The organism is Streptomyces sp. YIM 130001, from assembly GCF_003574445.1.
Taxonomy (GTDB): Bacteria; Actinomycetota; Actinomycetes; order Streptomycetales; family Streptomycetaceae; genus Streptomyces.
Window position 1 is genome coordinate 170,925 of sequence record NZ_KZ984564.1, and the last position, 57,671, is coordinate 228,595.

Below are 57,671 nucleotides of genomic sequence, written 5' to 3' on the forward strand. Positions count from 1 at the left end.
GCTCGGTGTCGCCGTCGGCGATCCAGGGCCAGTGCGGGGTGGTGAAGTTCAGGTTCAGGAGCCACGGCTTGTCGCCCTCGCGGCCCTCGCGCACGTAGTCCTCGGCCCGCTCGGTGAGGATCCGGGTGTAGTAGCGCAGGTCCTTGTATTCGGCGTCGCCCTCACGCACCGAACCGCGGTAGAGGTCGTACGTCCCGTCGCCGCCGAGCTTGGAGTAGTACTCGAGGGCACCGCCGAAGTTCCCGAAGAACTCGTCCCAGCCGGACTTCGTCGGCGAGTAGTCCGGCAGGAAACCGCAGTGCCATTTGCCGATCAGGGCGGTCGCGTATCCCGAGTCGCGCAGCAGGGAGGCGAGCGTCGGGTGAGTGGGCTCGAGACCCTCGGAGTTGTCGGCGATCGGCTCGGCGAGCCCGCCCCGCGTGCGTCCGGGGTAGCGGCCGGTGTACAGGCTGAAGCGGGTGGGGGAGCAGGTCGCCGACCCCGAGTACGCGTCGGTGAAGCGCACGCCCTGGCGGCCCAGCCGGTCCAGGTTCGGGGTGCGGATGTGCGTCGACCCGTAGCTGGAGAGGTCGGCCCAGCCGAGGTCGTCACCGAGGATGAACAGGATGTTCGGCCGCCGTGCGTGGCGGCCGGTGGCGGCGGCGAAGGGCCGTTCCCCTACGGCCTCGGCCGGGGCCGCCGACGCCGTACCGCCCGACAGGCCGAGGGCGGCGGCGGCCGCACCGGCGCCGACCGCGCCACCGAGGGCCCGCCGGGACAGGGCCGGACCGCCGGCCGGCGCGACGTCGTCGTGCGTTACGGAAGGGCCCTGTGGAGCGGACGAATCGTGCTGTGCGGACGAGCCGTGCTGCGCGGACATGACGTCTCCAGACATACGCCGTCGCCGTACGGCGTCACCGGTCGTCAGGGCACGTCAGCGCGCCCGAGACGGCGGCGACCGCGCACGGGGAGGCAGGAAGAAAAAGGGGGAAGGGCGAGGAGGTGCGGAGCGGGAAAGGCGCTCAGCGGCAACAGATGGCGCTCGCGACACGGACCAGGTCGACGTGGCGGCGCTCCACGAGAGTGACCGCGTGGTCACCGAGGGGCTGCATGGCCGGGAGCCTGACCGAGAACGACCGAACCTGTCAATGAGGCGTCCGCGCCTCGGACGGATCCGCCCGCCACTGTCCGTACCGCGGACACCGGGCCCCGTGGAATGTGATCCGTGACGCATCCGGGCCGCTCCGATGCCGTCCGGCGACGGCCTCCGCACGGGCTCCGACGGCCCGCACGAGCGCGATCCGCGCACGTCGGGAGCGGATCACCGGCCCGGGCCCGGCCTTTCGCGGGCCCCGTCCCCAATTCGGACCAGTGGTCGATCTCGCCTACACTCGGTGGCGTGCCTCGTGGTGATGGACGACTCAACCACGACCTGCTCCCCGGTGAGAAAGGCCCCCAGGACGCTTGCGGCGTCTTCGGTGTCTGGGCTCCGGGCGAAGAGGTCGCCAAGCTCACTTATTTCGGACTGTATGCCCTGCAGCACCGCGGACAGGAGTCCGCGGGCATCGCAGTGAGCAACGGGTCGCAGATCCTGGTCTTCAAGGACATGGGACTGGTCTCGCAAGTCTTCGACGAAACGTCCCTGGGCTCGCTCCAGGGCCATATCGCAGTGGGCCATGCCCGCTACTCCACCACCGGAGCCTCGGTGTGGGAGAACGCCCAGCCGACGTTCCGTGCCACCGCGCACGGCTCGATCGCGCTCGGCCACAACGGCAACCTGGTGAACACGGCGCAGCTCGCCGAGATGGTCGCCGACCTCCCCAAGGAGAACGGCCGCGCGACCCAGGTCGCGGCCACCAATGACACCGACCTGGTCACCGCCCTGCTCGCCGGTCAGACCGACGACGACGGCAAGCCGCTGACCATCGAGGAAGCGGCTCCCAAGGTCCTGCCCGAGGTGTCCGGCGCCTTCTCGCTCGTCTTCATGGACGAGCAGACCCTGTACGCGGCCCGCGACCCGCAGGGGATCCGTCCGCTGGTGCTCGGCCGTCTCGAGCGCGGCTGGGTGGTCGCCTCGGAGTCCGCCGCGCTGGACATCTGCGGAGCGGCCTACGTCCGTGAGGTCGAGCCGGGCGAGCTGATCGCCATCGACGAGAACGGCATGCGGTCGTCCAAGTTCGCTGAAGCAAAGCCCAAGGGCTGCGTCTTCGAGTACGTCTACCTGGCCCGCCCCGACACCGATATCGCCGGCCGGAACGTCTATCTGTCCCGCGTGGAGATGGGCCGCAAGCTCGCCAAGGAAGCTCCGGCCGACGCCGACCTGGTGATAGCCACGCCGGAGTCCGGCACCCCAGCCGCCATCGGCTACGCGGAGGCCAGCGGCATCCCGTACGGCTCGGGCCTGGTGAAGAACGCCTATGTCGGCCGTACCTTCATCCAGCCCTCGCAGACGATCCGCCAGCTCGGCATCCGTCTGAAGCTGAACCCGCTCAAGGAAGTCATCCGCGGCAAGCGCCTGGTCGTCGTCGACGACTCGATCGTGCGCGGTAACACCCAGCGCGCCCTCGTGCGGATGCTCCGCGAGGCCGGCGCCGCCGAGATCCACGTGCGGATCTCGTCGCCGCCCATCAAGTGGCCCTGCTTCTTCGGCATCGACTTCGCCACCCGCGCCGAGCTGATCGCCAACGGCATGACGGTGGAGGAGATCGGCGCCTCGCTCGGCGCCGACTCGCTCTCGTACATCTCGACCGACGGCATGATCGAGGCGACCACCATCGCCAAGCCGAACCTCTGCCGTGCCTGCTTCGACGGTGAGTACCCGATGGACCTCCCGGATCCCGAACTTCTCGGCAAGCAGCTCCTGGAGACCGAGCTCGCTGCCGGCGCCGCCTCCAGCGCCGCGACCGACGCGATCCGTCGTCCGTAGCTCCCCCGGACCTCCGTCCGGGGGACGCACCCACCCGGAATGAAGTCCGGGCGGCGCCCCCACATACCGACCCGAAAGTTCTCTGCCTCATGTCTGTATCCGACGATCGGACCGAGTCCGCGGGCACCGGCGCCAGTTACGCGGCCGCGGGTGTCGACATCGAAGCGGGCGACCGCGCCGTAGAGCTGATGAAGGAGTGGGTGAAGAAGACCCAGCGCCCCGAGACCACCGGCCTCGGCGGTCTCGGCGGCTTCGCCGGCCTCTTCGACGCCTCGGCCCTGAAGCGCTACGAGCGGCCGCTGCTCGCCTCCGCCACGGACGGCGTGGGCACCAAGGTCGACCTCGCCCGCCGCCTCGGCGTGTACGACACGATCGGCCGCGACCTGGTCGGCATGGTCGTGGACGACCTGGTGGTGTGCGGCGCGGAACCGCTGTTCATGACCGACTACATCTGCGTGGGCAAGGTCCACCCGGAGCGCGTCGCGGCCATCGTGAAGGGAATCGCCGAGGGCTGCGTACTCGCGGGCTGCGCCCTGGTCGGCGGCGAGACCGCGGAACACCCGGGCCTGCTCGGCCAGGACGAGTTCGACGTGGCCGGCGCCGGTACGGGCGTGGTGGAGGCCGACCGGCTGCTCGGCCCGGAGCGGGTCCGTGCGGGCGATGTCGTCGTGGCGATGGAGTCCTCGGGACTTCACTCGAACGGGTACTCGCTGGTGCGGCACGTCCTGCTCGACCGCGCGGGCATGTCCCTGGAGCAGGAGGTCGCCGACCTCGGCCGGACGCTCGGCGAGGAGCTCCTCGAGCCGACCCGGATCTATTCCCTCGACTGCCTGGCCCTGACCCGGACCACCGAGGTGCACGCCTTCAGCCACATCACCGGCGGCGGACTGGCCAACAACCTGGCCCGAGTGATCCCCGACGGCCTGCACGCAGGCGTCGACCGCTCCACCTGGACCCCGGGCCCGGTCTTCGACCTGGTCGGCAGGGCGGGCGACGTCGAGCGCGCGGAGCTGGAGAAGACGCTGAACATGGGCGTCGGCATGATGGCCGTGGTCCCCGCCGATTCCGTGGACGCGGCCCTCACCACGCTCGCCGACCGCGGCGTGGACGCCTGGGTGGCCGGTTCGATCACGGAGCGCGACGGGCAGCAGCCCGCGGCGGCACTGACCGGTGACTACGCCTGAAGCCGCCGCCGGACGCCGTCCCCACCGCGTGCGGGGGCAGCACAACACCCGGCCCGGCGCTTACGCCCCGGACCGGGTGCAGTGACACTATGACGCGCTTTTTGACGACGTGTGAACGAGGTCAAGCGCCGCGGCGCTGCGACGATGGACCGGACTCGTCGTCCTCGTCCTCGTCGTCCGCGTTGTACAGATCCGCGTACTGGGCGTACGGATCGTCCTCGACCTCGTCCTCGAGCGGCTCGCCGTTCGGCGGCTGGCTCGAAGTCGATGCGCCCAGCTCATTGGCCAGACGCGTAAGGTCAGTACCGCCGCTGCTGTACTTCAGCTGGCGGGCGACCTTCGTCTGCTTGGCCTTTGCCCGGCCGCGCCCCATGGCTCGACCCCCTTGGATATGGGGCTCGACGGCCCCAGAGTCTTGACACGCGTTCATGATTCAGGACGGACTCTCCACAGAGAGACCGGTCCGTAGGTCTTCAACGGTACCTTCTCCGACGGCCATACGGTACGCCGCCCACAGCACACGCCTCGTCCCTCGACCCGCGAGAAGGCTTGTTCGCGCTGGTCAACTGCGATTTTAACCTCTTCTGCGAGGACGACCCGCCGACGAGGGTGAGGCTTGTCTCTCAGTACGCTCCGTGCACGCCGTGCGATCGGCTCCCGAGCAGGCGAGACGACTCCGCACCCGGCCACGATCGGCGGCCGGGTGCGGAAGGGGCGTACGGGCGGCTCAGCGGCGCCGGGCCTCCGCGATGCGCTGCTCGGCGATCCGGTCGGCCGCCGCGGCCGGCGGGATGCCGTCACTCTTTGCGCGAGCGAATATGGCAAGAGTGGTGTCGTAGATCTTCGCGGCCTTGGTCTTGCAGCGGTCGAAGTCGAAGCCGTGCAGCTCGTCGGCGACCTGGATCACGCCGCCGGCGTTCACCACGTAGTCCGGGGCGTAGAGGATCCCGCGGTCGGCGAGGTCCTTCTCCACACCCGGGTGCTCGAGCTGGTTGTTGGCCGCGCCGCAGACCACCTCGGCGGTGAGCACGGGGACGGTGTCGTCGTTCAGTGCGCCGCCGAGCGCGCAGGGGGCGTACACGTCGAGGCCCTCGGTGCGGATCAGCTCGGCGGTGTCGGCGACGGCGCGCACTCCCGGGTGCCTGTCGGTGATCCGGCGTACGGACTCGGCGCGGACGTCGGTGACGACGACCTCGGCCCCGTCCTCGAGCAGATGCTCCACGAGGTGGTGGCCGACCTTTCCGACGCCGGCGACACCGACGGTGCGGCCGCGCAGCGACGCCTCGCCCCACAGATGCCGGGCCGAGGCGCGCATGCCCTGGTAGACGCCGAAGGCGGTGAGGACGGAGGAGTCGCCGGCGCCGCCGTTCTCGGGCGAGCGGCCGGTGGTCCAGCGGCACTCGCGGGCGACCACGTCCATGTCGGAGACATAGGTGCCGACGTCGCAGGCGGTGACGTAGCGGCCACCGAGCGAGGCGACGAACCGGCCGTAGGCGAGCAGCAGTTCCTCGGTCTTGATCTGCTCGGGGTCACCGATGATCACGGCCTTGCCGCCGCCGTGGTCGAGCCCGGCCATGGCGTTCTTGTACGACATCCCGCGCGACAGGTTGAGGGCGTCGGCGACGGCCTCTTCCTCGCTCGCGTACGGATAGAAGCGTGTGCCGCCGAGGGCGGGGCCCAGGGAGGTCGAGTGGAGGGCGATGACGGCCTTCAGGCCGCTGGCCCGGTCCTGGCAGAGGACGACTTGCTCGTGGCCACCCTGGTCCGAGTGGAACAGGGTGTGCAGTACCTGAGCAGGTGCGCCGGTCATTTCGGTCACGGTGGTGACTCCCATGTGTGTAGCACCGGATGGATCAGTTCTCGCGGTCCGCCCGCTTGTGGCCGGCGGGACCGGAGGGCTGTGAGCAAGAGACTAAGCCTCGATCGCCCGCCCGGTGCCCCGCATGAGCCGATCACCTTCTACCACCCCGGCCCCGTGACACGATGCGAGGTGTTTTCCCGTCGCGCGACGGGGGAGGGAGACGGCGTGCCCAAGGTGTCATCGGTGTGTGTGCCGTACGCGAGCTACCTGCGCGTGTACGAGCCTCTGGCCGCCTTTCCTGAGCCCGAGCGCAGTCACTGGGCGCGGTACGCGGAGCGCGACGACCATCCCTCGTACCAGGACGAACTGCGGCGCTCACTGGGCGACTTGCTGCCCACTCCGCCGATCCCGGTACCGGTGCACGAGAGCGCGGACGCATTCGTGGCACGGCCGGACGGCGTGGTCTGCATCTGTCCGTGGCGCACCCGGCTGCGCGGCTGGCAGGCGCTCGGCGAGGTCGGTGACGAGCTGCCGGCCCCGGTCCTGGACGCCGTACTGCCGCCGGTGGTGCGCCGGCAGGCGGCGGCCGACTACGAGCGGTGGCGCGAGCGGAATCCGGACGCACGGCCGTGGATTCGTACCTGCACCTGGCAGGTCCCGGTGAACTGGTTCGTGCTGGTGGACGACGTCGAGCGCAGGTTCGTACCCGCGGACGAGGTCGAACCGGGCGTGCCCGCGATGCTCCGCTACCGCACGCCGATGGTGGAGGCCCGCCGCCGAGTGGCCCGCGCGCTCAAGACCCTGCGGGACGCGATCGAGGAGGGGCCGCTGATCGACGGCCTGGTGGATGTGGGCCGCTGGCTCGAGGAGTTCCACCCGCGTTCGCTGGTGGAGCTGGACTACGGCGGCCTGGTGCACACGCTGTCGGACGAACTGCTCGACGCCGACCACTCGGCGGCGGACATCGCCGAGGGCATCGAGGCGCTGCGCAACGGCGACGGCGACGGGGCCGGTGCGGCGTACGCGCGGTTCGTGGAGCGCTGGCGTTCGGTGCGTTACCGCCAGTTCGCAAACTGACCAAAACGGTACATGTGGTCAACTTCACGGCTTTTGCCGCTTCGTGTCAGCGCCTATGGTGGTGGGCCGTGAGGACGTAGGTCCCGATCCGGGCGTTTGCCGCAAGCACGCCTCAAGGTGATGGACCGCACTTACAGCGCCCTTGCCCTCTTCCCCTACCCTCGTGCCAAAATAGGACAAGGGGTCCGGGGAGGACTCCTTCCGCCCAACTATGGGCGGAGTACTCGGTATTGCACTCTATGGGGGGCCTGATGACTCATGGTCACCCTGTGACTGATCGTCACAGTGGCGTGACTGTCCGCTATGGGACGGTCCATCGGCATCCGTCGTTGATGGACGCCTCAGAGGGCAATTCCATCGGTTTGGCCGACGCGGCTGGACGGATGGTGTAGTTGTAGTGCCGAGGACAAGCCGTTCGTCCTATAACCGACTCGACTCGCGTCCGCCATTTCGGGCAACGCGGGTCAAGGTGCAGAATTTAGAGGAAAGAACCGGACTGGGATTCGGTTCTCCCGAGGAGGCCGCTCATGACCGCTCGTACCCCTGATACCGAGCCGCTGCTGACCCCCGCTGAGGTCGCCACGATGTTCCGCGTCGACCCCAAGACGGTCACGCGCTGGGCGAAGGCCGGCAAGCTCACGTCCATCCGGACCCTGGGTGGACATCGTCGTTACCGCGAGACCGAGGTCCGCGCACTGCTCGCGGGTATTCCGCAGCAGCGCAGCGAGGCCTGAACAGGCACGTAGCAGAGCAAGACCGGGCAATCCGGGTCCCCCAACTCGGTACCTGCCCACCACGGCTCCATACGACGGGTGGCCTGCCCCAACAGGCTCCGCGCCCGCATCTCTTGGGTACGTCGTCGATCGCGCTGGACTCCGCCGGGTCCAGCGCGATCTTTTTTGTGCGCCGGCGGTGCGGGCGGAGTCAGGGTGAGGGCTCCCGGAGTCCGGGTGTGTGCCTCTCGGTGGGCTCCGGTGGGGGGCCCTGTTGGAGTCTGGCGGGCCCTGTGGGCTACCCGTGGGTCACCTCTCGATGGAGGTGCAATTGCACGTATTAAATTGACTAGTTGTAGGGAGGGCGTAAGTGCGGGGGTTTCTCAGACTTGTTCGGTGACACCCGTCACACGGCGGGGTGCTTGTTGCCCCTGGCGCCCCTGCGCTAATGGGGATCCGGCCCCGGCGGTGCGGCTGGAGTCCGTTGTTCACTGTCCAGAGTCGCACTCGTCGGGGGCGCATGGGCGCGGCTTTCGTCACGTCCCTGCAGGACTTTCGTCCCGTGCGGGGTCCTCGCCGGCGAGAGCGGGCTGTCCGGGCTCCATGGCCAGTCTCAGGAGCCGGTGGCAGATGGGGCAGTGCCGGGTCAGATGCCGGTACCCCGTGGCCGCTGCGAGATGGGCACGCAGTAGTGCCCGGGTCTCATGTCGCGCGGACGCCGTCATGCGCACCTCCCGGCGAATGGGCGGACTCACTCCCTGAGTTCTGAGTACCGGGGGGAGGGGGAGGCGTCAAGACGGCCGGGCATGCGGACGGGCCGCCTCCGCCGGGGATGGCGGCCGTGCCGCGGTCCTGACGGGATTTCGCGGCTGTCGCACGGGCGCCGCTTCGAGGGGTGAGGCTTCGAGCGGCGAGGGGTATGAGGAAGGGCCGCCATCCGCTGGGATGACGGCCCTTCCAACAACTGCGGTCCTGACGGGATTTGAACCCGCGGCCTCCACCTTGACAGGGTGGCGAGCACTCCAAACTGCTCCACAGGACCTTGTTCGCGGCACCGAATGCTGCGCTGTGCTGCGAGAGGAGACTTTACACGCGGGCGGGGCGCTGGTCGAACTCGCTCTGCGTACGGGGTTCGTCACTGGGAACCAGGGGGCGGGAGCCGACTCCTGCGGCGGTGCGGCCGCGGTCCCGATGCCTTACGGCGCGGCCGCGTCCACGGCCTTCATGATCCGTTTGTCGGAGACCGGGTAGGCCGTACCGAGGGCGTGGGCGAAGTAGCTGACCCGCAGCTCCTCGAGCATCCAGCGGATGTCGAGGACCTGCTGGGGGACCGGGCGCCCCTGCGGCAGCTGCTCGAGCAGCCAGGCGTACTCGTCCTGCATCTCGTGGACCTTCGCCATGCGGCTGGTGTCCCGCTGGGCGTTGGACGGCATCTGCTGCAGACGGCGGTCCGCGGCCACCAGGTAGCGCATCAGATCCGGGAGGCGGGCGAGGCCTGTGCGGGTCACGAAGCCCGGCCCGACGAGGTCCGCCAACTGGTCGCGTACGTCGGTGAGATTCGCGAGCAGGACCGGGCTCTTCGTCGACTTCAGGCGGCGCTCGCAGGCCTGCCAGGCGGACAGGACCTCCTTGACGCGGTCCACCGCACGGACGGTCACGTCGACGAGGTCGGCGCGGACCTTCTCGTAGAGCTTGCGGTACGACTCCTCGTCCCAGGCCGGGCCGCCGTGGTCGGCGATCAGTTTGTCGGCGGCCGCGGTGGCGCAGTCCTCGACGAGGGCCTGGACAGAGCCGTGCGGGTTGGCCGAGAGGGTCAGCTTCGCCGCGTTGGAGAGCTTGGACGAGGCGAACTTGGCGGGGCTGACCGGGATGTTGAGCAGGATCAGCTTCCGCGTGCCCTGCCACATCGCCTGCCGCTGCTCGGCCTCGGAGTCGAAGAGGCTGACCGAGACGGTGTCGCCCGCGTCGACCAGGGCCGGGAACGCCTTGACCGGCTGGCCGGCGCGTTTCGTCTCGAAGACCTTGCTGAGGGTGCCGAGCGTCCAGTCGGTCAGGCCGGTGCGTTCGATCGACTCGCCGCCGGAGCGCTCGGCCGTCGCCGCGGCCGCCTTCGAGATCGCCTGCCGTGCCTTCGGCCGCAGACGCAGGCGCAGTGCCTCGAGGTCCTTGTCCTCGGCCACTTTGCGGCGCCGCTCGTCGACGATCCGGAAGGTGATCTTCAAGTGGTCGGGTACGCGGGACAGGTCGAAGTCCTCCGCGTCGACCCGCACTCCGACCATCTGCTGCAGCACGCGGGCAAGCGTCGTCGGCAGCGGCTCCTGCAGCGGAACGGCGCGGTCGAGGAACGCCCGCGCATGGTTCGGGGCCGGCACGTAGTGGCGGCGGATCGGCTTGGGCAGCGAGCGGATCAGCTCCGTCACCACCTGCTCGCGCAGGCCCGGAATCTGCCAGTCGAAGCCCTCGTCGGTGACCTGGTTGAGGACCTGCAGCGGGATGTGGACGGTCACGCCGTCCGCATCCGCACCCGGCTCGAACTGGTACGTCACACGGAACTTGAGGCCGCCCTGGCGCCACGTGTCCGGATAGTCGTCCTTGGTGACGGCCTCGGCCGACTCCCGGATCAGCATCGAGCGCTCGAAGTCGAGCAGCTCCGGCTCCTCGCGCTGCTGCTTCTTCCACCAGGAGTCGAAGTGCGCGCCGGAGACCACATCGGCCGGCAGCCGCTCGTCGTAGAAGTCGAAGAGCGTCTCGTCGTCGACCAGGATGTCGCGGCGTCTGGCCCGGTGCTCCAGCTCCTCGACCTCGGTCAGGAGCCGGCGGTTGGCGGCGAAGAACTTGTGGTGGGTGCGCCAGTCGCCCTCCACCAGGGCGTTGCGGATGAAGAGGTCGCGGCTGACCTCCGCGTCGATCCGGCCGTAGTTGACCTTGCGCGAGGCCACGATCGGGACGCCGTACAGCGTCACCTTCTCGTACGCCATGACCGCGGCCATGTCCTTCTCCCAGTGCGGCTCGGAGTAGGTGCGCTTGGTCAGGTGCTCGGCGAGCGGCTCGATCCACTCCGGCTCGATCTTCGCGTTGACCCGCGCCCACAGGCGCGAGGTCTCCACCAGCTCGGCGGACATGATGAACCGCGGCGGCTTCTTGAAGAGCGCCGAACCCGGGAAGACGGCGAACTTGGCGCCCCGGGCGCCCAGATACTCGTTCCGCCCGCCGGAGCCCTTGCCGTCGCGGGCGGTGTCCTTGCCGCTCTCCTTGCCGGTGGTCTTCACGTCCTTCATGCCGACGTGCGACAGCAGACCCGCGAGGAGCGAGACGTGGATCTGCTGGTCCGGCGCTGCGGTGTCGTCGTTGTTCAGCGAGACGCCCATCTGCTTTGCCACGGTGCGCAGTTGGGTGTAGATGTCCTGCCATTCGCGGATGCGCAGGAAGTTCAGGTACTCCTGCTTGCACATCCGGCGGAACGACGAGGAGCCGCGCTCCTTCTGCTGCTCGCGCACGTACCGCCAGAGGTTCAGATACGCCAGGAAGTCGCTGGACTCGTCCTTGAAGCGAGCGTGCTGTTGGTCGGCCTGGGTCTGCTTCTCGGCCGGCCGCTCACGCGGGTCCTGGATGGAAAGGGCCGCGGCGATCACCATGACCTCGCGCACACAGCCGTTCTTGTCGGCCTCCACGACCATGCGTGCCAGGCGCGGGTCGACGGGGAGCTGGGCGAGCTGGCGGCCCATCGGGGTGAGGCGCTTGCGTACGTCCTTCTCGCTGGGGTCCAACGCCCCTAGTTCCTGCAGGAGTTGGACACCGTCGCGGATGTTGCGGTGGTCCGGCGGGTCGATGAAGGGGAACTTCTCGATGTCACCGAGGCCGGCGGCGGTCATCTGCAGGATGACGCTCGCCAGGTTCGTACGGAGGATCTCCGCGTCCGTGTACTCGGGCCGGGCCTCGAAGTCGTCCTCGCTGTAGAGCCGGATGCAGATGCCGTCCGACGTACGGCCGCAACGGCCCTTGCGCTGGTTGGCGCTGGCCTGGCTGATCGCCTCGATGGGCAGGCGCTGGACCTTGGTGCGGTGGCTGTAGCGGGAGATGCGGGCGGTGCCCGGATCGATCACGTACTTGATGCCGGGGACGGTCAGGGACGTCTCGGCCACGTTCGTCGCGAGGACGATACGGCGGGTCGTCCCTGCGCCGGGGCGCTGGAAGACGCGGTGCTGCTCGGCGTGGGAGAGGCGGGCGTAGAGAGGGAGCACTTCGGTGAACTTGAGGTTCCTCTTGTTGAGCGCGTCCGCCGTGTCGCGGATCTCGCGCTCGCCGGAGAGGAAGACCAGGATGTCGCCCTTGCCCTCGCCCTGCAGCTCCTCGACGGCCTCCGTGATCGCGGTGATCTGGTCGCGGTCGGCGTCCTCGGAGTCCTCCTCGAGGAGCGGCCGGTAGCGCACCTCGACCGGATACGTACGGCCGCTGACCTCGACGATCGGGGCGTCGCCGAAGTGCCGGGAGAAGCGCTCCGGGTCGATCGTCGCCGAGGTGATGACGACCTTCAGATCCGGGCGCTTGGGCAGTAGTTGGGCGAGGTAGCCGAGCAGGAAGTCGATGTTCAGGGACCGCTCGTGGGCCTCGTCGATGATGATCGTGTCGTAGGCGCGCAGCTCGCGGTCCGTCTGGATCTCGGCGAGCAGGATGCCGTCCGTCATCAGCTTCACGTACGTCTTGCCGCTGACCTGGTCGGTGAAGCGGACCTTCCAGCCGACCGTCTCGCCGAGCGGCGTGCCCAGCTCCTCCGCGACGCGCTCCGCGACCGTGCGGGCGGCGATACGGCGGGGCTGGGTGTGGCCGATCATGCCGCGTGCGCCGCGGCCGAGTTCCATACAGATCTTGGGAATCTGCGTGGTCTTTCCGGAGCCGGTCTCGCCCGCGACGATCACCACCTGGTGGTCGCGGATCGCCTCGAGGATCTCGTCCCGCTTCTGGCTGACCGGCAGTTGCTCCGGGTACGTCACCTCGGGCATGGCAGCGCGCCGCTCGGCCACCCGGGCGGCGGACTTCCCGGCCTCGGCGGCGATCTCCTCGAGCACGGCCTCGCGCGCCTCCGGCTTGCGGATACGGCGGGAGCCCTCGAGGCGGCGGCCGAGGCGGTGTGCGTCGCGAAGCGAGGCGTCGTCGAGGAGTCGGGCGACGTCGGCATAGGAAGTAGACATACGGGGTCCAGGATCTCACTGCCGACGAAGGGGTGGCGAACGGTTTTGGCGAGAGCGGGGCCGGTACCCGCCCTGGCGGCCGGGACCGGCCCGGACGGGCGGTCGTGGACCGGGGGTGGGGTGTGGTCGGTGGCGCGATGCGGTGGTGCAGTATGTGGGGCATGTCCCGAGTCCACGCCACCCGCGCCGACCGAGCGGTGATCACGCTGCTCGGTGTGCTGTTCGTGGCGTTGGCGGCGGGGCTCTTCTGCGGTCCCGCCGGTGCGGCGGAGGCTCGGTCCGGCGTGCAGGTGTCGGACGAGTGGAGGCCCGGCGCCGCACCTACGTCGAGGGGCCCGACAGGTCCCGCGCAGCGCGCCGACGCGGCCGCTCAGGTGGCCGGCCCCGCCGTGATCGACGACGGCGTCGGCTGTGGCAAGAGCAAGCGCCACGACCGCGACGCCCAGCAGAACAACCCCTCGCGCAGCAACCCGGCGGCCGAACTCCTCGCCGCGTTCGCCCACGCCCACGCGGCGACCGACCTCTGCGCCCCGGCGGCCCACGCGCCCGCCCCGGCCAAGGACCGTGCCCCACCCCCGCTCGAACCGCCGACTCCGGTCTCCCTCTCCGTCCTGCGCGTCTAGGCCTGCCCGTACCTCGACAGGCCACTCAGACGTACGGACAGGAGAGACCTCCCGTGACCGACCACCGAACGCCCCCAGCCCGGGCGCGCAGCAGCATGCCCGCGCTCGCCCGCGCCGCCCGCCGCGACCTGCGCCTCGCCCTGCGCGCCCCGGCCGCCTGGCCGTCCGCCCGCTGGGGCGCGGCACTCGGCGCCGCACTGCTCTGCGCGCTGGTCGTGGGGCTGCCCACGGCGCTGATCCCCAGCCCGGTCTTCGGCCGGAGCGTCCCGCCGGAGTGGTGGAACCTGCCGGTCCTCGTCGCCACCTCCGTACTGGCGGGCCTGCTGTTCGCGACCTACGTACGGACCGGTGCCGACCGCGACCGCGCGCCTCGCCGGGAACGTGCCTCGCGTCTGGGCACCGCGGGCGCCGTCCTCTCCTTCCTCGCGGTCGGCTGCCCCGTGTGCAACAAGCTCGTGCTGCTCGCGCTCGGCACCTCCGGTGCCCTGACGATCTGGGCACCGCTGCAGCCGGCGCTCGCCGTCGTCTCGCTCGCGCTGCTCGCCGTGGCCGCCGTACGACGGCTGGCCGGCGAGGTCGCCTGCCCGGCGCCGCCCACGGCCGCGACCGCCGCCTGAGCCGTCAGCGACCGGCCTGCCCCCCCCTCAGACTCCCTCCGCCTTTCCAGGAGAACGGAACACCGATGTCCGCCAACCCTGCCAAGAAGCCTGCCTCCAAGGCCTCGGCGTCCTCGAAGCCCCGCCCCTCCGCGAAGCCCCGCCCCTCCGCCGCCGCGCAACGGGCCACGTCCCGCACCAAGGGCGCGGTGTTCGCGGCCGGCACGGTCGTCGCCGCCGTGCTGCTCGGCACGCTCTCGTACACCGCGACCCGCCCCGACAGCTCCCCGGAGGTGACCTCAGGGGAACCCGCCGCCGACGTCTCCACCGATCCGGCGGGCGGCGTCCACCCCGAGCTGGAGCAGCTCGCCCGCCGTGACGCCGACGACAAACTCGCGGTGGGCCGCGCGGACGCCCCCGTGGTCCTCGTCGAGTACGCGGACTTCAAGTGCGGCTTCTGCGGCAAGTTCGCCCGCGACACCGAACCCGCCCTGATCGAGAAGTACGTGGACGACGGCACCCTGCGCATCGAGTGGCGCAACTTCCCGATCTTCGGCAAGGACTCCCAGACCGCCGCGCGGGCCGCGTGGGCGGCCGGGCAGCAGGACCGGTTCTGGGAGTTCCACGGGGCCGCGTACGCGAAGGGGGTCAAGGAGAAGGGCTTCTCGAAGGACCGCGTGACCGCCCTCGCCCGCGAGGCCGGGGTGAAGGACCTCGGGCTCTTCGCGCGCGATCTCGACAGTGCGGCCTCCGAGCGGGCCGTCGCGAAGGACAGCGACGAGGCGTACGGCCTCGGAGCCACCTCCACGCCGTCCTTCCTGATCAACGGCCGTCCGCTGGCCGGCGCGCAGCCCGAGGAGGCCTTCACCGCCGCCATCGAGGACGCGAAGACCCGGGCGAAAGCGAAGGCGAAGGCGAAGACGAAGACGAAGGAGTCCGAGGGTGCCCGGAAGGGCGCCGACGAGCACGACTCCGACGGGAAGACCACCCCCGCCCCGTCCACCACCGGCGGCGCCCCGTGACCGACATCGGCTACCTGGCCGCCTTCCTCGGTGGCCTGCTCGCCCTGCTCAGCCCGTGCAGCGCCCTCCTGCTGCCTGCCTTCTTCGCCTACTCCATCGACAGCTCGTCCCGGCTGCTGGCCCGTACCGGCATCTTCTACCTGGGCCTGGCCACCACCCTCGTGCCGCTGGGTGCGGCCGGCAGTTACGCGGGCCGGTTCTTCTACGGCAACCGGGATCTGCTCGTCCTCGCCGGCGGCTGGCTGATCGTCGCGCTCGGCGTGCTGCAGATTCTCGGCGGCGGCTTCGCCTCCCGGCGGATGGCCGAACTCTCCGGCCGTATCCGCCCGACCACCGCCCTGTCGGTGTACGCACTCGGTGCGGTGTACGGCCTGGCCGGTTTCTGCGCGGGCCCGATCCTCGGCAGCGTGCTCACCGTCGCCGCGGTCAGCGGCTCGCCCGCCTACGGTGGGGCGCTGCTGGCGGTCTACGCCCTCGGCATGGCCGTCCCGCTGTTCCTGCTCGCCGCCCTGTGGGAACGCTTCGACCTGGGCCGACGCCGCTGGCTGCGCGGCCGCAGCCTCCACGTAGGCCGCCTCGAACTGCACACCACGAGCCTGCTCTCCGGCCTGTTCTTCATCGCCCTCGGCGCGCTCTTCCTGGCGTACGACGGGACGACGGCACTGCCCGGACTGCTCGACGTGGACGACTCCTTCGCGGTGGAGCAGTGGGCGCGGGAAGTGGGGGACAGGGTGCCGGACGGCGTCCTCGTCGCGCTGATCGTCCTCGCGGTGGGTGCCGCCTTCGCCTGGCGCCACCTCCGCGGCCGGCCTTCCGACGAGTCCGCGGCCGAACCGGAACAGCCGGCCGAACCGGAACAGCCGGCCGTACCGGACCGGTCGGACGCCCCGGAACGCGCCTCCACCCCCGAGCCGTCCCGGGCCGAGGACTGAACAGCGGCGGCCGAGTGCCCACGACCGGCCCGGTCGGCACTCGGCCGCCGCAGGTCAGTCCTGGCTGGGGCGCACGGCGTCCACGCACCCGGGATGTCCGCACCCGCCCGGTGCTCTAACTTTCAGATATGTCCCATACGCCCGAAGAGTCCCCCGCGTCCCGGGCCGCGCACTGGGCCGCGTTCAAGAGGTCGCCGTTCCTGCCCGCGACCGTCCTCGTGCTCATCCTCGCCGCGGCCGCGGCGCTCTTCGCCGCCGCGTACACGTACGCCATGGCGAATCCCACCCCGCACAACATCCCGACCGCCGTCACCGGCCAGTACGAGCAGCCACGGGGCAAGGAGTTCCTCACCGGGATGGAGAAGGCACTCGACGCGGAGCTCGACCTGCGCCCGTACGGCTCACGGGCCGAGGCGCGCGAAGCGATCGACGAACAGCGGGTCTACGCCGTACTCGACGTCGCCGGCGACGGCCGCCGCGTGCACCTCGAAGTGTCCAGTGCCTCCGGGTTCTCGGTGGCCGAGGTGTTCACCCAGGCGGCCTCCCCGGTGAGCCGGGCCACCGGCATCCCGGTCACCGTCGAGGACCTTCGCCCGCTGCAGAGCGGCGACCCCCGCGGCCTGACCATCTTCTACATCTCGCTCGCCGCGGTGATCATCGGCTTCGTCGGCGCGATCCAGCTCAGCGTGCACGCCCGCGGCCTCAACCCGGCCGAACGCATCGCCTGCACCGCCGCGTACGCCCTGCTCGGCGGGTTCGCGGTGGCCGCCGTCGTGGACTGGGGGCTCGGCGCCGTGGACCTGCCGTTCGTCGAGTCCTGGCTCATCCTCGCGCTGACGATGTTCGCCTGCGGGATGGTCTTCACGATGTTCAACACCTTCTTCCACCGCTGGTCGATGATCCCGACCTGGGGCCTGCTCGTCCTCCTCGGCAACCCCGCCTCCGGCGGAGCGGTCGCACCCCCGCTGCTGCCCACGGTCATCGGCCGCCTCGGCCAGTGGCTCCCGCCCGGCGCTTCGGTCAACGCCCAGCACACGGCGGTCTACTTCCAGGGCCACCAGCACGCGTTCCCGTTCCTGGTCCTCGGGGGCTGGTCCGTACTCGCCGGCGGCCTCTTCTGGTTCTGGCGCCACCGCCACCCGGGCGGCCGCGAACCGGCGGACGCCCCCGCGGCACCTGCGTGACCCTCCCCCTTCAGGGCCCTAAGCCCCGGCCGTCACGCCCGCGATGATGAGGTCGATCCCGGCGAGGAACTGCGTGCGGTCGTCGTGCTCGAGACCCTGGTCCGCGACCGCTCGAGTGAACGGGTGGTCGTCGGGGCTGAGTTGCTTCCACGCACCCGCCACGGTGTCCAGGTATGCGGTGCGGTCGGCCTCCGGATCGAGGGCACGGGCGCGGGCGGCGTTCGCGGCGTTCTGTCCGGCGGCGCCGAGGATGTAGTGCATCAGGGCGGATGTCGCGGTGAACCAGCTGCTCGCGGGTGCGCCGAGCGCGGACACCTGTCGGCCGGTGGCCTCGAAGATGCGGGTCGTCACCGGGCCGGTGGGGTGGTGGGAGAGCTGGGTGGTGAGTTGGCCGATGAGCCACGGGTGCTCCTCGATCGCATCGAAGAGGCCGAGGGCGACATCGTGTATGCCGTCCGGCGATCCGTCCGGGCCCTCGGTGAGCGCGCGGCTGACGACGCGGTCCGTGGCCGCGGCCAGGAGCTCGCTCTTGCCGGCCACGTGCCAGTAGATCGCGCCGGGGCCGGTGGCCAGACGTTCACTGAGCGCTCGGAAGGTCAGTCCGCTCTCGCCCGCCGTGTCCAGCAGGCCGACAGCGGTGTCCACGATCCGCTCACGGGAGAGGGGTTCGGTGCGTCGCTCCGGCTTCTTGCGCGGGTGAGGTGTCACGCCGCCATTTTGACATGGCTGGAACGTCGTTCCACACTCTCTCTGGAACGACATTCCAGCGGCGGATCCCGGACTTGTGCCGGACGCCCGGCCGCGGCACGGAAGGAGAGGGACATGGCACTGCAGGACCAGCCCGCATACGTGATCAGGATGCGTGCCAAGCCCGGACTCGGCGACAAGCTGTTCGCGCTGGCCACCGAGGGGATGGAGAAGTCGGGATCGTCCGACCGGTTCATCATCGCCCGCGAGGACGCCGACCCCGACGTGCTGTGGAACATGGAGGTGTTCCGCAGCCACGAGGCCAAGGACGCCTACGAGAACAGCCCGCTCGCCGACGAGTTGCGCGACGAGATCATCGGCCTCCTCGCCGAGCCGCCGACGCGGATCGAGGTCCACCCGTACGCGGCCCTGCCCGCCGGTCCGGACTGAACGCGACGAGGTGCCCGCCGCACGCCCGACGCGGCGAGCGGTGGAAGGCTCGGGGGCGCGTCTCTCCCGCGCCGCAGGGGAGTTGGCGTGACGGGTCGGCGTGGAGCGGCATGAAAACACCCCCTCCGGAAGCTTCCGGAGGGGGTGATTGCCCTGTTGGGCGAGAGTGGCTGGGGCCGGGATCGAACCGGCGACCTATCGCTTTTCAGGCGATCGCTCGTACCAACTGAGCTACCCAGCCACGCAGTTCACCGAGGTGAAATGCAAGCGGTCCTGACGGGATTTGAACCCGCGGCCTCCACCTTGACAGGGTGGCGAGCACTCCAAACTGCTCCACAGGACCAAGCTTTGTGCGGACCTAAGTCTCGCACAGGTTGCTGCGTGCCCCCAACGGGATTCGAACCCGTGCTACCGCCTTGAAAGGGCGGCGTCCTGGGCCACTAGACGATGAGGGCTAATTGGCCCGCCTGGGCGCTTCGCAGCGCGTCGGGGACGTGAGAAGCATATGGGATGCGGGGAGCGATCGCCAAAACGGTTTACGGGCGGCTCCGGGAGCGGGTTCACGGGGCACTCGGCGAGGGCGTCGCGCCGGGCTGGTTCTCCTTCGGCAGATGGCGGCTGACCTCCGCCGTCGTCAGGCCGAGGCCGCCGAGCCGGATCTCGTCCCACGCCTGCAGGAGCTTGCTGTCGCGGTCCAGGTAGAGGACGGACGCCTCCACCGGGTCGGGCTTGTCGTCCTCGACCGCACGCAGTCCGCTCCCGCCGGTGGAGCCCTCGATGCGCAGCCGGGTGCCGTTCTCCATGACCTCCATCTCCTGGTGGTGGACGTGGCCCGCCAGGACGAGCGGCACGGCGCCGTCGGTCTCGCGGGCGGCCACCGGATTGTGGGCGATGGCGACGTCCACGGGCGTGCCCGCCGCGTCCTGCTGCCACAGGGCCGAGGCCAGCCTGCTGCCGGCCAGCTCCTCGGCCGGATCGCCCTCCGCCTCCACGGAGCGGTCGGGGGTGTACTGCGGGTCGCCGATGCCGGCGAAGCGGAGTCCGGCCACGGTCACGGCCTTGCCGTCGTCCAGTACATGCACGTTGTCCAGGCCCTCGAGATAGCGCTGGGTGAGTTCCGAGTCGTGGTTGCCGCGCACCCAGACGTAGGGGGCGCCGAGGTCCTCGACCGGGTCGAGGAACGCGTTCTCGGCGGCCGTGCCGTGGTCCATGGTGTCGCCGGAGTCGACGATGACGTCGATGTCGTACTGCTCCACCAGGGACTGGACGATGTGCCAGCTCGCCGGGTTGAGATGGATGTCGGAGACGTGCAGGACGCGGACCGTGGTGGGGTCGGGGGCGTACGCGGGGAGCGTGGAGGTGGCGTCGTAGAGCTTGGTCACATTGGTGACGAGGCGCGCCAACTCCTTCTGGTAGACGTCGAATTCACTGACGATGCTGCGGGCGCTGCCGACCACCGAAGGGGCGCTGCTGAGCAGGCCGGAGAACTTCGGTTCGAGCACGGACTTCGGGTTCCAGGTGGCGAAGGCGGCGACGCCGGAGGCGGTGAGCAGGGTCAGGGCGAGGCCGCCGGCGGCGAGGGCGCGGCGCGGTCTGCGGTAGACCGCGAGGCCGAGTGCGGTGGCGCCGGAGACGACGGCGACGCAGGAGCGCAGGGCGACGTCGACGGTGCCGCTGCGGACGTCCGCGGCGACCTCGTCCTGGAGTCCCGAGATCCGTTCCGGATGGTCGACGAGGGCGCGGGCGCGCTCCGGGTCGAGGCGGTCGACGTCGACGTCGAGGCGTACGGGGGCGAGGTGCGACTGCAGTTCCAGGGCGCCGAGCGGCGAGACGTTGATCTTGGTGCCGCCGGTGGCGGACGGGCGGACCGTCATGCGGGTGTCCATCGGGCCGACCGGGGCGCGCACGCTGCCCACGATGAGCAGCCCGAGCCAGGCACCGATCAGCACCACCGCGACCAGGCCGAACGCCCTCGACCAGGGATGGGCCGGGTGCACGAGCGCGACGACGGTGTGCGGATGCCGGGAGCGGTAGCCGCGCAGGACCGCTCCCGGGCCGCCCTTGGTGCGGCGCAGGAGGGCCTTGGCGAGGTGGACGACGTGCTTCGGGGTGGCGGCACTGTCGCGGGCCATTGGTCCGGTATGCCCGTGCGCGGGGGCGGCTATGCGGTGCGGTGGCGGACAATGGCGGTGTGCTGGAGATGACGCGTACCGAGTTCGAGGAACTGGTCGGCGAGGCCCTGGACAGGATCCCTCCGGAGCTGACGCGGCTGATGGACAACGTCGCCGTGTTCGTCGAGGACGAGCCGCCGGCGGACGATCCGGAGCTGCTCGGGCTCTACGAAGGGACCCCGCTGACCGAGCGGGGCGAGTGGTACGCGGGTGTGCTGCCCGACCGGATCTCGGTCTACATGGGGCCGACGCTGCGCATGTGCGAGGCCCGCGAGGACGTGGTCGCCGAGACGGAGATCACCGTGGTGCACGAGATCGCGCACCACTTCGGCATCGACGACGAACGGCTGCACGCGCTCGGGTACGGCTGAGGCACGCGACGGCGCGGATGCCCGCGAGCCGGGGAACGGCAGGCGTTCCCGGTACGGCTGACCCCGGATCGCGGGGCGGCCGCGGCGCGTGTCCTCTTGTGGGCGGCGGGAGTTGGGCAGGGGGACCCAGTTCTTCCGCTCCGGAGGTGTCCCCGTCGTGCGCCAGCCGTACGTACCCGCCCGCAGTTACGTACCCGTGCGCCTGGCCGCCGCCGTACTCGCACTCACCGCCAGTGCCGGATGCATGAGCGTGGGCGACGACTCCGGTGATCCCGCGCCGAAACGGTCCTCCGTCCAGCAGGGCGACGACACCGGTCCGGACGGCGGGAAGGTGGCGACCGGAGGCGGTTCGGGAGCCGCCGGGGGCGCGCGGCCCGGCGCGGCCGAAGGCCGCGGAGGCGGTGGCCCCCGAGGCGCCGACGGCGATGACCGGGACTCCGGCGGCAGCACGGGATCCGGCAAGGGCGGCAAGAAGTCCGGCCCGGATGACGACGCCCCCGCAGCGCACCCCGGCCCCCGACGGCCGGACGAACCGAACCGCCCGCGGCCCGAACCCACCCGCACGCCGCCCCCCGACCGCCCCGACCCACCCGCGCCGGAACCGAGTGATCCGCCGGCCGAGAGTCCGAGCCCCGAGCCGGACCCGCCGGGACCGTCGTCCTCGGCGCCGCGGCCGCAGCTGGGGCGCGGTGCGGACTCCGGGAGGGCCGCCGGAGCGCCCCGGATCGAGCCGTCTCCGGAGGCCGGAAAGCCTGCCTGAGCAGGGCCTTTGGGTGTGGTTTGCCTTTAGGCCCGGGGGGTGCGTACAGTGGTAGATCGTTTGATCCCATTTGCCCGGCAGCTCAGGTTCGACGCCATCCTGGCGCAGAACCACGTATGAGTGCCGCGTGGCGCGTACTCTCCCTTGCCGTGGCTGGACCGCATTGAGGCGGTCGACTTGCGAACTTCACGGAGTTATGGGCGCGTGCCGAGACTCCGGAAGGTTTCGCATTTCGCATGTCCACTTTCAGTACTGATCACGCCGTCCTGCCCGAGAACGACGAGGCCGCAGTGGCCGTCGTCGACGCCGAGCAGCAGGCTCCCGAGACCCCCCAGGCCCCCGAGAACACCTTCGCCGACCTGGGTCTGCCCGAGAGCATCGTGCGCAAGCTCGCCCAGAACGGCGTGACCACGCCCTTCCCGATCCAGGCCGCGACCATCCCGGACGCCCTGGCCGGCAAGGACATCCTCGGCCGCGGCCGTACCGGCTCCGGCAAGACGCTCTCGTTCGGACTGCCGCTGCTCGCCACCCTGACCGGCGGCCGCACCGAGAAGAAGAAGCCTCGCGGCGTCATCCTGACCCCGACCCGTGAGCTGGCGATGCAGGTCGCCGACGCGCTGCAGCCCTACGGCGACGTCATGGGCCTGAAGATGAAGGTCGTCTGCGGCGGCACCTCGATGGGCAACCAGATCTACGCTCTCGAGCGCGGCGTCGACATCCTCGTCGCCACTCCGGGCCGTCTGCGCGACATCATCAACCGCGGCGCCTGCTCGCTCGAGAACGTGCAGATCGCCGTGCTCGACGAGGCCGACCAGATGTCCGACCTGGGCTTCCTGCCCGAGGTCACCGAACTGCTCGACCAGGTCCCCACGGGCGGCCAGCGGATGCTGTTCTCCGCCACGATGGAGAACGAGATCTCCACGCTGGTCAAGCGCTACCTGAACAACCCGGTCACCCACGAGGTGGACGCCGCTCAGGGCGCCGTGACGACCATGTCGCACCACATCCTCATCGTGAAGCCGCGCGACAAGGCTCCGGTCACCGCCGCGATCGCCGCCCGCAAGGGCCGCACGATCATCTTCGTCCGCACCCAGCTGGGCTGCGACCGCATCGCGGAGCAGCTGCGCGAGTCGGGCGTGAAGGCGGACGCGCTGCACGGCGGTATGACGCAGGGCGCGCGCACCCGCACGCTCGCGGACTTCAAGGACGGTTACGTCAACGCGCTCGTCGCGACCGACGTCGCCGCCCGCGGTATCCACGTGGACGGCATCGACCTGGTGCTGAACGTGGACCCGGCCGGCGACCACAAGGACTACCTGCACCGCTCCGGCCGTACCGCTCGCGCGGGCCGTTCCGGCACCGTCGTGTCGCTGTCCCTGCCGCACCAGCGCCGGCAGATCTTCCGGCTGATGGAGGACGCGGGCGTCGACGCCTCGCGCCACATCGTCGGCGGCGCCGGCACCTTCGAGCCCGAGGTCGCCGAGATCACCGGTGCCCGGTCGCTGACCGAGGTGCAGGCCGACTCCGCGGACAACTCGGCGCGACAGGCCGAGCGCGACGTGTCCGACCTCACCAAGCAGCTGGAGCGGGCGCAGCGGCGCGCGACCGAGCTGCGCGAGGAGGCCGACCGGCTGACCGCGCGTGCCGCGCGGGAGCGGGGCGACGACCCCGAGGAGGCCGTGGCCGCGGTGGCCGCCGCCGCCGAGTCCGCCCAGGCCGAGGTCGTGCAGGCCGAAGCCCTGGCCGAGCAGCCGCGCGAGGAGCGTCGCGAGCGGCGTGACGACCGGGGCAACTTCGACCGCCGGGACGACCGTTCCTTCAAGCGTGACGACCGCGGTGGTGACCGTGGTGGTTTCAACCGTGACCGTCGGGACGACCGTGGTGGCCGTTCTTTCGAGCGTCGTGACAACGACCGTCCGTTCAAGCGTGATGACCGCGGTGGTGACCGTGGCGGGTTCCGTCGTGACGACCGTGGCGACCGCGGTGGTGACCGTGGTGGTTTCAACCGTGACCGTCGGGACGACCGTGGTGGCCGTTCTTTCGAGCGTCGTGACAACGACCGTCCGTTCAACCGCGACGACCGCGGTGGTGACCGTGGCGGGTTCCGTCGTGACGACCGTGGCGACCGCGGTGGTGACCGTGGTGGTTTCAACCGTGACCGTCGGGACGACCGTGGTGGCCGTTCTTTCGAGCGTCGTGACAACGACCGTCCCTTCAACCGGGACCGCCGTGACGACCGTCCGAGCGGCCACCGCGGCGCCGGTGACCGTCCGTTCAACCGTCGCGACGACCGTCCGAGCGGCCACCGCGGCGCCGGTGACCGTCCGTTCAACCGCCGTGACGACCGTCCGAGCGGCCACCGCGGCCAGAGCAGCAGCTCCTTCGGCCGTCGTGACGACAAGCCGCGCTGGAAGCGCAACGGCTGACCCCCGCCGGCCACTCGACCGGTGAACCCGCCCCGGACGTACGGGACAGGGTGACGAAACGTACGAAGGCGGGCCCACCACACCGGTGGGCCCGCCTCGTCCGTACTCCGACGGGGCCACGGGGCGGATACCCGATCGGCGGCGCGTGTCCGTCCGGCTATGCTCGGGGGTGCGTTCACGAGGGCCGTTAGCTCAATTGGCAGAGCAGTGGACTTTTAATCCATTGGTTGTGGGTTCGAGTCCCACACGGCCTACCGCGTCCGGGTCCGGGGAAATCCCGTCCGACCTGCTGGGCAGCGCCCGATCTCCACTTCGGTGGGGTCGGGCGCTGCTTCGTTCCGCAGCCCTTGCGTGAGCGGACGGTACGTCAGCGCGGCTGGGGGGAGCGGATTCTCGGTGGACGGCGGGAGCGGGTGCCGGAGCGGTCCGGTACCGGCGCTCGCGGCGTTGCCCGGAAGCCGTTCGGCGGGCCCGCTCCGGGCGATCCGATGGTGACCGAACCGCGCCCTCGGCCGACTGTGCGCTGCGGTTAGCATCGCCCGGTGGGTGCGATGATCCGGGGAGCCAGCCTGCGCGGGTTCGCGCGCCTGGTCGAGGAGCTCGGCGGTGACCCCGGGGAATTCACCCGGCGGTTCGCGATCCCTCCTGAGGCGCTCACCTCCGAGGAGGGGCTCGTCCCGATCACCCGGCACGACCTGATGCTCGACGCGGTCGCACGTGACCTCCGGTGCCCCGACTTCGGCCTCCGCCTCGCCTGCGCCCAGGACCTCAGCATTCTCGGCCGCCTGGCGTTGGCCATCCAGGCCTCCTCCACGGTGACGGAGGCGCTGGACTGCGCGACGCGCTTCATGTTCGTCCACAGTCCGGCGCTCAGTATCGGTGTGGAGCCGGATCCGCGCGGCCGCCGTGAGGTGGTCGCGCTCACGTACCGGAAGGACCTGCGCGAGTCGCCGTACTCCCCGCAGGCCATGGAGCTCGGGGTCGGCCTCTTCCACCGTGCGGCGCTGGCCCTGGCCGGGAGTCTGGCCGGACTGCGGTCGGTCGAGCTGCCGCACCACCCGCTCTCGCCGGTGTCCCGGTACACCGAATTCTTCGGCGCGGATGTGAAGTTCGGCTGCCCGAGCGCCGCGCTGCGGGTGGAACGGCGGCTGCTCGACCGGGAGTTCCACGGCGCGGACGCGGCGATCCGCCGGTTCGCCGTGGAGTACCTGTCCGGCCATCACACCGACCCGGAGCAGCTGGTGTCCACTCAGGTGCGGCGGGCGCTGGCCGCAAGCGTCGGCAGCACGGCGGTGGCGATCGGCCAGGTCGCACGGCTCCTCGGCATGCATCCCCGCACGCTGCAGCGGCGGCTCGCCGCGGAGTCGACCGGCTTCGAGGAGATCCTCGACGGCGTACGACGGGAGCTCGCCCTGCGCTACCTCACCACCACCGAACTCCCTCTCGGGCAGGTGGCCGCGATGGCTGGTTTCGCCGACCAGTCCGGCCTCGGCCACGCCGTACGGCGGTGGGAGAACTCCACACCGAGCGAGGTTCGCCGCCGGTTGCGCGGCACTTGTTGAATTTGTCGCGCTGGAACAAACGCCGCCCGCCTCCCGGCGGCATGCTGCTGCCTCGACGACGAGTGCGACGAGTGCGACGAGAGCGAGGAGTGGCCCATGGCGTCAGCCGGAACCGACCACCTGAGCGGGATCGGCGCGCGGCCCATCCCCGAGTTCGACGGGGTCCACGAGGTGTGGCCGCGCGGCGAACGGCTGCGGAGCGTCCGCGAGGCCGCTGCCGCGTACAAGGAGCGCTTCAAGGCCGGGGGCCGGGTGCGTGCGGTGAAGTCGGTCGACATCGCCGCGGCACCGTACCCGGTGAAGTACGCCTTCCACGACGCCGTCAGCGTGCCCACGCTCCCGCTGATCTCCATGATCAACCGCATGATCGTCGTGCAGTACGACGACTTCGACGGGCGGGCGCGCACGCTGGTCTTCGAGCCGACCGTGCCGGACGGGTCCGCCGAGGCGCCGTTCTACCGCAACCTGCAGAAGCTGACGGCGAGGATCCCCGGAGGCAAGCTGGTCGAGCGGACGATCGTGCAGTACTACGCGGAACCCGGCGACGTCCTGCGCCGGCTCGGGCTCACCGCGGACGACATCGACTTCTGCACCTTCGACCACCTCCATGTGCAGGACCCGCGGATGATCCTGGGCTCCAGCGAGGTCATCGACGGCGAACGGGCGCCCCGTGAGCCGCTGTTCGGCGAGGCACGGATGCTCGTGCACGAGCGCGAGTTGGCGACGCTGCAGTCCCTGCATCCGATGCAGTGGGCGTGGTACGTCGACGGCGGCCTCGGCGGCGTGGACCCGGACAAGTTCGTCACCTTCGACCGGGACATCGAGCTCGGCCCCGGCGTCGCGCTGCTGTGGACGCCCGGACACACCGACGGCAACCACTCGCTGGCACTCAACACCCCCGACGGCGTGTGGGTGTCGTCGGAGAACGGCATCGCACTGGACAACTGGCAGCCGGAACTGTCCAAGATCCCCGGCGTGCGGCGCTACCACCGGTCCTTCGGCCGCGAGATCTGCCCCAACGCCAACACCCTCGAGGACTCCCTGGACCAGTACGACTCGATGGTCAAGGAGAAGACCCTCGCCGACGGGTCCAGGAAGGACCCGCGCTGGCTGCAGATCCTGCCCTCGACCGAACTGGCCCCGTGGAAACGCTTCTGGCCGGTCGTACCCACCTACGCCCACGGCGGGATCGCCTACGGCGAGATCGAGGGCAGCCGAGGATGAGCCGCTCACCTGCCGGCGCGGTCGTCACGGGCGCGGGCCGCGGCCTCGGCCGGCTCATCGCCGCGGCCCTCGTCGAGCGCGGCCACCGGGTACTGGTCACCGACGTCGACGGGGACGCGGCACGCACCACGGCGGTCGAACTCGGTCCCGACGTCCTGTGGGCGGCCGTCGACGTACGCGACGAAGCCCAGGTCACCGCGGCGCGCGACCGCATCGTGGCGGAGGCGGGCCGCCTCGACGTGTGGGTGAACAACGCCGGAGTGCTGGTGACCGGCCCCGCATGGGAGCAACCGGCCGCCGTCCGCCGCCTGATGATGGAGGTCAACGCGCTCGGCACGGTCAACGGCACTGTCGCCGCGATCGAGGCCATGCGGGACACGGGCGGGCACATCGTCAACGTCGTATCCCTTGCCGGACTGACCGCCGTGCCCGGCGAGGCGGTGTACGCCGCGTCCAAGCACGCCGCGATCGGCTTCAGTCGGAGCACGCTCGCCGACCTGCGCCTCGCCGGGATCAAGGGGATCGACATCTCCTGCATCTGCCCGGACGGCATCTGGACCCCGATGCTTCACGACCGACTCGACGATCCCACCTCGGCGTTGTCCTTCTCCGGCAAGCTCCTGATGCCCGCGGAAGTCGTCGTCGCGGTACGCAAGGTGCTGGACCGTCCGCGGCCGGTCACCACGCTTCCCGGCCGGCGGGGGCTGCAGGTACGCGTGGCGGACGCCTTCCCCTCCTTCGGCCTGCGCGTGATCCCGCTGGCGGTCGCACAGGGGCGGCGCGTACAGCGGAGGATGCTGGCCAAGCGGCGTTCGGCGCGGGGGACTTCGGCTTCCTGAACGCCTGCGCGATGCGTGGCCCGAGGTGGCGGCGCCGACGATTGCCGCTACTACGGGGAGCGGGCGCCGGCTGCCGCGGGCCCGCGTGCCGGTCGACGAGGTTCACGCCTCGCGCCGCCGCCCCTACGCCGCCACCGCGGCTGCCCGCCGAACGGCGCTGCCTTGATGCCCGGGCGGTCCTGGGCGCAGAAGTACGAGCACGGGTAGCGGGCCCTCTCGGGGACTCTTCCGGGACGGGTCCGTCTCCCGCACGATCGCCCCCGGGGTCCGGCCGCGTACCGGGACGATCGGTCCGGACGCTCCCTCTTGCGTGGCGCGAGGCGAGCGGGCGTCAGCCGTGCAGGCCCGCCTCCTGGGCGAGTACCGCCGCCTGGACGCGGTTGGTGCAGTCGGTGCGGGTGAGGATGCTGCTGATGTGGGCCTTGACCGTGCCGGCGCTCAGGTGGAGCCGGGCGGCGATCTCGGCGTTGGAGAGGCCGGTGCCGAGGAGGCGCAGGACGTCGCGTTCGGCCGGTGTCAGGTCGGCGATGCGGCGGGAGGCCGCATCGCTGCCGTGGCCCGAACGGGCCCGGAACTCGACGAGTTGGCGGGTGACCTGAGGGGCGAGGACGATCTCGCCGGCGGCGGCGCGGCGTACGGCGGCGATGAGGTCGCGGGGGCCGGTGTCCTTGAGGAGGTAGCCGTGGGCTCCGGCCCGCAGGGCGCGTGTGACGCTCGGCTCCTCGCCGAAGGCGGTCAGCATCACGACCCGGGTGTCCGGCGCGTGGCGGAGGATCTCGGCGGCCGCGCTGACGCCGTCGCCCGGCATCCGGATGTCGAGAAGTGCCACGTCCACGCGATGGGCGCGGCAGGCTTCGACGGCCGCAGGAGCGTCCTCGGCCTCGGCCACGACACGGACCTCGTCGTCGTTCTCCAGGATCAGCCGGATCCCGGTGCGCATCAGCGCCTCGTCGTCGGCGATCAGCACTCGGATCATCGGTTCAGTCTAGGACCGCCATGATCAGCAGGGCGAGCGTCCCGCCGACCGTCGGGAGCAGCACGAGCATCGCCGCACAGCCCCCGCCCAGGAGCCGGGGCCAGGTGAGGACTTCGGTGGACAGCGGCGGCCGCGAGCCCGCACCGTCACCCACCGGCCCGGACGAAGTGGCGTACAGGGGCGGCACGTCGGGACGTACGGGTATCCGGGCCGAGAGGGCGAAGCCGCCCTCGGGGCGGGGGCCTGCGTGCAGGGTGCCGCCGAGCAGGCGGACCCTCTCGTGGAGGCCGACCAGTCCGCTGCGGTTTCCGTCGCCGGGTGAACGGGGCGCCGGCGGGGCGTCGTTGAGGACCGTGACCGCCACCGTGTCCCCCTCGTCGTGGAACGTCACGCGGACCGGTGCGCCGGGTGCGTGCTTCAGCGCGTTGGCGAGTCCTTCGCGGGTGACGCGGTGGACGGCCTGCCGGGTGCGGGCGTCCGCGTCCACCGGGCCGGTCGCGTACCAGTGCAGCTCTGCCTCGGCGCCCGCGTTCCGCGAGTCGGCGACCAGCGCCGAGAGGTCCTCGCGGGTTCCTCGCTCGCCGGTCTCGTCGTCCGACCGGTGGCGGAGTACGCCGAGGATGCCGCGCAGTTCCTCCATGGCCGTTCCGGCGGTGGTGTGCAGGAGTTGGGCCTGGTCGGCCAGCGGGGGAGCCTGTCGTTCGGCGGCGAGCTGGAGCGCGCCCGCGTGCATCGAGATGAGGCCGATTCGGTGGCCGAGCAGATCGTGCATCTCGGCGGCGATGTGTGCCCGTTCCTCCATGCGGGCCGCCTCGTCGGTGAGGAAGCGGGCCTGTTCGAGGTAGGCGTTGCGTTCGCGCAGCAGCCCGGTCAGCCGACGGCGACGCCCCAGCATCAGGCCGGACAGTGCGGGCAGCACGATGAACAGCGCGGCCACCCCGATGCCGCCCGCCAGATACGGCAGCGTCGGAAGTCCGCTGAGGGACTGGGCGGCGACCGACGCGACGACGGCGGCGGCGGCGCTCGCCCCGACCACCTTCCAAGCGTGCCGCGCGGGGGCGATACGGCGCGTGGCGGACCAGACGACGCACGGCACCACCACCGTCGCCCACATGTTCTCCCCGGCGACCAACGGCACACAGCCCACGACCGCGAGCGCCGGGTACACCCGCCGCGCCGGTACGAGCAGCGCCGCCCACACCCCGAGGAGGGCCGCGGCCACCGGGTGGACCGGCGGCACGAGCGGGAACGGCGCCACCGTGCACACCAGGACCAGACCGGCGAGTACGGACTCGGCGACGACCGTCCGCCGGGGTGCGGCGCGCACCGCTTCCCGGACCGCGGCGGCCTCGCGGCGTATCCGCCGCCACAGTCGTCCTGCCGGGCTCATGGCTCCCTCTCCGTCCTCAACGGCCCTACCACTCCTACGAGTCGGCGGAACGGATCCGTCCGACCGCGCAGTCTCAGGCCGACCGCGCAGTCTCAGGCGGCTCGTGCCGCTCCCCGCGGCACCTGGAGATCCGGCTCCGCCCGCAGTCCGGCGACGTCCACCCCGCTCTCGGTCAGCACCCGCTCGATCTCCGCCGCGGTCGCCGCGTCCGTCCCGGCCCGGTCGATGAGGGCGGCGAGCAGGTGCGTGGTGCCGACCGTGGGCGAGTCCCGGGCGGCGGCGATGAACTGGGTGACGTGCAGGAGCCGACGTTCGAAATCGGCGCTGCCCGCGACCTCCCGTGCGTCCCCCTCCACGACTCCGGTGGAGGGTGCCAGCCCGCGGGCGAGGACATCCTGCCGTGCACCGTACCGGCGCAGCAGTTCGGCCCCTCGGTTGGCTCCCGTCAGGTTCTCGGGGAGCTCACGCCCGGCGACGGCCAATGAGCGGTCGAGGGCCAGGATGCCGAGGAGTACGTCGACGGGCTCCTGCTCCGGCGCACCGCGCCGTACGGCTCCCCGCAGCGCCTCCGCGCGCACCGCGCTCACCACAGCGGAACCGAAGCCCGCACCACCGCCGAAGATCCAGGCGGAGAACTTCCGGGTCAGCGGATTGCCGCTCCTGCCGAACGTGCCCGTCTTGCGCAGCATCAGCACCGAGCCGGGTTCCGGCACCGGGTCGCTGCCGCGCAGCGCGTCGAGCGCGGCCGGGACGGCGGAGAGGTCGAGCTTCTCCACCACCAGGGCCTCGAGGGCCCGGGTGCCGGGCAGGTCGACCAGTGCGCGGGCCACATGGCGGACGCGTACGGAACGGGAGTCCTCCTGCCGTGCGGCCTCCAGCGCCTTGCGCAGGCAGGACCGCAACGCGCCTGTCATCGGCGGGATTTCGACGGCTGCCTGCTCCTCCTCGGTCTTCTTCCGGTTCTTCCAGCGCAGCCTCTTGGCCTCCTCCTGGCGCACCTCCCGCCAGCAGGCGTCGATCTCCCGCCCGTCCTGCGGGGTCTCCGCCGCACCGTCCCCGGCGTCGTCGCTGATCCATACGGATGTGCCGCGGGATCCGATCGAGCCGCCGAGCGAACCGGCCGCCCTCATTCCGGGGGCGACCGCGGACCCCGCGGCCGAGTCGCCGGCCACGAGCGCGCTCAGCAGGCTCTCCGTGCCGACGTCCTCGCGTTCCTGCTTGGCGACCGTCTTCATCGCCTCCAGCAGCAGCCCGACCACGTCCCGCTCGAACTCGGTGGTCGCGTCGGCGTCGTGCTCGGAAGCTCGCTGATCCATCGGGCGTTCCCCTCCGTCGTGTCGTCTGCTGGGAACGACGCTATGGCGGACGCCGACGGCTCCGCCTCGGCCGACCGGCCAAGCTTCGTGGCCGACCGGCCATACTCCGGCGCCGAGCGGCCGGGAGGGCACGGTAACGGGCGGCCCCCGGGCCGAAGACCGCCTCCCGGGCGATCCGGCGATCTGCCATGCTCGGCGCATGGCAACGAGGATCGTGCTGGTCGACGACCAGGAGATGGTCCGCCGCGGCATGCGGAGGATTCCTCGTCGCCGTCCTGCTCGCCCTGCTCCCTTCCCTGTGGTTCGGCCGCTTCGACCCGGCACGCGCGGGGGCGGCCGGACGCGAGGACACGGCGCCCCTGCCGCCCGGGCCGGACGTCGCGCCCGTGGACGCCGCCGGCTTCGCCCTGCCCCGGACCCCCTCCGAGCACGGCGGCGCCTTCGGGCGGCTGCTCGGAGGCGAGGTGCGCATCCTGTTCAGCGGGGTCTCACGCTGGTGGTGGCTGGGAGCGGCCGGGCTCACCCTGGCCGCCCTCCTGGTGCCCAAGGCCTCGGTCACCGTCGCCGTACTGCCCGCCCTGTGGGTCTGGCCGGTCCTGATCTGGTCGCGGCTCGGCAGCCGGCAGACGGAGAACGGCCTCGAGGGCCTGCTCGGCTCCTACCCGTCGGCGCACCGGCGGCTGCTCGCCGAGTACGGATCCGGGGTGGTCCTCACCGCGCTGATGGGCGCCGCCCCGCTGGTCCGCATCGTCGCGGCGGGCGACTCCGGAGGGCTGACCGCCTGGTTCGTCGGCGTCCTCTTCGTCCCTTCCCTGGCCCTGTTCCTCGGCGTTCTCTGCCGTACGCCCCGGGTGTTCCAGGCGCTCTACCTGCCGCTCTGGTACCTCGTACTGAACGGTGTGGCGGGACTCGACTTCATGGGCGCGGTACGGGAGCGGGGCGAGCCGGCCGGTCCCCTGCCGCTGTTCACGGCGGCCTCTGTGCTGCTGCTCACGGCGTCCGTCCTGATCGCTGCGGTGCGCAGGAACGTCAAGGCGTGACCACTCCGCCCCAGTGGGCGGGGCCGGGGTGAGGTCCCGCCCCGGCCCCGGGAAAGGGTGGCGCGAGCAGTCCCTCTGATGGCGTAGACTTGGTTTCACCGACGCGGGGTGGAGCAGCTCGGTAGCTCGCTGGGCTCATAACCCAGAGGTCGCAGGTTCAAATCCTGTCCCCGCTACTGACCGTCAGGCCCGGCACGATTTCGTGCCGGGCCTGACGCATGTCCGGGCCCCTTCGCGCCCCGCTCCTGCCGGGCCGCTGACTCGTACGGCGTACACGAAGTAGCCCCCCGTCCCCGTGGCGGTAACCCTGGATGGGGTGCGGCAGGCGGTCCGCCGGCAGCGCGGACAGCGGCGGGAGACGACCGGTGGGGAAACAGGAAGAGCGAGGTGAGGAAGGGGCCCACGAAGGCACCCGGACCCGGCGCCTTGTGCGGGTGCTGCCCGTATTCCTGATGCTCTTCGGTATCGCCTTCGACTGGCTCACCCCACCGGAGTTCACCGGGTCGCCCTTCTTCGCCGGTGCCCCGCTGACCGCGGCGCCGCTCTATTCGCTCCGCGGGACCGTAGCCACCGGTCTGGCCGCCCTGGCGGGGATGACGGGGCTACGGGTGTGGAACCACGTCCTGGCCCGGGCCGAGTCCCTCACGGAGATCGCCACCGTGCTGACGGTGGCCGTACTCGCCGTCCTCATCAACCGGGTCGTCAGACGCAGCGGCAAGCAGCTGGAGTCGGCGCAGAACGTCGCCGAGGCGGCGCAGCGCGCGGTCCTTCCCGAGCCGGCCGAGCGGATCGGCGGCCTCGACGTCGCGGCGCGCTACGAGGCCGCGCAAGCCGGTGCGTTCATCGGCGGCGACATGTACGCCGTGCAGGACACCCCGTACGGAGTGCGGCTCCTGGTCGGGGACGTACGCGGCAAGGGGCTCGGTGCGGTGGAGGCGGTCGCGGTGGTGATCGGGGCGTTCCGCGAGGCGGCCGAGCAGGAGGCGACCCTGGAGGCGGTGGCCCAGCGCCTCGAGCGCGCCCTCGCGCGCGAGGGCACCCGACGCAACGGCCTGGACGCCTTCGAGGGGTTCACGACCGCCGTGCTCGGCGAGATCCCGCGCGACCGGAGCGTCGTACGGCTCGTCAACCGGGGACACCCGCCGCCGCTGATGCTCAGCGCCAACGGCGGGCTCCGGGTCCTGACCCCGCGGGAGTTCGCACTTCCGCTCGGCATGGGGGACTTGGGCAACTGGCCGGATCGGGCGGAGGAGGCGGAGTTCCCGTGCGGCTCGCTGCTGCTGCTCTACACCGACGGGCTGTCCGAGGCGCGGGACGAAGCCGGTGTCTTCTACGACCCGGCCGAGCGGCTGAGCGGGCGGATGTTCCCGGGGCCGGACGAGTTGCTCGCTCTCGTGGTCGACGAGGTGATGGTGCACACCGGGGGAGGATCGACCGACGACATGGCGCTGCTTTCGGTCGGAAGGCCTTCGGCGTCACCGTAGGTGACCGTAATACGCCCCTCCGCATACCGATTGACGCTTCGCCAGAAACCTTTGACCCGCCAGTGTGTGAAGATCATGCTGCAACTCGCCCGAATTCGCCCCTTGGTGGGGCCTAAGTCCAGGCCAGGGGTGCCACCGATCAACCGGAACGGCTTGGAATCCGGGGCTGGTGTCTATTAACGTTCGATAACGCAGCGCGGTCGTCCCAGCCGTCACAAGAGATGGCTCCGTGCGCAACCGCTCAATCCCGCAAGGGAGCCGGGGAACCACCTACTTGGGGTGAATCGGGCATCCTTCGCCCGCCATGATCGTGGCGGGCCCTGGAAGCTCGTAGGACACCTTCCTGTTCCGAACCCGTCAGCTAACCCGGTAGGCGAAGGAAGGAAAGGAGTACGCCCGCGTGGCGTCGAACAGGCCTGCCCCTGATACCGCGTATTACGAGGGTTACTCGGATGATTCCGGGTTCGGTCGGGGCGATGAGCCCTGGGAGGAATGGAATCCCACCGAGGACTCCGTCCGGCCCGTGCGAGGCAAGCACCGTGTCGCCAAGCAGCGCGGCGGACTCGCCCGCAGCTCCACCGTTCTCGGCGTCGGCGTCATCGCCGCGGTCGGCGCGGGCGGCATAGCGACCGCCAAGGACAAGCCGCCGGTACCGATCTCGCTCCCCGACATGTCGGCCGTCACGGACAAGCTTCCGGACGTCGGCTCGATGATCTCCGAAGGTGAGGACGAGGGCGACGCCGGTCAGTCGGGTGTCACCCAGGCCACCGCCGCGGGCTTCGCGCCGACCGGTGCCGCGAGCGCCGCCGACGACCAGAGCACCGCCGGCGCCGGCGAGGCGCTGCGTGCCCGCATCCTGCAGCAGGCCGAGGTCAAGCAGGACCAGGCCGCCTCCGCGGAGGCCGCCGTGGCCGCCGACGCCGCGGTCAAGAAGGCCTCCGAGGACGCCGCCAAGCAGCAGTCCGAGGCCGAGAAGAAGGCCGCCGAGGCCAAGCGGAAGGCCGAGGAGGAGCGCAAGCGGAAGGCGGAGGAGGAGCGGCTGCGCAAGCTCGCCGCCAGCTTCAGCCTCCCCACCTCCTCGTACACGATCACCTCCACCTTCGGTCAGGCCGGCTCGATGTGGTCCTCCGGGCAGCACACCGGTCTCGACTTCGCCGGGCCCGCGGGTACGCCGCTCAAGGCCGTGCACTCCGGCACCATCAAGGAGGCGGGCTGGTCCGGGAGTTACGGCTACCACACCGTGATCGAGCTGAAGGACGGCACCGAGGTGTCGTACAGCCACCAGTCCTCGATCCAGGTCAGCGTCGGCCAGAAGGTCACCACCGGCGACGTCATCGGACTGCGCGGCTCGACCGGCAACTCCACCGGACCGCACCTGCACCTTGAGGTCCACACCCCTGACGGCACCGGCATCGACCCGATGGCCTGGCTGCAGAGCAAGGGCCTCAACCCCTGACGACCGGGCGATCCCGGTTCTTCACGAACCGTCGACGCCGGATCCGCACCCTGGATTCCGGCAGTCCTGGCGGCTACCCCCCGACGTCAGGGCTGTCGGGCCGAGTTGCCGGAACAACGCTGCGGACCGGACCCGTGCAGATCGGCGCATCTGCCGGGTACCGCAACATTTCCGCAGGTCAGTGGAATACCCCTGGGACCGAGGGGTGTTGACCGCAGCATGACTTCTCTGCGCACTCTCGGCTCCTCGGACCTCGAGGTCCACCCGCTCGCCCTCGGCGCGAACGTATTCGGCTGGACGGCGGACGAGGCCGGCTCCTTCGCCGTCCTCGACGCCTACACCGCGGCGGGCGGCAATTTCATCGACACCGCGGACACGTACTCGTCGTGGGTCGAAGGGAACAAGGGCGGCGAGTCCGAGACCGTCATCGGCAACTGGCTCAGTTCCCGCGGCCGCCGCGACGACGTCGTCATCGCGACCAAGGCGGGCGCCCACCCCGACTACAAGGGACTCGCTCCGGCCACACTCAAGGCGGCCGCGGACGAGTCCCTCCGTCGTCTGCGGACCGACCACATCGACCTGTACTACACGCACTTCGACGACCCCTCGGTGCCGGTCGAGGACATCGTCGGCACGCTCGACGAGCTGGTGCGGGCCGGCAAGGTGCGTCACGTCGCCGCCTCCAACATCTCCGCGGAGCGCCTCCAGGAGTCCCTGGACCTGGCGGACCGCGAGGGCCTCGCCCGGTACGTGGCGCTGCAGCCGCACTACAACCTGGTCTCCCGCGACACCTACGAAGGCCCGCTGCAGGAGGTCGCCTCCCGCTCCGGGCTCGCGGCCGTGCCGTACTACGCCCTCGCCGCCGGATTCCTCACCGGCAAGTACCGGCCGGGGGCCCAGGTCGACAGTCCGCGGGCCGCGGGTGCGGGACGGCACCTGGACACCGAGCGTGGACCGCGCGTCCTCGAGGCACTCGACAAGGTCGCGTCCGAGCACGGCGCGGAGATCGCGACCGTGGCCCTGGCCTGGCTCGCCGCGCAGCCGACGGTCGGTGCGCCGATCGCCTCCGCGCGGACCGTCGAGCAGCTTCCCGCGCTGCTCGCGGTGGGTGAACTGCAGCTTAAGGACGACGAGTTGGCGCTGCTCACGGCCGCTTCGGCCTAGCGGTGGCGTACGGGGGCGGGTACGGGGCTCGGGGCGGCGGCATTCCGTAAGGCGTGTGCGGTCCGTACGCCGCCGGAGGCCCGTACGCCGCAGGTGGTCCGTACGCCGCAGGCCCGGAGGGGGTCCGGGTCGTGGCACGGGCCGCGTAGGCGAGCGCCGGTCGGGCCACCTCGCGATGGCGCCACAGTCCGTCGAGCAGCTCCCGCTCCCGTACGACGAAGTCGTCGCCGGCCCGGCCGCGGCGGCCTCGGCGTCGCAGCAACGCGAGGGACGTCGCGTACTCCTCGTAGTCCCGGACCGCCCGGCCCGCGGCCTGGCCGCCCGCGTGTGCGGCGTACTCGCGGGCGAGGCGCCGCGCACGCATCGAGGAGAGCGCGAAGGGGTCGGCGGGGGTGACCCAGCCGGCCTCCGTGTAGGCGGGCAGCTCGGCCCGTACGGTGCGCAGTTCGCGCTGCCGTGCGTGGATGCTCAGCCAGGTCAGCAGACCGAAGGCGGGCATCATCACCAGCGCGTACACCGTGAAGAAGCCCCACTCGCCGAACGCGGAGGAGCCGTTCCACAGGGAGTGCAGGCCCATCGCCGGCAGGAGGCCGGCGACGGGCAGCAGGAAGCGGCGGATCCGCCGGCGTTCGGCCGCGAGGGCCGCGAGGCCGAAGCCGATCCCGGAGAGCACGGTGAACAGCGGGTGGGCGAACGGCGACATGACTATGCGGACGAAGAACGTCGCCGCGGTCACCGAGTCGAGCGACATGTCGCGCAGGGCCGCTCCGCCCGCGGTGTCCGTTCCGTATGCGTTGCCCAGATAGAGGATGTTCTCGGTGAAGGCGAAGCCGGTGGCCGTGACGCCCGCCGTCACCACGCCGTCGATGACCGAGTTGAAGGTCCGTCTGCGGAACAGGAAGACGAGGAGCACCGCTGCCGCCTTGGCCGATTCCTCCACCACCGGCGCTATCACCGTCGCGCCGATCGTGTCGGCGCTCCCCGGATCGGCGGTGGCGGTGGCGATCCACTGCGTCGCGAACGAATTGGCGAGGATCGCGATCAGCGCCGCGGCGCAGGCGCCCCAGGCGAAGGCGAAGACCAGATTCCGCCGCGGAGCCGGAACGACCCGGCCGAGCCAGCAGAAGGCCGCGAGCAGCAGGGGGACCGGCAGGATGGCGAGGCCGAGGCCGACCAGGAAGCCCTCGGTGCCGGTCTGTTCTCTGACCAGCGCCAGGATCACCAGACCGGACACGGCGAGCAGCGCCGCGAGTGTGCCTATGCGCACCCGCCGGCTCTGCCACCAGCGCTCGTGCCGCAGGCCGGCCGGGGCTCCGGCCGACTGCGGATACGAGTACGACGTCCAGACGGTCACCGCCCGACCTTAACGACGCCGGGCGTACGGCCGCGACAGTGCGGGAATCAGCCGGTGGATCCGGACGGCTTTCCGGTACGGGCGAAGAGCAGATCGTGTACGGCGTGGCCCTTGTCCAGGCCCTGGCCCTCGAAGCGGGTGAGCGGACGGAATCCGGGGCGTGGGGCGTAGCCGCCGTCGGCCTCGGTGTTCACGAAGTCGGGGTGGTCGGTCAGCACCTCGAGCATCTGCTCGGCGTACGGCTCCCAGTCCGTGGCGCAGTGCAGGACGGCCCCGGGCCTCAGCCGGCTCGCGGCGAGGGTCAGGAACTCGGGCTGGATCAGGCGGCGCTTGTGATGGCGCTTTTTCGGCCATGGGTCCGGGAAGTACACGCGCAGGCCGTCGAGACTCTCGGGGGCGAGCATCTCGCGGAGCAGGATGATCGCGTCGCCGTTCGCCACCCGTACGTTGTCCATGCCGCCGCTCTCGGCGAGGCGGAGGAGGTTGCCCTGGCCGGGGGTGTGTACGTCGACGGCCAGGATGCCGGTGTCGGGGTCGGCCGCGGCCATCTGCGCGGTGGCCTCGCCCATGCCGAAGCCGATCTCGAGGACGACCGGCCGCCCGCCGAGCAGCTCGTCCAGGTCGAGCTGCCGCGATCCGTCGATGTCCAGGCCCCAGCGGGACCAGAGGCGGCGCAGAGCGTCACCCTGGCCGGCGGTCACCCTGCTGCGACGGGGCTGAAAACTGCGGATCCGCCGCTCGAACTGCGACCCGGCGGGATCGGCAGCGGGCCCTTCCCCATCCGGGAACATGCGGCTCGCGACCTGCGGAACCTTGCTCTCCGGCTGCGTGCCGTCCCGGGCTCCCTGACCTTCGCCGCCACTCACGAGCTCGACCCCTCGCCCACCGCTTCTCTCACCCACGCCGCCCGATTCTACGGCGGAGCGCCGACCGGCCCGCCCACCTGCGGGCCGAACGACGTTCGGGACTGAGCCGGCGGATGAGCGCGCTCGGCGATCGGGGAGAGGCTGCCAGGCCGACGCCAGGAAGCGCGCCCGCACGACCACCCCCACACACACGGCGGACCGCCTAAATCACCGGCCCAAAGAGGTCAAAGCCATCCCAGAACCCTCCGGGCCACCGACCGCCCGATCGGCAACGAAGCCGTCGCCGCGGGAGACGGCGCATTGAGCACATGCACGGCTCGCACCCCTTCGCGCAGCAGAAAGTCGTCCACAAGCCCCCCGTCCCGCAGCACCGCCTGCGCCCGCACGCCGGACCCCGCCGCCCGCAGGTCCCCCTCACCGACCTCCGGCAGCAGTCGTCGTACCGCCTGCGTGAACGCGCGCTTGGACAGCGAACGCCGCAGCTCGCCCGCCCCGTACCGCCAGTGCCGCCGGGCGATCCGCCACGACCCGGGCCACGCCAATGTGCCCGCCGCCTCCCGTGGCCGGACCACCGACCAGTCGTACCCCTCGCGGGCCAGCGCCGGCACCGCGTTCGGCCCCACGTGCACGGAGCCGTCGACGCCGCGCGTCAGATGCACCCCGAGAAACGGGAACGCGGGATCGGGGACCGGGTACACGAGCCCTCGCACGAGATCGGGCCGCAGCAGGTCGAAGTACTCCCCACGGAAGGGGATGATCCGCATCCCCGGGTCGTCGCCCGCGAGCCGCGCCACGCGGTCGCAGTGCAGGCCCGCGCAGTTCACCAGGGCGCGGCCGCGCAGCACCGTCCCGTCCGCCGTGCGCACCGCGACCCCGAGCTCGGGCCGCCGGGAGATCTGCACCACCTCCGCGCCGTACCGCACCTCGGCTCCGGAGGCCTCGGCGAGCTGCGCGGCGACCGCGCCGAAGTCGCACACCCCGGTCGTGCCCACATGGATGCCGGCGACGCCGTCCACGTGCGGCTCGTACTCGCCGATCTGGGCGGGGCCGAGCTCGCGGACCGGAATGCCGTTCTCCCGGCCGCGCTGGACCAGGGTGTGCAGCCGGGGCAGCTCGGCGCGCTCGGTGGCGACGATCAGCTTTCCCGTCACCGCGTGCGGAATCCCGTACTCCGCACAGAACTTGACCATCTCCGCGGCGCCCCGCACCGCGTACCGCGCCTTCAGCGAGCCGGGGCGGTAGTAGATGCCGCTGTGGATCACGCCGCTGTTCCGGCCGGTCTGGTGACGGGCCGGTCCCGGCTCCTTCTCCAGGACCACCACCCTCGTGCCGGGCCTCGCCCTGGTCAGCGCGTAGGCCGTCGACAGACCGACGATCCCGCCGCCGATCACCAGCACGTCGCAGTCCACCGCCACGCGCCTCACCTCCCGACTCCGTACCCGGCTCCGCGTCCGTCCTCGATCCCGGCTCCGATAGTGCACCGTCCCACTGACAATGCCCCGGCAGCCGGTCGAGACACCCGGCAGAGCCCAGGCGCCGCACGGCCCGACGGCAGTTCGAGGCGGCCCTGGCCTACGCCGGCGTCACGAGCAGCGGCCTCGCCCGTTCCCGCAGCTCGGCCACGCGGGGCTCGTCGCCGTGCGGTTCGAGCCGGTGCAGCAGATCGCGTACGTACTCGGTGGTCCGCGCCGACGAGATGCGGCCGGCGACCTCCACCGCGCGCAGTCCCTGCGCACACGCGGCGTCCAGATTTCCCGACTCCAGCTCCGCGACCGCACTGACCACCAGGCGCAGGCCGTGGGACCGTACGAACTCCTCGGTGGGCCGGGACAGTGCTTGTTCGGTGAAGCGCCGCACCTGACGCGGTGCCTTGAGATCCCGGTAGCACTCGGCCGCGTCCGCTGCGAAGCGGTCGTACGAGTAGAAGCCCAGCCACGACGGGTCGTTGTCCCCGTCCCTGGCCCGCTCCAGCCAGCCCTCGGCAGCCTTGAGGGCCGCGCCTGCCGCGTGGGCATCCCCCGCGCGCGCGTGGGCCCTTGCTTCGACGAGCCGGAAGAAGCTCATGGTGCGGGCCGTCGCCAGACCCCGATTGCGCTCGAGGGCCGCCTGTGCCAGGTCCACCCCCTCGTCGCCGAAGCCCCGGTAGGTGGCCTGCAGCGACATGGACGCCAGGACGTACCCGCCGAGCGGAACGTCGGCCGCCGCGCGTGCGAGGCGCAGTGCCTGGATGTAGTAGCGCTGGGCAGCCTCCTGCTGTCCGGTGTCGAAGGCCATCCAGCCCGCGAGCCGGGTCAGTTCGGACGCCGCGCCGAACAGTGCCCGGCCGACCTCGTCCGAGTACGAGCCGAGCAGCAGCGGCGCCGCCTCCACCCGCAGGCACTCCGGGACCATCGACGAACGCCAGTCCCCGCCCCCGTACTTGGAGTCCCAGCGGCGGGCGTCCTGCGCGGCCTCCCGCAGCTTCTGCACATCGCTGTGGCCGACCTTCTGCGGGATCTCACCCGCCGCGGCCGAACCGTCCGCCGCGACCACGCTGTCGAACGTCCGCTCGACGGAGCTGTCAGCGGGTGTTATCAGCCACCGTGAAGCGGGCGTCGCATAGGCGGTCACGGCGAACGAGCCCGCCAGCGACTGCCAGATCCCGCCACCGCCGGCCCGCCGTCCGGCGAGGTCCAGACGGTAGAGCTCGGTGGCCGATCTGACCGCGGCGCCGACGTCGCGCGGGAAGGCGAGACCGACCTCCGGGGCCGGATCCGCGTCGGCCAGGCCGATCTCGTGGAGCGGTACCGGGCGTCCCAGTTTGGTCCCGATCGCGGAGGCGATGAGATGTGGCGCCGCGCCCTGCGGAACCATGCCCTTGGAGACCCAACGGGCCACCGAGGTCTTGTCGTAGCGCAGGGTCAGGCCTCTTTGTGCGCCTAGGTCGTTGACCCTGCGGGCCAGTCCCGCATTGCTGATTCCCGCGAGGGCGAGAACGGTGCCGAGCTTTTCGTTCGGCCCGCGTTGCTCCCTGGACATGCGCCACCCCTCGACACAGACGGCTGCCGCGTCGGGCATAGGCACGCGGCATTCGTAAACCCAGCGTAGTTCGCCGCATCCCAAGCGTTAAGAGGCGAAGTTCCGGATGGCGAGATTGTTGTCTGTACAGACGTGCGGCGGAGGGGTGTTGTGCTCCCGGCGTGTGGCCGTGCGCCTGTACGTGCGCTCTTCTCCGGCCACCGCGGGAGCGCTTCCATGGTGATGCGTGGGTCGGCCCGCTGCGCACCGTCGTCAGTGGGCTGGGGGATACCGCCGCCTTCATCCCCGCGGGCGGCGTTCCGGTCCGGGAGGCGAGCAGCGTCTCCCGGACCGCACCGTGCGCCCGGCTCGGCCTAAATGGCCGAATACGGTCGGTGCGGTACTGCCCCAACTGTCCGAATTCGGGGACGCATTGGCATGCGCTCCTGTCCTCCCATGGGCAGTGCTTCACGCCTCCTTCGTGGCAGCATGGACCCGAGCTGTTCGGGTGCACCTGGTTGTCCACAGCCTGTGGAGGCGACGATGCGGTGGTTGGTGGGGTGGAGCAGTGCCACCGCGAAAGCTTCGCCGACCATCAGCGCGGTCGACCCGGACGGCCAGGGAATCGGCGTCGAGGGCGTCGAGACCGTGCACCCGGTGGGCTCCCAACTCCTGTGGGGCGACCCGGATCCGCTGTGGGCCGTGGGTGACTGGCGCCCGGACGAGATCCGCGTGGTCAGAGCCGACGCCGAGACGGCCATCGCCGTACTCGGCATCTGCGGCGCCACCGACGAGCAGCTGCGCGTGGGCCTGTTCGCGGCCCGAGGCGGCGCCCTGCGCCACCTCACCGCCTGGCCCGGCAGCTACACCGCCGTCGTGCGCACCGGCCGCCGCGTGACCGTCCTCGGCGATCTCGCGGGTGCCAGACCGGTGTTCCACACCCCTTGGGCCGGTGGTACGGCGTACGCGACCGCCGCCCTGCCGCTCGCCGACCTCGTCGAGGCCCAACTCGACATCGGCCACCTCGCCGCGCTGCTCGCCTGCCCGGACGTCCCGGAGGCGCTGCAGGACTCCACGCCGTACGCGGGCGTGCGGCGCATCCCGCCCGGCCACGCGCTGATCCTGCGCGACGGCGCCCGCGAGATCGCCGGCTACGAGCCGGTCGCGTCGCTCGCCGTCGCCGCGCCCCAGATGGAGGGCCGCCGCGCGGTGGACGGCGTACGCGAAGCCCTCGTGGAGTCCGTACGCGCCCGTCTCGCGGCCCCGCGGCACGTGCCGGACATGGACCCCGGCCCGGTGCCCGGGATGGGCCCTGCGGAGCGACGAGCGGGCCGCGGGCCGGTGCCGGGAATCGGCGCCGACCTGTCGGGCGGGCCCGCGTCCGCCACCCTGGCGCTGCTCGCCGCCGGACTGCCCGGCAACCCGGGCACGCTCCTCGGGCACAGCACCGGCGCGGGCGAGCGCCTCCTCGCCGTCACGTTCAACGACCTCACGACCACCGACCGCGAGGCCGAACTCCAGCGCGCGGGCGCCATAGCGGCCAACCCCCGCCTGCACCACGTGGTCGTCACCGCGGGCGAGGAAGCCCTGCCGTACGCCGATCTCGACGGGCCGCTGACCGACGAGCCGGGGCCCGCCCTGATCAGCGCCGGACGGCACCGGGCGCGGCTCGCGTTCGGCAGCGCCGACCACTTCACCGGCTATGGCGCCCGGCAGGTGCTCGACGCCCATCCCGCCCGGCTCGCCGACCTGCTGCTCGACCGCCGACGGCGTCATCTGCTGCGCCCCGTCACCGCGTTGGCGAAGGCCGAGGGATCCGTCCTGGTGCCGGCACGGGTTTACGGAGCGGCCCGCAAGCTCGCCCGGACGACCTACCGGGACGGCATCGAGAGCACCGCGACGCGACTGCGGGACGCCCGCTTCGACGAGCCGTCCGGCGCGGTCGGGGCCTCGCTCGCCGCACTCACCTGGGCCAGGCCGGGGCCCGCGGCGCGCTGGCTGACCGGTGAGGCGCTGGCTGAAGTATCGGTTCGCCTCGAGCAGTCGGCGACCCGCCCGGGGCCGGCGCCCGGCCAGCGGCCCGGTGAACTACGCGCGCGTGCCGCCCTCGCACGGCACGCCGCGGACCTGCGCGTACTGGAGCAGGCCGCCGAGATCCGCTCCCAGCGGCTGCACGCGCCGTTCCTCGACAACCAGGTCGTCCGCGCCTGCCGAGCCCTGCCCGAAGCGCTGCGCGTACAGCCCGGAGCGCGCGCCGAGATCCTGCGCACCGTCCTCGAAGGAGCCGGGGTCAACGAACTGCCCGACGGCTGGGGCACCCCCTCGCACGCGTCGTCCGCGGCCGCCGCGAACACCGGGCTGCGGGTCGCCGTCGAGGACCTTGTGGACCTCTTCGGTACGCCGCTGCTGGCCCAGGCGGGACTGGTCGAGGGGCGCGTCGTGCAGCGGGCTCTGCGGGCCGCGGCGGAAGGGGATCCCCTCCCGCTCGACGGCCTCGGCGAACTCGTCTCCACCGAACTGTGGCTGCGCCGGCTGCTGTCCCGCCGCGGCACCTGCTGGACAGGGACCCCTGCACGGGCGCGTGCGGTGCCCGCGGGGATACGGCCGCAGCGGGGGGCGTTGGGAGCCCGCGGGGCCTGATGGGCCTGGCGGCCGTCGGTCGCGGCTGACGGCCGCCGGCGAGCGGGCTGCGGGGTTCGCCGGTACGTGCCGTCGGCCCGAGGACGTGGGCCGGCCCGGGGCGACGACTCGCCATCGACCCGCTCTCCCCCGCCGAGGTGCTGCGTTCGGCGTGACGGTCGCGCGCGTGGACGCTGTTTTCGCCCGCTACGCGCGCGTGGAGGTCGATCGCGGTGGTGCGGATATCCGGGGGCGGGGCGTCCGGGGGCGGCGGGTGTCCGCCGTGGTCGTACGCTGCCGCCGAGTGCGCCGGGCCCGGCGCACACCTCACAGGACGGAGACAATGAACCCCGTGCGGTACCGCGTACTGGGAACGACCGAGGCCTACGACAGCCGGGGCACACCCCTGCCCGTGGACGGCCGTCGGCTGCGCGGCCTGCTCGCCGCGCTCGCCCTGCACGCCGCCCGCCCGGTGTCCGTGGACGCGTTGGTCCACGAGGTGTGGGCGGGGGATCCGCCCCGTGACGCACCGGCCGCGCTGCAGGCGCTGGTGGGCCGACTGCGCCGGGTGCTCGGCAGGGAAGCGGTGGAGTCGGTGCCGGGCGGTTACCGCCTCGCCGTCGACCGGGACGACGTCGACCTGCACCGCTTCGAGCGCCTCGCGCGCGTGGGCGCCTCGGAGCTGCACCGCGGAGACACCGGTGCGGCCGGCCGTACTCTGCGCGAGGCCCTCGCCCTGTGGCGTGGCCCGGCCCTCGCCGATCTGCCGGACCGCGCCGCCGCCACCGGTCCGGAGGCACGCCGGCACGACGCGGTACGCCACCGCATCGCCGCAGACCTCGCGTCGGGACGCACCGAGCAACTCGTTCCGGAGCTCCGCGAACTGGTCGCGGCCCACCCGTACGACGAGCCCCTGCACGCCCAGCTGCTGCGGGCGTTGCGGTCCGCGGGGCGCAGCGCGGACGCCCTGGCCGCCTACGAGGACGCGCGCCGCGTGCTGGCCGAAGGCCTGGGCACCGACCCGGGCACCGAACTGCGTTCCCTGCACGCCGAATTGCTGGCGGGTGCGGAGCCGGGTGCGGGCGCGGGGGAGCCCGGCGCCCCGGCACCCGACGGCGCCGCGCCGGCCGACGACCCGGTACGGACCGCTGCTCGGTCCCCGCGGCAGACGGAAGGCACGCGCGGGCAGCAAGCGGAACTCCACTTCGGCGCGGGACACGGCACACCTGAACAACTGGACCGGACGCCGTCGGCCCGGACACCGCCAGACCGCGATCCGTCGGAACAGCACCCCGACCGGCACCCACCGGACGGGCACCCACCGGACGGGCACCCCCGGGACGGGCAGCATCCCGACCGGCAGCCCTCCGGCCACCCCACCGACAGACCTCCCGCCCGCCCCGAGCGGAACACCAACCTCCGCCCCCGCCTCACCTCCTTCGTGGGCCGGGAACTCGAACTCGACGCCATCCGTTCGGATTTGCAGAGAGCACGCCTCGTCACCCTCACCGGACCCGGCGGCTCGGGGAAGACCCGCCTCGCGGAAGAGACGGGAGCCGCACACTCCACCCCGGTCCGGCTGGCCGAGCTCGCCCCGCTCGACCACCCCGCCGCCGTCCCCTCAGCCGTGGTCAGCGCCCTGAACCTGCGGGACACGGCACTGGGAACGAGCGAGCTCACGACGCGGGACGACGATCCGGTCGCCCTGCTCATCGAGTACTGCGCCCCGCGCAGCCTCCTGTTGATCCTTGACAACTGCGAACATGTCATCGCCGCCGCAGCCCAATTGGCGGAGACCTTGCTGACGCGCTGCCCGAAGCTCCGCATCCTCGCCACCAGCCGGGAGCCCCTCGGCGTCCCCGGCGAGGCCGTTCGCCCGGTGGACCCCCTCCCCGCCGGACCCGCACACCGCCTGTTCGCCGAGCGAGGCACCGCGGTCCGCCCGGACTTCGACCCAGCCGCCGACCCGGACGCCCTGGCGGAGATCTGTACCCGGCTCGACGGGCTGCCGCTGGCCATCGAACTGGCGGCGGCACGCCTGCGGTTGCTCACGCCCCGCCAGATCGCGGACCGGCTCGACGACCGCTTCCGGCTGCTGACCTCCGGCAGCCGTACGGTGCTGCCCCGTCAGCAGACCCTGCGTGCGGTCGTCGACTGGTCCTGGGACCTGCTCGACGCAACGGAACGGAGGGTGCTGCGCGAGGTGTCGGTCTTCGCGGGCGGCTGGGACCTGCGAGCCGCAGAGGCCGTCTGCGGCCCCGAAGCGACCGAGACTGTCGGCGCCCTCGGCGCCCTCGTCGACAAGTCCCTGATCGTGGCGGCCCCGGACCCCGGCGCCGCCGGCATGCGCTACCGCCTCCTGGAGACCATCCACGAGTACGCCGACGAGCGGGCCGCGGGGACCCCACAGCTCCTCGAAGCGGCCCGAACCCGGCACACGGCGTACGTACGGAGTCTCGTGGAGCACGCCGATCCGCTGCTGCGCACCGCCGACCAACTGCCTTGGATCAGCACCCTGGAAAGGGAGTTGGACAACATCAGGGCGGCCCTCCACCGGAGCATCACCACGGGTGACGAGGAGTCGGCGTTCGCCCTGACCCTCGCCATGTCCTGGTTCTGGAGGCTGCGCAACTACCTCAGGGAGGGCGCGAACCGGATCGACCAGGTCCTCGGCATGGGACCGGAGACGAGCGACGAGGACGACCCTCGCTACTGGCCCCGGATGAAGCTCCGCCTCATGCTGCTCCTGCTCTCCTTCGAGAGCGGGGGCACACAGTGGTTCGACGAGGAGGCTCGCGACTGGGCCGGCCGGCTGTGGCGCGCGTTCGGCAGGCCCGTACCTCAGGCCGCCGAATTCCCGGGTCTGCTCTGGCCGTTCGTGACGTTCGTGTTCGACGATCCGCCGCAGACCCGTAGCGCGCTCGACGAGGCCGTGAGGATCTGCCGCGAACTGGGCGACCCCTGGTCGGTGGGCGTCTCGCTGATGTTCCGCACGCACACGGCCGTCGACTTCCGCGGACTCAGCGGCTTCGACGACGACCTCGTCGAGCTGCGCGACATCGCGCACCGAGTGGGCGACCGCTGGATGCGCGCCCAGGTCAACAGCGCGGCGGGCGAGGCAGCGATGTCCCGCAGCCGATTCGCGGAGGCCCGCGTCGAGTTCGAGGAGGCGCTGCACCTCGCCTACGAGGTCGGCGCCTACAGCGAGGCGCCGTTCCTGGTCGCCCGCCTGGGCGAGATCGCCTACCGCTCCGGAGACACCGCTCTCGCGCAGAAGGTCCTCGCGGAGGCCCTCGCGGAGTCCGAGCGATACGGCTCCCCGGACGCCCGCACGTTCGTCCGGATCATGTACGCGACGATTGCCCTCGACCGCGGAGACCTGGCCGCGGCCGGCCGCGAACTGGCCGCCGGGCACCGGGAGTCCATCGCCGGTTCACCGCCCCCGCAGGTGGAGGTGGTGCTCGCGGGCCTCGACGCCCGCCTCACCGCCACCCGGTCGAGTCCCGCCGAGGGCCTGAAGAAGTACGCGGCGGCTTCGCGCAGCGCGGCGGCACAGCACGTGTCGGACGTACTGCACTCGGCCCTGGTCGACGCGTCCGCCGGGGTCCTCGCCGACCTGGGCGACACCAGTCGCGCGGCCCGGCTGCTCGCCGTCAGCGACCACTGGCGAGGCGGCCACCCGCGCCCGGAACCGGAGCGCTCGAGGGTGGAACGCCTCGTCACCAGGCTGCGCGAGACCCTCGACCCCGATGTGTACGAGACCCAGACCGCCCGGGGACGCGGCCTGACCCCGGACGACGTCGCCGACGAACTGGCCGACGCAGCAGCCCGCTTCAACCGCCCGACACCGGATCCCGCCCAGGACGCGCAGGACCCGGGCCACACCACCTGACCGGCGCACCGGGGACCTGCAGGCCGGCAGTGCGGGAGGCTGCCCCGATGCCCGTAACCCTCCGTCACCTGGACACCCGCCGCTTCCCTGCCTGGCTCGAGCGCAGCCGCGCCGAGTACGCCCGAGATCTCGTCACTGCGGGGCGATCGCCCGAGGACGCCCACCGGCACGCGGACGAGACCATGGCCCGCTCGTTTCCCTCCGGAACGCCGGACTCGGGGCATGCGGTCTTCGACGTGGTCGATGACACCGGCGCGACCGTCGGCTACCTCTGGACCGGACCGGACGAGAGCGACGACGCCGGCGCCTGGTGAATCTGGGACATCGTCATCGACGCCGACCAGCGGGGGCAGGGCTTCGGGCGCGCGGCGATGGTCCTCGGCGAGGAATACGCCAGGGCGCAGGGCGCACACACCCTCGGCCTCAGCGTCTTCGGCTTCAACACGGGTGCACGCGGCCTGTACGAGTCGCTCGGCTACGAGACGACCTCCGTCAAACTGCACAAGAGACTCGACTGAGGCTCAGCCGACGCTCGATGCTCCCCGGCTCGCCGACGACCGTCACCCGGTGACCACAAAGCCCGTCGACGCGGACGGGCCCCCGTGCCCGACGCGGTCCTCGCTGTGCTGTCCGGGGAGGTTGGTGACGGGACTGGCTGGGGTGTGGCCGCCGTCGTGCGACTCACCTGGAACCGCTCCGCGGCTCGGCGCAGCGGCCGGCCTACCTCGCCCCTTCCTCGACGACGCACCGGGCCGGACGCATCGGCCAGTCGGCGTCTGCGGGGGGCGTGACGGTGAATCACGAGGGCTTCCTGCACTGGTCGGTAGATGTCGCAATCCCCACCGATCCAGAAGGCCCTCACCCGGTTCAACCGCCGCCAAGGGCACGTCGCCTGTCACCAAGGTCCCGGACACCTAGGGCATGTCCGAGTCCTCATCGGCGCAGCTGAATCGCGACTGCGCCCAGTCCGCGAGCACCCCCACGTCGAACACCGAGTGCGGCTCGACCACGAGCCGCACCGTCTTGCGGCCCGTCAGATCCACCTGCACCGGCACCGCCGGGTCATCGCCCCTGACCACCGGCGACTGCCACAGGCGCTCACCGTCCGCGTACACCGAGAACCGCGCGGCACCGTGCCCGTGCGTGAGGGCGTCGATCCCGACCAGAGCCCGGTACGACCGACAGGGGCGGTTGAGGTCGATGGTGACCGAGGACCGGGCGTGCACGGTGACGCCGTCCGCGTAGCGCGTTCCGCCCGTCGACAGGCCGTTGCGCTGCCACACCCAGCTCGACTCCAACAGCCGCATCTCGGGCTTCGTCCCGTCGCCGAACTGCCCGTACTCCAGCTCGTTCCACGGGATCTCGACCGGCGCCTCGGGCGGCGGCTTCGGCTTGCTCGGCGTGGGCTTCGGCGGCGCCGGCGGCTTCGGCTCCGGCGTGGGCTTCGGCGCGTCCGGCTCGGGGGCCGGCTTCGGGGGCGGAGTCGGCTTCGGCTTCGGTGCGGGCGCGGCAGCCGGTGGTGCCGCCGCCGGTGGCTCCGGCTTCGGCTTCGAGGGCGGCTTCTGCGGCGTGACGGGCTGTGAGGCGGACGGCTCGGGCTTCGGTTTGGCCTCCGGTGCGGGGTCGTCGCCCGCCAGGATCATCGCGACAGCGACGCCGGCGGCGACCACGACGCCGGCGCCGATCGCGGCTTTGGCCGGGGCGCCCAGGCCCTCCGACGCGGCCGCACCGCCGCCGGCACCGCCGGAACCACCGGCACCGCCCGCGGCGGCAGCCGCGGCTCCCGCTCCGGTGGCACCCGCAGCGCCGCCGATGATGCCCGCGGCCTTCGCCGAGTAGGCGGCAGCCCCGAACCAACCGATGACGGCGACCGGCACAACTCCCGGGATCCCACTGGCCAGTTCCTTGATCTGCCCCGCCGCGAGGCGGCACTTGGCGCAGTCCTCCAGGTGCTTGCGCAGTCCCCGCTCGGCCCGCGTCCGCAGTCGCCCGCGGGCGTGCGCGCCGAGCCGGTCCGCGTACCGCGCACACTCGTCGTCACTGGCGAGACTGACACTCACATGGGCCTGCAGATAGGCCTGCTTGAGGCCTTCGCGGGCTCGGCTGGCCAGCTGCGCGGTGGCGTTGGGCGAACTGTGCCCGAAGAGCGGCGCGACCTCGCTCAGCGGATCGTCCTCGACCTCGGTGTGCCAGAGCACCGCCTGCCACTCCTCGGAGAGGCTGCGGAACGCCTGCATCACCATGGTCCGCTCGGCCTCGTGCATGGCCATCACATCGGCGCCGAGGTCCAGGGTGTCCTCGTCGGACACCTCGGTGCTACGACTGGCCTGGGTCGCGAACACCGCGAAGTCCTCGACGAGTTGCTCACGCTTCGCCGATTTGATCCAGCCGGCCGCCACCCGCCGCACCGACGTCAGCAGGTACGCACGCACCGCGTACTCGGGCCCGGACCCGCCTCGTACCGCCTGCAGCATGCGGGCGAAGACCTCGGAGGTGAGGTCGTCGGCGGTGTGGGCGTCCCGGCAGCAGGTGCGCGAGTAGCGCCGTACGGCCTCGGCGTGACGCCGGTACAGCTCCTCGTACGCGGAGTCGTCACCGGCGCGCATCCGCGCGATGAGCTCAGGGTCGGAGGCCGGTGCGTCGCCGGACGCCAGCAGCTCGTCCGCGAGGGAACTGCCCGCCCCCTCCCGCTGCTGAGGCACGCTCGCGGCCGGCAGCCCGCCCGCGTCGACGCCATCGGAAGCGGGACCGGCGGCAGTACCGGATTCAGCACCGGAAGAAGCCCCCGCAGACCCATGAGGCCCGCCGTCCCCACCAGAACTGCCACCAGCATTTCCCGAAACCCCGGAAGGGCCCCCCTGGTTCGGGACTTGCCGGGGCGGAAGCCCACCCGCGTCGGTGCCGTTTCCGGTCGCCGACTCGTCCCGTCCTTCACCGCTCATAGCGCGAGGCCCCCGCATACCCAGTCCCGAAACACCGGGAAAGCGTGTCACACGCTGCAGTACGGCCAAACCCCGAAGCCCCGCAACCACTCGTCCGGGGCGACTTCGCCCGAAGCGGTAGTGGCGTTCACCCGTTCGGGGCAAGCTGCAAGGTCAAAATTCCGCCGACCCCGACAACTCGCCCCGAACACCGACCGATCCCTACGCGCTCCGGGACCGCAGCCCCTCGAGCAGGATGTCCAGAAGCCGGGCCGAGGCAGCCGCCTGCTGCGCCGCGTCGGGCAGCGAAGGAGCCGCCGTGGCTATCACGAGCAGCACGTCGGCGACCGCCACGTCCTGCCGCAGCTCGCCCGCCGTACGTGCCCGCTCGACGAGCCGGCCCACGACCTCGAGCAGCTCGACCGCTCCCGGATCGTCGATGTCGGCCCCCGCGGGCACCGACTCCACTTCCGGCGCCGGGCGCTGTTCCACGAGCCGCAGGTCCGCCTTCTCGCCCGCCTGCCGCTGTTGCGGCACCCGAGTCGCTTCGCCGTCCGCCTCCGAGCCGTCCTCGGCCACCCCGACCCGCAGCACCTGCGGCGGAAGCAGCCGGCCCGCGCCCGAGGCCACGGACGTCCGCAGGAAGCGCGACAGCGCCGACCACGGCTCGTCCTCCTGACCGAGTGCAGACCTCGCCTGGTCGGTCAGCCGGGACGTCTCCTCCTCGGCGATGCGTCGTACCAGCACGTCCTTGCTCGGGAAGCGCCGGTACACCGTGCCGACACCGACCCGGGCCCGCCGCGCCACGTCCTCCATCGGCGCGCCGTAGCCCAGCTCCCCGAAGACTTCGCGGGCCGCCCGCAGTACGTGCTCCAGATTGCGCTGCGCGTCGACCCGCAGAGGTGTCGTACGCGCGCTGTCCGCCGGTCCTCGACCGTGATCGTCGGCTGCTGCGACGACCGATGCGGAACCCCAATGAGAATCCTGAATATGCATGAGCGTTCCCCCGGTAATGACGTCTCCCCCCGGAGACCTTCCCCGCTTTGACTGCCGGTGTGCGGGAGCGAGTCGGACATCTGAGCCCCGTACACCGACGACTTACGAACATAGTTGAGCCGGAGTCAATTCAGAAGGGGCCCGTTCCGCACGGCGAGCCGCCCGATCGGAGTACGCGTCGGTTCCACCCTGATTGCCCCTGTGTCTCCCTCCCGGAGCATGCGCTCTGACCTGGGAACTTTCCGAACTGCCGGAAAGGGCCGGTGTGACCGGAGCCGCAGGTTCTCCGGTCACACAACTTGCCGGGCCTGTGGACAAACGCGCGCCGCACGTGCGTCATGGGATGGTGAAGGAACCTGCGCGCATTCTCGTCGTCGGCGGCGGTTACGTCGGTCTGTACACCGCTCTGCGTCTGCAGAAGAAGCTCAAGGCAGAGCTGAGAAGCGGCCGGGCGGAGATCGTCGTGGTCACGCCCGAGCCGTACATGACCTATCAGCCGTTCCTGCCGGAGGCCGCCGCCGGTTCGATCTCCCCGCGCCATGTCGTGGTGCCGCTGCGGCGCGTACTCGACCGCTGCAAGATCGTCATCGGCGAGGCCCAGGCCATCGACCACTCCAAACGCGTCGTCAGTGTCACCACCCTCGCCAACGAGGAAGAGGGCAGCGACCCCCTGCAACTCGCCTACGACGAACTGGTCCTCGCCCCCGGCTCGATCTCCCGCACCCTGCCGGTGCCCGGACTCGCCGACCACGGCATCGGATTCAAGACCGTCGAGGAAGCCATCGGCCTGCGCAACCACGTCATCGAGCAGATGGACATCGCCTCCTCCACGCGCGACCCCGCCCTCCGCGACGCCGCCCTCACCTTCGTCTTCGTCGGCGGCGGCTACGCGGGCGTGGAGGCACTCGGCGAGCTCGAGAACATGGCCCGCTACGCCGCGCGTTACTACCACAACATCAAGCCCGACGACATGAAGTGGATCCTCGTCGAGGCTTCCGACCGGATCCTGCCCGAGGTCGGCGAGGAGATGGGCCGCTACACCGTCCGCGAACTGCGCGGACGCAACATCGACGTACGCCTGGAGACCCGCCTCGAGACCTGCGAGGACCGGGTCGCCGTACTGGATGACGGCTCCCGCTTCCCGTCCCGCACCCTCGTATGGACCGCAGGCGTCAAGCCTCATCCGATCCTCGCCGCCACGGACCTGCCCAAGGACGATCGCGGACGCCTCAAGTGCACCGCCCGACTCACCGTGGACGGAACCACGCACGCGTGGGCAGCGGGTGACGCGGCCGCCGTCCCCGACGTCACGGCCGACGAACCGGGCAAGGAATGCGCCCCCAACGCCCAGCACGCCGTACGCCAGGCGACCGTACTCGGCGACAACATCGTCGCCTCCCTGCGGAAGCAGCCCCTCAAGGAGTACGCCCACAAGTACGCCGGCTCGGTGGCGTCACTCGGCCTGCACAAGGGCGTCGCCCACGTCTACGGGCGCAAACTCAAGGGCTATCCCGCCTGGTTCATGCACCGCGTGTACCACCTCAGCCGCGTCCCGACCTTCAACCGCAAGGCACGCGTACTGGCCGAATGGACGCTCTCGGGCCTCTTCAAGCGTGAGATCGTCTCCCTCGGATCGCTCGAGCACCCGCGTGCGGAGTTCGAACTCGCAGCCGGGGGAGGACGCCCGAAGGAGTCGTCCTGACCGTCCCCTGGAACACCCGCCGCCCGACCGGCGTCTGACGGATGTCAGTCCGGTCGGACACACTGGTCCCCCGACCATGGGCAGGACCCGACCCTCGACATGTTGAGGCTTTTCCCCGTGAACTTCACGCGCTGGAGCGCGCGGCTCCCCGGCACGCAGCGCCGCGCCGCAGCCCGCACCGACCGGGGCTCCGTGCCCGCGGCACGAGCCGAGTGCCCGGCGCAGCAGACCGCGCCCGCCGTCGCCGACCTGCCCGCGCGCGAGATCCTCGACCGCGTCCCGGCCCTGGTCGTCCTGCTGCACGGCCCCGACCACCGCATCGCGTACGTCAACGACGCGTACACGGAGGCATTCGGCGACCGCCCCACCGGTGCCACCGCCGAAGAAGCCCTGCCCGAACTGTGCGAGCTCGGCCTGCTCCCCCTCCTCGACCAGGTCCTGCGCAGCACCAAGTCCCGCACGGTCAAGTCCCGCAAGGTCGCCGCCGGCCGCTCGTACACGTTCCACTGCACACCGGTGGACACTCCCGAGGGCAGCGGCATCCTGGTCTTCGCCACGGACGTCACGGACCACGCGGAGGCGGCCGAGCGGCTGCGCGCCAGCGAGCGCCGGCACCGCGAGGCCGCCGTCACCCTGCAGCGCTCCCTGCTGCCCGAGCAGCTGGAGGAGCCCGACGACCTGCGGATCGCCGCCACCTACCAGCCCGGCGGCACGGACGCCGCGGTCGGCGGTGACTGGTACGACGTGATCACCCTCGGCGGCGGCCGCACCGCCCTCGTCATCGGCGACGTGATGGGCCGCGGAGTCCGCGCGGCAGCCGTCATGGGCCAACTCCGCACCGCGGTCCGGGCGTACGCACGCCTGGACCTGCCCCCGCACGAGGTCCTGCAGCTGCTCGACGGCCTGGTCGCCGAGATCGACGCGAGCCAGATCGCCACCTGCGTCTACGCCATCCACGACCCGAGCGAGAGCCGCCTGACCTACGCCTCGGCGGGCCACCTGCCGATCCTCGTACGCGATGAGAACGACGGCCTGCACCGCGCCGCGGAACCGACGGGCCCGCCACTCGGCACCGGCGGCTGGCAGCACGCCTCGGGCTCCGTCCCCTTCACGCCGGGCTCCACCGCGGTCCTCTACACGGACGGCCTTGTGGAACGCCGCGGGGAGGACATCGACCACGGAGTCGACGCGCTGGAACGCGCCCTGGCCAGCGCCTCCGGCCCTCCGAAGGTGGTCTGCGACCGGCTCATCCGGGCCCTGGGCGTGACCGCCGACCACGACGACGACGTGGCCGTACTCGTCCTGCAACAGCCCAAGCGCACCGGCCAGAGCGCCGACCTGTTCCGCGGCGCGGCACTCGAACTCCTCGGCGGCGTGGAAGCGGCTCCACGCGCGCGTGCCTTCGCCTCCGGCGTCCTGACCAGCTGGCGCTTCCCCGTCGAACTGCACGACCTCGGCGTACTGGCCGCCAGCGAACTCGTGGCCAACTCGCTCCAGCACGGCACCCCGCCGATGCGCCTGCGCCTCAGGCGCACCGACCGCCGGCTGACCATCGAGGTCACCGACGGCGACGACCACCTGCCGCGGCGACGCCGCGCGGAGCCGGCCGACGAGGCCGGCCGGGGCATCGAGATCGTCGCGACGATCGCCTCGTCCTGGGGATCACGCCGGACACCGGGCGGCGGCAAGGCCGTCTGGTGCGAATTCACCCTGCCGTCCTGAACCACCGCCCCACCGGATCAGGCGTGCACCGGAACGCTGTCCTGCGCACCCCCGGTGACGATCCGGCTCGCCGCGAGCGACGGAAGGTCCTGCACCGGCGCAAGCCGCCGCCCGAGCCGCAGCGCAAGGGCGGCCATCCCCAGTGAGAACAGCACGAACGTCACGATGTACGGCACATGCAGCGAGGCCCCCATCGGCCCGCCCACGGCCGGCCCCACCGCCAGCGCCAACTGCTTGACCAGCGCGAACGCCGAGTTGTAGCGGCCGACCATGCCGTCGGGCGCCAGATCCGCGACCAGCGGGGCCAACGTCGGCGACAGCATCGCCTCACCGATCCCGAACAGCGCGTACGTCGAGATGAACGCCGCCGTGGCCATCGCCTGACCACTCGACCCGAGGCCCGCGAAACCCGCGACGGCCCAGGCCACAGCCCAGATGATCCCCACCGACGCGATGACCCGCGACCGCCGGCGCCGCTCGACGAACCTCAGCACCGCGAACTGCGCCACGACGATCGCGCCGGTGTTCGCCGCCAAGGCGATACCGAGCGTCGAGGGCGAGATCCCCGCGGCCTCCACGCCGTACGCCGAAAGCCCCGACTCGAACTGCCCGTAGCAGGCGAAGAAGATCACGAAGCCGAGCACGCACAGATGCACCATGGCGCGGTTGCCGAGCAGTGCCTTGAAACCACTGCCGCCCGCCGCCTGCACGGAACCGTCGATACGCGGCGACCGAGGCAGCCGCAGCGTCGCCATGACGCCGATCAGAAGCACGAACATCGCGGCCTCGATCGCGAAGAGCAGCGTGAAGTCCCCGGGCCGCTCGTGCTTCACGATCTGCCCGCCGATGAGCCCGCCGACGCCGAGCCCGAGGTTCTGCAGGAAGAACTGCGTGGCGAACGCCCGAGTCCGCTTCTCCGGCGCAGAGCACGCCACGATCATCGTCGCGAGCGCCGGCGCCATCACGGCCTGCCCCGCACCGAGCGCCGCCGCAGACGCCAGAACGAATCCGGTGCTCGCCGAGAGCCCCAGACTCATGGAACCCACTGCGGCCGTGGCCAGCGCGACGATCAGGACGGGCAGCGGACCGCGCCGGTCGACGGCCCGACCGGTGAACGGCAGCACAAGCAGCGCAGCCACCGCGAACACGGCGAGCACCAAGCCCGCCGTGGTCGACCCCAGCTCCCGCACCTGCGCCACATAGACGTAGAGGAACGGGACTGTGAAGCCGAGGCCGAAGGCACTCAGCGCGTTGCCCACATGGATCCGGCGCATCGCTGCGCCCGTCGCCCTGGTCACTTTCACCTACCTTAGGAGTGAAGACTTAGAAGCTAAAGTTCAGCATTGAAGACTAAGACTCGAAGGTCTTTAGCGCAAACTGGTCATGCCATACTTCCCGCCATGGCTGACACCCCCGGTGCAAGCGAGCCGACCCTCGAGGCCCAGATCGCCGCCTACCAGCGGGAGTTCCAGGACCTGGACCCCCAGGTGGAGCAGATCGTCTCGGCCCTCGGCCGCCTCAATCGCCGTATGAACGTCGCCTACGGGCGGCAGACCGCGACCCTCGGCATGAGCAACGCCGAGTGGGAGGTACTCAAGGCCCTCGTACTCGGCGGCGCTCCCTACCGGCTCGGTCCCGGCGACCTGGCCAAGCGGCTCGGTCTGACCCCGGCAGCCATGACCCACCGCATCGACCGCATGGTCGGCGACGGTCTTGTCACCCGCGAGCGGGACGAGAGCAACCGCGTCCGCGTCATCATCGAGCTCCAGGACGCCGGCCGGCAGAAGTGGCTCGAAGCCATGCGCCTCGCCACGGTCTTCGAAGAGGACCTGCTGCAGGACCTCTCGCAGGACGAGCGCGGAGTGCTCGGCGAGATGCTGACCCGACTGTTGCGCAGGGTGGAGGACGCCCAGCCCGACTCCGGCGGCCGACTCACCGACCTGGCGTGAACGCAGTTCGGCGATCTCGCGAACGCTGCAGCCCGGAGGTTGACACGGCCCCGCCGCATCCGTAAGGTTCTTCGGGTTGCCACGGCGCCGTAACGGTTCCGCAGCAGCATC

General features: G+C 71.5%; 45 protein-coding genes, 6 tRNA genes and 1 riboswitch (1 of these 52 only partly in view). Of the genes, 29 read left to right on the forward strand and 22 right to left on the reverse strand.

Features of this window, described 5'->3' with window-relative positions; translation table 11 throughout:
* Window positions 1-859, reverse strand: the 5' portion of a protein-coding gene (locus DSC45_RS27495) for a sulfatase family protein (RefSeq protein ID WP_119294654.1). 656 nt of this gene lie to the left of the window's left edge; the window shows 859 of its 1,515 coding nt (coding positions 1-859); it begins with the start codon at window positions 857-859; its stop codon lies beyond the left edge, outside the window.
* A 142-nt stretch (window positions 860-1,001) separates the two neighbouring features.
* Entirely contained in the window at window positions 1,002-1,091 is a 90-nt protein-coding gene (locus DSC45_RS36960; protein WP_346426681.1) for a putative leader peptide, read from the reverse strand.
* A gap of 287 nt (window positions 1,092-1,378) precedes the next feature.
* Between DSC45_RS36960 and purF the strand changes: the two genes are divergently transcribed.
* A complete protein-coding gene (purF, locus tag DSC45_RS27500; protein ID WP_119294655.1) occupies window positions 1,379-2,905 on the forward strand; it encodes an amidophosphoribosyltransferase in 1,527 nt (508 codons plus the stop codon).
* 89 nt (window positions 2,906-2,994) lie between these two features.
* The gene (gene purM, locus DSC45_RS27505; RefSeq protein WP_119294656.1) at window positions 2,995-4,089 is read left to right on the forward strand and encodes a phosphoribosylformylglycinamidine cyclo-ligase; all 1,095 of its coding nucleotides are present in this window, start codon (window positions 2,995-2,997) and stop codon (window positions 4,087-4,089) included.
* A 121-nt stretch (window positions 4,090-4,210) separates the two neighbouring features.
* On the opposite strand, the gene DSC45_RS27510 is transcribed toward purM, so the two are convergent.
* Window positions 4,211-4,462 carry a DUF3073 domain-containing protein gene (locus DSC45_RS27510; protein ID WP_119294657.1) on the reverse strand — a complete coding sequence of 84 codons (252 nt, stop codon included), beginning with the start codon at window positions 4,460-4,462 and terminating at the stop codon, window positions 4,211-4,213.
* A 354-nt stretch (window positions 4,463-4,816) separates the two neighbouring features.
* The gene (locus DSC45_RS27515; protein WP_119294708.1) at window positions 4,817-5,908 is read right to left on the reverse strand and encodes a Leu/Phe/Val dehydrogenase; all 1,092 of its coding nucleotides are present in this window, start codon (window positions 5,906-5,908) and stop codon (window positions 4,817-4,819) included.
* A gap of 207 nt (window positions 5,909-6,115) precedes the next feature.
* Here DSC45_RS27515 and DSC45_RS27520 point away from each other — a divergent pair, with 207 nt between their 5' ends.
* Window positions 6,116-6,967: a DUF8083 family protein gene (locus tag DSC45_RS27520; RefSeq protein WP_119294658.1), complete on the forward strand. Its 852-nt coding sequence runs from the start codon at window positions 6,116-6,118 to the stop codon at window positions 6,965-6,967.
* A gap of 527 nt (window positions 6,968-7,494) precedes the next feature.
* Window positions 7,495-7,701: a developmental transcriptional regulator BldC gene (gene bldC, locus DSC45_RS27525; protein ID WP_119294659.1), complete on the forward strand. Its 207-nt coding sequence runs from the start codon at window positions 7,495-7,497 to the stop codon at window positions 7,699-7,701.
* A gap of 515 nt (window positions 7,702-8,216) precedes the next feature.
* On the opposite strand, the gene DSC45_RS36620 is transcribed toward bldC, so the two are convergent.
* The 3 genes from DSC45_RS36620 to hrpA form a co-directional block, all read right to left on the reverse strand.
* Window positions 8,217-8,405, reverse strand: coding sequence for a DUF6274 family protein (locus tag DSC45_RS36620; RefSeq protein WP_119294660.1), 189 nt, complete (start codon window positions 8,403-8,405; stop codon window positions 8,217-8,219).
* 242 nt (window positions 8,406-8,647) lie between these two features.
* Window positions 8,648-8,722: transfer RNA gene (locus tag DSC45_RS27535), tRNA-Asp, on the reverse strand.
* Between the two features lie 154 nt (window positions 8,723-8,876).
* Window positions 8,877-12,869 (reverse strand): ATP-dependent RNA helicase HrpA, encoded by a 3,993-nt coding sequence (gene hrpA, locus DSC45_RS27540; protein ID WP_119294661.1) that lies wholly within the window; start codon window positions 12,867-12,869, stop codon window positions 8,877-8,879.
* A 161-nt stretch (window positions 12,870-13,030) separates the two neighbouring features.
* Here hrpA and DSC45_RS27545 point away from each other — a divergent pair, with 161 nt between their 5' ends.
* From DSC45_RS27545 to DSC45_RS27565, 5 genes are all read left to right on the forward strand, one after another.
* Window positions 13,031-13,492, forward strand: a complete 462-nt coding sequence (locus DSC45_RS27545; RefSeq protein WP_162929364.1) for a hypothetical protein — start codon at window positions 13,031-13,033, stop codon at window positions 13,490-13,492.
* 53 nt (window positions 13,493-13,545) lie between these two features.
* On the forward strand, window positions 13,546-14,109 hold the full coding sequence (locus DSC45_RS27550) for a hypothetical protein (protein WP_240434874.1): 564 nt from the start codon (window positions 13,546-13,548) through the stop codon (window positions 14,107-14,109).
* Window positions 14,110-14,174: 65 nt separating this feature from the next.
* Window positions 14,175-15,110, forward strand: a complete 936-nt coding sequence (locus DSC45_RS27555) for a DsbA family protein (protein WP_119294664.1) — start codon at window positions 14,175-14,177, stop codon at window positions 15,108-15,110.
* Window positions 15,107-16,042 carry a cytochrome c biogenesis CcdA family protein gene (locus DSC45_RS27560; protein WP_119294665.1) on the forward strand — a complete coding sequence of 312 codons (936 nt, stop codon included), beginning with the start codon at window positions 15,107-15,109 and terminating at the stop codon, window positions 16,040-16,042. The genes DSC45_RS27555 and DSC45_RS27560 overlap by 4 nt, the downstream gene beginning before the upstream one ends.
* Before the next feature lie 128 nt (window positions 16,043-16,170).
* Window positions 16,171-17,226 carry an ABC transporter permease gene (locus DSC45_RS27565; RefSeq protein ID WP_119294666.1) on the forward strand — a complete coding sequence of 352 codons (1,056 nt, stop codon included), beginning with the start codon at window positions 16,171-16,173 and terminating at the stop codon, window positions 17,224-17,226.
* An 18-nt stretch (window positions 17,227-17,244) separates the two neighbouring features.
* Here the strand turns inward: DSC45_RS27565 and DSC45_RS27570 are convergent, their stop codons facing one another.
* The gene (locus DSC45_RS27570) at window positions 17,245-17,934 is read right to left on the reverse strand and encodes a TetR/AcrR family transcriptional regulator (protein WP_240434875.1); all 690 of its coding nucleotides are present in this window, start codon (window positions 17,932-17,934) and stop codon (window positions 17,245-17,247) included.
* A 114-nt stretch (window positions 17,935-18,048) separates the two neighbouring features.
* On the opposite strand from DSC45_RS27570, the gene DSC45_RS36140 reads away from it, so the two are divergent.
* Complete coding sequence (locus tag DSC45_RS36140; RefSeq protein ID WP_205571443.1) at window positions 18,049-18,363, forward strand: putative quinol monooxygenase; 315 nt, start codon at window positions 18,049-18,051, stop codon at window positions 18,361-18,363.
* A gap of 167 nt (window positions 18,364-18,530) precedes the next feature.
* On the opposite strand, the gene DSC45_RS27580 is transcribed toward DSC45_RS36140, so the two are convergent.
* The 4 genes from DSC45_RS27580 to DSC45_RS27595 form a co-directional block, all read right to left on the reverse strand.
* A tRNA-Phe gene (locus DSC45_RS27580) sits at window positions 18,531-18,604 on the reverse strand.
* Window positions 18,605-18,631: 27 nt separating this feature from the next.
* Window positions 18,632-18,706, reverse strand: a tRNA-Asp gene (locus DSC45_RS27585).
* A gap of 39 nt (window positions 18,707-18,745) precedes the next feature.
* Window positions 18,746-18,818: transfer RNA gene (locus DSC45_RS27590), tRNA-Glu, on the reverse strand.
* Window positions 18,819-18,923: 105 nt separating this feature from the next.
* The gene (locus DSC45_RS27595) at window positions 18,924-20,495 is read right to left on the reverse strand and encodes a metallophosphoesterase family protein (protein WP_119294668.1); all 1,572 of its coding nucleotides are present in this window, start codon (window positions 20,493-20,495) and stop codon (window positions 18,924-18,926) included.
* 59 nt (window positions 20,496-20,554) lie between these two features.
* On the opposite strand from DSC45_RS27595, the gene DSC45_RS27600 reads away from it, so the two are divergent.
* From DSC45_RS27600 to DSC45_RS27630, 7 genes are all read left to right on the forward strand, one after another.
* Window positions 20,555-20,905, forward strand: coding sequence for a metallopeptidase family protein (locus tag DSC45_RS27600; RefSeq protein ID WP_205571444.1), 351 nt, complete (start codon window positions 20,555-20,557; stop codon window positions 20,903-20,905).
* 157 nt (window positions 20,906-21,062) lie between these two features.
* Window positions 21,063-21,665 carry a hypothetical protein gene (locus DSC45_RS27605; RefSeq protein ID WP_119294669.1) on the forward strand — a complete coding sequence of 201 codons (603 nt, stop codon included), beginning with the start codon at window positions 21,063-21,065 and terminating at the stop codon, window positions 21,663-21,665.
* 236 nt (window positions 21,666-21,901) lie between these two features.
* Window positions 21,902-24,091 (forward strand): DEAD/DEAH box helicase, encoded by a 2,190-nt coding sequence (locus tag DSC45_RS27610; RefSeq protein WP_119294670.1) that lies wholly within the window; start codon window positions 21,902-21,904, stop codon window positions 24,089-24,091.
* Between the two features lie 181 nt (window positions 24,092-24,272).
* A tRNA-Lys gene (locus tag DSC45_RS27615) sits at window positions 24,273-24,345 on the forward strand.
* Window positions 24,346-24,642: 297 nt separating this feature from the next.
* Entirely contained in the window at window positions 24,643-25,653 is a 1,011-nt protein-coding gene (locus DSC45_RS27620; protein ID WP_119294671.1) for an AraC family transcriptional regulator, read from the forward strand.
* A gap of 96 nt (window positions 25,654-25,749) precedes the next feature.
* A complete protein-coding gene (locus DSC45_RS27625; protein WP_119294672.1) occupies window positions 25,750-26,877 on the forward strand; it encodes an MBL fold metallo-hydrolase in 1,128 nt (375 codons plus the stop codon).
* Window positions 26,874-27,716, forward strand: a complete 843-nt coding sequence (locus DSC45_RS27630) for an SDR family oxidoreductase (RefSeq protein WP_119294673.1) — start codon at window positions 26,874-26,876, stop codon at window positions 27,714-27,716. The genes DSC45_RS27625 and DSC45_RS27630 overlap by 4 nt, the downstream gene beginning before the upstream one ends.
* A 331-nt stretch (window positions 27,717-28,047) precedes the next feature.
* Here the strand turns inward: DSC45_RS27630 and DSC45_RS27635 are convergent, their stop codons facing one another.
* From DSC45_RS27635 to DSC45_RS27645, 3 genes are all read right to left on the reverse strand, one after another.
* Window positions 28,048-28,692 (reverse strand): response regulator, encoded by a 645-nt coding sequence (locus DSC45_RS27635; protein ID WP_119294674.1) that lies wholly within the window; start codon window positions 28,690-28,692, stop codon window positions 28,048-28,050.
* A gap of 4 nt (window positions 28,693-28,696) precedes the next feature.
* Window positions 28,697-30,082 carry a sensor histidine kinase gene (locus tag DSC45_RS27640; RefSeq protein ID WP_119294675.1) on the reverse strand — a complete coding sequence of 462 codons (1,386 nt, stop codon included), beginning with the start codon at window positions 30,080-30,082 and terminating at the stop codon, window positions 28,697-28,699.
* 92 nt (window positions 30,083-30,174) lie between these two features.
* Window positions 30,175-31,398, reverse strand: a complete 1,224-nt coding sequence (locus tag DSC45_RS27645) for a Clp protease N-terminal domain-containing protein (RefSeq protein WP_119294676.1) — start codon at window positions 31,396-31,398, stop codon at window positions 30,175-30,177.
* 188 nt (window positions 31,399-31,586) lie between these two features.
* On the opposite strand from DSC45_RS27645, the gene DSC45_RS27650 reads away from it, so the two are divergent.
* The 5 genes from DSC45_RS27650 to DSC45_RS27670 all read left to right on the forward strand — a co-directional run bounded on the left by DSC45_RS27650 (window position 31,587) and on the right by DSC45_RS27670 (window position 36,542).
* Window positions 31,587-32,438, forward strand: a complete 852-nt coding sequence (locus tag DSC45_RS27650) for a hypothetical protein (protein ID WP_119294677.1) — start codon at window positions 31,587-31,589, stop codon at window positions 32,436-32,438.
* A 102-nt stretch (window positions 32,439-32,540) separates the two neighbouring features.
* Window positions 32,541-32,614: transfer RNA gene (locus DSC45_RS27655), tRNA-Met, on the forward strand.
* Between the two features lie 189 nt (window positions 32,615-32,803).
* On the forward strand, window positions 32,804-33,922 hold the full coding sequence (locus DSC45_RS27660; RefSeq protein ID WP_240434876.1) for a PP2C family protein-serine/threonine phosphatase: 1,119 nt from the start codon (window positions 32,804-32,806) through the stop codon (window positions 33,920-33,922).
* A gap of 228 nt (window positions 33,923-34,150) precedes the next feature.
* Window positions 34,151-34,315, forward strand: a riboswitch (cyclic di-AMP (ydaO/yuaA leader).
* Window positions 34,316-34,322: 7 nt separating this feature from the next.
* Window positions 34,323-35,378: a M23 family metallopeptidase gene (locus DSC45_RS27665; protein WP_119294679.1), complete on the forward strand. Its 1,056-nt coding sequence runs from the start codon at window positions 34,323-34,325 to the stop codon at window positions 35,376-35,378.
* Window positions 35,379-35,597: 219 nt separating this feature from the next.
* Window positions 35,598-36,542, forward strand: a complete 945-nt coding sequence (locus DSC45_RS27670) for an aldo/keto reductase (protein WP_119294680.1) — start codon at window positions 35,598-35,600, stop codon at window positions 36,540-36,542.
* Here DSC45_RS27670 and DSC45_RS27675 read toward each other — a convergent pair.
* The 4 genes from DSC45_RS27675 to DSC45_RS27690 all read right to left on the reverse strand — a co-directional run bounded on the left by DSC45_RS27675 (window position 36,523) and on the right by DSC45_RS27690 (window position 41,780).
* Entirely contained in the window at window positions 36,523-37,842 is a 1,320-nt protein-coding gene (locus tag DSC45_RS27675; protein ID WP_119294710.1) for a PrsW family intramembrane metalloprotease, read from the reverse strand. The genes DSC45_RS27670 and DSC45_RS27675 overlap by 20 nt on opposite strands.
* A gap of 101 nt (window positions 37,843-37,943) precedes the next feature.
* On the reverse strand, window positions 37,944-38,687 hold the full coding sequence (trmB, locus tag DSC45_RS27680; protein ID WP_119294711.1) for a tRNA (guanosine(46)-N7)-methyltransferase TrmB: 744 nt from the start codon (window positions 38,685-38,687) through the stop codon (window positions 37,944-37,946).
* A gap of 299 nt (window positions 38,688-38,986) precedes the next feature.
* Entirely contained in the window at window positions 38,987-40,186 is a 1,200-nt protein-coding gene (gene lhgO, locus DSC45_RS27685; protein WP_119294681.1) for an L-2-hydroxyglutarate oxidase, read from the reverse strand.
* A 148-nt stretch (window positions 40,187-40,334) separates the two neighbouring features.
* Window positions 40,335-41,780 carry an NsdA family TPR-like regulatory protein gene (locus DSC45_RS27690; protein WP_119294712.1) on the reverse strand — a complete coding sequence of 482 codons (1,446 nt, stop codon included), beginning with the start codon at window positions 41,778-41,780 and terminating at the stop codon, window positions 40,335-40,337.
* A gap of 522 nt (window positions 41,781-42,302) precedes the next feature.
* Between DSC45_RS27690 and DSC45_RS27695 the strand changes: the two genes are divergently transcribed.
* The 4 genes from DSC45_RS27695 (at window position 42,303) to DSC45_RS36150 (ending at window position 48,788) form a co-directional block, all read left to right on the forward strand.
* Complete coding sequence (locus tag DSC45_RS27695) at window positions 42,303-44,399, forward strand: asparagine synthase-related protein (protein WP_119294682.1); 2,097 nt, start codon at window positions 42,303-42,305, stop codon at window positions 44,397-44,399.
* Window positions 44,400-44,721: 322 nt separating this feature from the next.
* Window positions 44,722-48,270: an AfsR/SARP family transcriptional regulator gene (locus tag DSC45_RS27700; RefSeq protein WP_119294683.1), complete on the forward strand. Its 3,549-nt coding sequence runs from the start codon at window positions 44,722-44,724 to the stop codon at window positions 48,268-48,270.
* Between the two features lie 47 nt (window positions 48,271-48,317).
* A complete protein-coding gene (locus DSC45_RS36145; protein ID WP_205571445.1) occupies window positions 48,318-48,584 on the forward strand; it encodes a hypothetical protein in 267 nt (88 codons plus the stop codon).
* A gap of 9 nt (window positions 48,585-48,593) precedes the next feature.
* Window positions 48,594-48,788 (forward strand): GNAT family N-acetyltransferase, encoded by a 195-nt coding sequence (locus tag DSC45_RS36150; RefSeq protein ID WP_346426683.1) that lies wholly within the window; start codon window positions 48,594-48,596, stop codon window positions 48,786-48,788.
* A gap of 396 nt (window positions 48,789-49,184) precedes the next feature.
* Here the strand turns inward: DSC45_RS36150 and DSC45_RS27710 are convergent, their stop codons facing one another.
* Window positions 49,185-51,212, reverse strand: coding sequence for a sigma-70 family RNA polymerase sigma factor (locus tag DSC45_RS27710; RefSeq protein WP_119294684.1), 2,028 nt, complete (start codon window positions 51,210-51,212; stop codon window positions 49,185-49,187).
* 201 nt (window positions 51,213-51,413) lie between these two features.
* Entirely contained in the window at window positions 51,414-52,187 is a 774-nt protein-coding gene (locus DSC45_RS27715) for a TetR/AcrR family transcriptional regulator (protein WP_119294685.1), read from the reverse strand.
* A 343-nt stretch (window positions 52,188-52,530) separates the two neighbouring features.
* Between DSC45_RS27715 and DSC45_RS27720 the strand changes: the two genes are divergently transcribed.
* Entirely contained in the window at window positions 52,531-53,889 is a 1,359-nt protein-coding gene (locus DSC45_RS27720) for an NAD(P)/FAD-dependent oxidoreductase (RefSeq protein ID WP_119294686.1), read from the forward strand.
* A gap of 117 nt (window positions 53,890-54,006) precedes the next feature.
* Window positions 54,007-55,611: an ATP-binding SpoIIE family protein phosphatase gene (locus DSC45_RS27725; RefSeq protein WP_119294687.1), complete on the forward strand. Its 1,605-nt coding sequence runs from the start codon at window positions 54,007-54,009 to the stop codon at window positions 55,609-55,611.
* A 17-nt stretch (window positions 55,612-55,628) separates the two neighbouring features.
* Here DSC45_RS27725 and DSC45_RS27730 read toward each other — a convergent pair whose 3' ends face one another.
* The gene (locus tag DSC45_RS27730) at window positions 55,629-56,885 is read right to left on the reverse strand and encodes an MFS transporter (RefSeq protein WP_119294688.1); all 1,257 of its coding nucleotides are present in this window, start codon (window positions 56,883-56,885) and stop codon (window positions 55,629-55,631) included.
* 126 nt (window positions 56,886-57,011) lie between these two features.
* Between DSC45_RS27730 and DSC45_RS27735 the strand changes: the two genes are divergently transcribed.
* Entirely contained in the window at window positions 57,012-57,560 is a 549-nt protein-coding gene (locus DSC45_RS27735; protein WP_119294689.1) for a MarR family winged helix-turn-helix transcriptional regulator, read from the forward strand.
* Window positions 57,561-57,671: the final 111 nt, after the last annotated feature.

Coding starts and splice junctions, on each gene's coding strand:
- DSC45_RS27610 (WP_119294670.1), top strand. CDS start 21,902: ATGTCCACTTTCAGTACTGATCACGCCGTCCTGCCCGAGAACGACGAG.
- DSC45_RS27640 (WP_119294675.1), bottom strand. CDS start 30,082: ATGAGCCCGGCAGGACGACTGTGGCGGCGGATACGCCGCGAGGCCGCC.
- DSC45_RS27620 (WP_119294671.1), top strand. CDS start 24,643: ATGATCCGGGGAGCCAGCCTGCGCGGGTTCGCGCGCCTGGTCGAGGAG.
- DSC45_RS27555 (WP_119294664.1), top strand. CDS start 14,175: ATGTCCGCCAACCCTGCCAAGAAGCCTGCCTCCAAGGCCTCGGCGTCC.
- DSC45_RS27645 (WP_119294676.1), bottom strand. CDS start 31,398: ATGGATCAGCGAGCTTCCGAGCACGACGCCGACGCGACCACCGAGTTC.
- DSC45_RS36140 (WP_205571443.1), top strand. CDS start 18,049: ATGGCACTGCAGGACCAGCCCGCATACGTGATCAGGATGCGTGCCAAG.
- trmB (WP_119294711.1), bottom strand. CDS start 38,687: ATGTTCCCGGATGGGGAAGGGCCCGCTGCCGATCCCGCCGGGTCGCAG.
- DSC45_RS27710 (WP_119294684.1), bottom strand. CDS start 51,212: ATGAGCGGTGAAGGACGGGACGAGTCGGCGACCGGAAACGGCACCGAC.
- DSC45_RS27625 (WP_119294672.1), top strand. CDS start 25,750: ATGGCGTCAGCCGGAACCGACCACCTGAGCGGGATCGGCGCGCGGCCC.
- DSC45_RS27630 (WP_119294673.1), top strand. CDS start 26,874: ATGAGCCGCTCACCTGCCGGCGCGGTCGTCACGGGCGCGGGCCGCGGC.
- DSC45_RS27510 (WP_119294657.1), bottom strand. CDS start 4,462: ATGGGGCGCGGCCGGGCAAAGGCCAAGCAGACGAAGGTCGCCCGCCAG.
- DSC45_RS27670 (WP_119294680.1), top strand. CDS start 35,598: ATGACTTCTCTGCGCACTCTCGGCTCCTCGGACCTCGAGGTCCACCCG.
- DSC45_RS27635 (WP_119294674.1), bottom strand. CDS start 28,692: ATGATCCGAGTGCTGATCGCCGACGACGAGGCGCTGATGCGCACCGGG.
- DSC45_RS36960 (WP_346426681.1), bottom strand. CDS start 1,091: ATGCAGCCCCTCGGTGACCACGCGGTCACTCTCGTGGAGCGCCGCCAC.
- DSC45_RS36620 (WP_119294660.1), bottom strand. CDS start 8,405: ATGACGGCGTCCGCGCGACATGAGACCCGGGCACTACTGCGTGCCCAT.
- purM (WP_119294656.1), top strand. CDS start 2,995: ATGTCTGTATCCGACGATCGGACCGAGTCCGCGGGCACCGGCGCCAGT.
- DSC45_RS27730 (WP_119294688.1), bottom strand. CDS start 56,885: ATGCGCCGGATCCATGTGGGCAACGCGCTGAGTGCCTTCGGCCTCGGC.
- DSC45_RS27695 (WP_119294682.1), top strand. CDS start 42,303: ATGCGGTGGTTGGTGGGGTGGAGCAGTGCCACCGCGAAAGCTTCGCCG.
- DSC45_RS27545 (WP_162929364.1), top strand. CDS start 13,031: ATGTCCCGAGTCCACGCCACCCGCGCCGACCGAGCGGTGATCACGCTG.
- DSC45_RS27565 (WP_119294666.1), top strand. CDS start 16,171: ATGTCCCATACGCCCGAAGAGTCCCCCGCGTCCCGGGCCGCGCACTGG.
- DSC45_RS27595 (WP_119294668.1), bottom strand. CDS start 20,495: ATGGCCCGCGACAGTGCCGCCACCCCGAAGCACGTCGTCCACCTCGCC.
- DSC45_RS27690 (WP_119294712.1), bottom strand. CDS start 41,780: ATGTCCAGGGAGCAACGCGGGCCGAACGAAAAGCTCGGCACCGTTCTC.
- DSC45_RS27650 (WP_119294677.1), top strand. CDS start 31,587: ATGCTCGGCGCATGGCAACGAGGATCGTGCTGGTCGACGACCAGGAGA.
- DSC45_RS27735 (WP_119294689.1), top strand. CDS start 57,012: ATGGCTGACACCCCCGGTGCAAGCGAGCCGACCCTCGAGGCCCAGATC.
- DSC45_RS36145 (WP_205571445.1), top strand. CDS start 48,318: ATGCCCGTAACCCTCCGTCACCTGGACACCCGCCGCTTCCCTGCCTGG.
- DSC45_RS27715 (WP_119294685.1), bottom strand. CDS start 52,187: ATGCATATTCAGGATTCTCATTGGGGTTCCGCATCGGTCGTCGCAGCA.
- DSC45_RS27720 (WP_119294686.1), top strand. CDS start 52,531: ATGGTGAAGGAACCTGCGCGCATTCTCGTCGTCGGCGGCGGTTACGTC.
- bldC (WP_119294659.1), top strand. CDS start 7,495: ATGACCGCTCGTACCCCTGATACCGAGCCGCTGCTGACCCCCGCTGAG.
- hrpA (WP_119294661.1), bottom strand. CDS start 12,869: ATGTCTACTTCCTATGCCGACGTCGCCCGACTCCTCGACGACGCCTCG.
- DSC45_RS27700 (WP_119294683.1), top strand. CDS start 44,722: ATGAACCCCGTGCGGTACCGCGTACTGGGAACGACCGAGGCCTACGAC.